Consider the following 56,911-nt stretch of genomic DNA (forward strand, 5'->3'; position numbering starts at 1 on the left):
CCGGCGTCGAGGCCGTCGACCTCCGCCTTGAGTGCCTCGTACTCCTCCTGGGCGGTGACGGCACGTTCCTGCGCCTCGTCACGGGCGGCGGCCAGGCGCTCGATCTCGGCCTGGGCGGAGGCGGCGCGGGAGCGGGCCGCGTTGACCTGGCCGCTGAGCCGGGCCAGGCCCTCGCGCCGGTCGGCGATGGCACGGGCGGCGTCCTTCAGGCGCCGTTCCTCCTGGGCCAGTTCGCGCTCCAGCTCGGCGCGGTGGGCGACCGTGTCCTCCAGGGCGCGTTCGGCGGCTTCCAGGGCCGCCTCCAGCTCGGCCTCCTGTTCCCGGACGCGGGCGGCCTCGCGCTCCAGGTCCTCGGGATCACGGCCGCGCCGCTCCTCGGGGGGCGCGGAGGTGGCGCTCTTCACCCGGGCGTCGGCCAGCGAGATCGTGCCGCGCACCCGCTCGGCGAGCTGGGAGAGCTCGTACCAGGTCTGCTGGGCCCGCTGCAGGCGCGGCGTGAGCTGCCGCACCTCGTCCTCCAGGAGGGCCTCGCGCTGGAGCGCCCTGCGCAGTTCCTGCTCGGCGGCCTCCTTGCGCTCCTTCAGCGCGGCCTCGTCGGCGACCTCCGCCTTGAGGGCCTCCCGGAGCCGGACGAGGTCGTCGGCCAGCAGGCGCAGACGGGCGTCCCGCAGGTCGGCCTGGATGACGGCGGCCCTGCGCGCGACGGCGGCCTGGCGGCCGAGGGGCTTGAGCTGGCGCCGCAGCTCGTCGGTGAGGTCCTGCACGCGCGCGAGGTTGGCCTGCATCGCGTCCAGCTTGCGCAGCGCCTTCTCCTTGCGCTTGCGGTGCTTGAGGACGCCGGCGGCCTCCTCGATGAAGGCACGGCGGCCCATGGGATCGGCGTGCAGCACGGAGTCGAGCTGGCCCTGCCCGACGATGACGTGCATCTCGCGGCCGATGCCGGAGTCGGAGAGGAGCTCCTGGATGTCGAGGAGGCGGCAGGTGTCGCCGTTGATCTGGTACTCGCTGCCGCCGTTGCGGAACATGATCCGCGTGATGGTGACCTCGGCGTACTCGATGGGCAGGGCCCCGTCGGAGTTGTCGATGGTCAGGGACACCTCGGCGCGGCCCAGGGGCGGGCGGCCCGTGGTGCCGGCGAAGATGACGTCCTCCATCTTGCCGCCGCGCAGCGACTTGGCGCCCTGCTCGCCCATGACCCAGCTGAGCGCGTCGACGACGTTGGACTTGCCCGAGCCGTTCGGTCCGACGACGCACGTGATCCCCGGCTCGAACCGGAGCGTGGTGGCCGAGGCGAACGACTTGAACCCGCGGAGGGTCAGGGCCTTGAGGTGCACGCCGCCGGACTCTACCGCCCGGGTTCGTCTCACTCCATGAACCCACGGTTTCGCCGCTGAACGCGCAGGGCACACCAGACGTTAAAGACGGTGAAAGGATGCGCGGGGGAAAGAAAGAAGGGACGCCGAGGGGCGTCCCTTGCACTTCTGACAACTCAGCGGTTGTGACGGGCGGCCCGACCACTGCTGTGCTGTTGTGGAGCGATGCAGTGATCAGGTGAGCGCAGGCTCCGCCTGGTGTGCGTCAACGCTCTCCATGATCCTGTCGTGAGAAGCGGCAGCCGTCAGCGCTTCGTTCTCGGCCTGGATCCGTACGAGCTCGGATTCCAGGTCCTGGACGCGCTGCTGGAGCCGTCGCATCTCGGCGAGGAGTCGAGGGTCGGAGCCGCCGACGTAACCGAGAAGCGCCTTTGCCATGATGGATGGTCCTCCACAATGAGTGACCGACCGATGCGGTGTGGGTCGTGAGGGATTCGCACCCGCCCTGCCTGGCAGGCCTGAAGTTGTACTGCCGTTCAGCCATGCCAAACAGCTAAGGTGCGCGGGGTGCTTTCAGCGTCTCACCAAAAAGTTTGACGGTCAACACGATCACGCCCCGTATTGGCGGGCAACCCGGGCACACACGGCCGGGAACGGCGGTGCGGCGGCTTCTGCGGGGCCCTCGGGGCGTGGCGATCATCCTTGCGTGCGGAGCCTGCCAAGGCAAGCGGTTCTGGCAATCACCAGCAAGTTTCCGTTCGGGACCCCTGCCCTCGCCCTGCCCGTGGGCGGCCTCCGGGGCCGCCGGGCGACCGGGGGTCAGCGGATGGCGAAGCCCTCGTAGCCGCCGCGAGGTGTGTCCCAGATCTCGGTGACGCCGTCCACGCGGCCGGGCGTGTCGTCACTCTGGAGCCACTCCAGCAGACCTTCACAGCCCTCTCGCGCGCCCTCCGCGACCACTTGGACCCGTCCGTCGCCCAAATTGAGAGCAAAACCACTCAGGCCGCCGATCTCCAGGGCCTTGGCCCGCGTGAACCAGCGGAAACCCACACCTTGGACGCGTCCCCGCACCCAGGCGACCAGTCGCACATCCTCGCTCATGACTGCAACCTAACCGCCCCGATCTCCCTCCAGGCACTTCCTCCACTTGCGCCATGCGGTACCGTCCCCCCTCAACGAATCTCATATGAAACTCACACGATCGAGTGAGTTTGGTGTTGATCTCGAGGACGAGTCGACCGCCAGGACGAGGAAGGCCAGGACATGGGACGCCACCGACGCTCCGCCGCCGGCCGCGCCGCCACGGGGATCACGCGGACCGACGGCACCGCGGAGGGCCACGACCCGCTGCACTCCACCGCGGGAGACGCTCCGACGATGGGCATCGCGCCCTACCTGAACCCGGAGGCGTACGCCGAGAGCTACGCGAGGAGCGAGGCCTACCTGTTCGGGGCGGAGGGGTCCGCGGCGGGTGACCGCCACGAGGACACGGCCGTCTTCGCGAGCGACGGGTTCACGCCCGACGGCGGCACCCGCCGCGCCGGCGCGCACCGCCGCCGGAAGAAGGCCGCGCGCCCCATGCGCACGGGACTGCTCGGCGTGTCCGCCGCGGTCGCCCTCGGCACGGTCGCGGTCGCCACGGGCGCGGTGCCCGGCCTCGAGAACTACAAGCTCGGCGGTGACGGCGGCGCCGACAAGGTGCAGGCCGGGAACACGCCGACGAACACCCCGATCGAGCAGGGCGGCACCTCCGGCAGCGCCGACAGCCGGGACGGCGCGGCCACCAGCCGGGGCACCGAGCGCTCGGCCTCCCCGTCGCCGTCCGCGTCGAAGTCCTCCGCCGCGCCGACGAAGACGCCCCAGAAGCCGGACAAGACGCAGGAGAAGACCCCGGAGAAGAAGCAGCCGGCGGCCACCCCCAGCGAGAAGCCGGACAACACGCCGTCCCGCACGGCCACCAAGGCGCCGCGGAAGCCGAGCGCCTCCGCCGCGCTCTCCGGGGAGTCCGCCGCAGCGGCGCAGGTCCTGGCGCTGGTGAACGAGGAGCGGGCCAAGGTGGGCTGCAGCCCGCTCGCCGCGAACAGCGCGCTGGCCGAGCTGGCCCAGAACTACAGCGAGGACATGGCCGCCCGGGGCTTCTTCGACCACACCGACCCGGACGGCCGGACGCCGTGGGACCGGGCCGAGAAGGCCGGAATATCCAACCTCGGCGGCGAGAACATCGCCCGTGGCCAGGCCGACGCCGCGGCCGTGATGGACGCCTGGATGAACAGCCCCGGCCACCGCGCCAACATCCTGAACTGCGACTTCAAGACGCTGGGCGTCGGTGTCGAGTTCGGGTCCGGCGGCCCCTGGTGGACCCAGAACTTCGGTTACTGAGGCCCGGCACGGGGCTCAGGCGGCGGCCAGGCCCCTGAGGAAGACCCTGGCCGTCTCCGTCACGCGGCGGCCCAGCTGCTCGGCCGTGGCGATGTCGGCCTTGTGGACGGCGTCGGGGCCCTCGTCGGCGTTGGTCTGGGCGGCGGCGCCGGTGAAGACGCCGAGGCGGTTCAGGTCGTGCTCGGAGCCGGTGCTGCTGTTCCAGCCCGGGAGCAGGCCGAGGTTGACCCAGTGCATGCCGAGCTGCGCGGCGAGGATCTGGAAGTACTGCAGGGTGTGCAGCTTGTCGCCGCTCTTGGAGGCGGAGTTGGTGAAGCCGGCGGCCAGCTTGTCCTTCCACGCCTGGGTGGCCCAGCGCTTCGAGGTGGCCTCCGCGAAGACGTGGAAGGCACCGGACGCGGTGCCCATGTAGGTCGGCGATCCGAACACGATGGCGTCCGAGCGGTCGAGGATCGCCCACTGCTCCTCGGTGATCTCGTCGACCTTGATCAGGTGCACCTCGGCACCAGCCGCGACGGCACCGGCCCGGACGGCCTCGGCGATGACGGCGGTGTGGCCGTAGCCGGAGTGGTAGGCGAGGGAGACAACAGGGGTGGTCACGTACGTACTCCTGAAATAGGCAGGCCGGAAACAACGACCAAAGGAAAGCACTAACTTTTGGTTAGTGCAACCTGTCGGTTAGCGCTGCGCTGGCGTAGGCTGGGCATATGACCACCACCCAGGAGCGTGCGGAGGGGCTGGACGACCTCCCGTACAACGTGTTCGCCAAGGCCTGTCCCTCGCGCGGCACGCTGGAGCACGTCACGGGCCGCTGGGGCGGACTCACGCTGGGCGCCCTGTACGAGGGCTCGCTGCGCTTCAACGAGCTGCGCCGCCGCGTCGACGGCGTCAGCGAGAAGATGCTCTCCCAGACACTGCACGCACTGGAGCGCGACGGACTGGTGCACCGCGAGGCACAGCCGACCAATCCGCCCCGCGTGGACTACGAACTGACGCCGCTGGGGCGCGGGATCGCCGAGCGGCTGCTGAGCCTCATCCACTTCGTGGAGGGCCGGATGGACGACGTGCTCGCCGCCCGCGAGCGCTACGACGAGACACGCGGCGCCCGCTGACACGTCGGGCAGAAGTAGCTCGACCGGTTCATCCAGGCCCGGCGGCGCATCGGTGTGCCGCAGCGCCGGCAGGGCAGGCCCTCACGGCCGTACGCGTCCAGGGACCGGTCGAAGTAGCCCGACTCGCCGTTGACGTTGACGTAGAGGCTGTCGAAGCTGGTGCCGCCCACGGCGAGGGCCGCGTTCATCACGTCCCGGACATGGCCCAGGAGCATCAGGGTGCGCGGGCGCGTGAAGGTCGCCGTGGGACGCTCGTAGTGGATGCGGGCGCGCCACAGGGCCTCGTCCGCGTAGATGTTGCCGACGCCGCTGATCAGCGACTGGTCCAGCAGCGCCCGCTTGATCGTGGACCGCTTGCGGCGCAGCGCCTGGTGGAAGGCCTCGTCGTCGAAGAGCGGGTCGAGCGGGTCCCGGGCGATGTGCGCGATGACGTCGGGCAGGCCGTCCGGGGTGTTCTCGTGGAGGGACAGTCCGCCGAAGGTGCGCTGGTCGACGAAGCGGAGTTCGGTGCCCAGGGCGTCGGTGAAGCGGACGCGGATGCGCAAGTGCTTCTCGTCCGACGCCGTGTACGGCTGCACCAGCAGCTGGCCGCTCATGCCGAGGTGGGCCAGGATCGACTGGTCCGTGTCCTCCAGGGGCAGCCACAGGTATTTGCCGCGGCGGCTCGGGACGCCGATGCGGTGGCCCTTGAGCCGGTGCGCGAAGTCGTCGGCGCCGGCGAGGTGGCGACGCACCGCGCGCGGATGCAGCACCTCGGCATCGGCGACGGTCCGGTGGGCGACCCACCGCTCCAGACCACGCCGCACGACTTCGACCTCGGGCAACTCGGGCACGACTCTCCTTCTGTTCCGGCCCCTGAACGCTGGGACATGCGTCCGCAGCGTAGCGCGGCCGTACCGTCAGTCCGCCGGGCCGGTCGGCAGTACCCGGCCGTCGGCGGTGAGACCACGGGTCAGCAGGGCCTCGGCCTCGGCCGCTCGGCCCTGGGCCCGGAGCACCTCGACGAGGTCCCGTACGGCGTGGTGATCACCCTGGTCGATGAGCGCGCGCAGTTCCTCGGTCCGGCCGAGTTTCTTGAGCAGGTCGCGCCGCTGGTAGGGCGGCGAGTCCCCGCCGGGTCCGGTGATGAGGGCCACCGCCCGGTCGGTGTCGCCGAGCGCCACGAGGGCGTTCACGAGTGCGCTCGTGGTGTCGAACATGCCGGCGGTACGGCCTCCGAGGGCGTGCAGCCGGACGGCTTCGTCGAGATCGCCTTCCTCGATGGCCAGTCTGGTCAGCTCGCCCACCGCGTAGATGTCACCGGATGCCGCGCGCGCCCGCAGGTCCGCCACGCGGCCTGTCACACGCAGCAGTTCGGCCAGGTCCCCGCCCAGGTAGGAACCCTCGTCGGCGTGCGAGGTGAGCACCTCCACCGCCTGCTCGGTCTCGCCTCGGTCCCGCAGGAGCCGAGCCGCCTCCTGCGCCGCATCAGCGTGTCCTTCCGCCGCCCGCTCCAGCAGGGTGTCGATGTCGCCGATCTTCGCAAGCAGATGGGCCAGCATGAAGTCGACTTCGCCGTTGCCCTGGTCCACGAAGTCCCAGAGCATCTCGATGCCCTCGTCCGTCCGGCCCTTCTCGTGGAGGAGGTCGGCGAGACAGCAGGCCGCGTCGAAGTACCCCTCCTCCGTCAGTTCGTACAGCCGCTCGAGATTGCCCTCCTCCTTGTGCAGCTCGGCGAGGAACAGGAGGGCGTCGGGGTGCTCCCGTTCGTGGAGCATCTCCAAGATGGAGATGGCCTGTTCGTTCTCGTCCTCGTCGTGGAACAGCTGTGCCAGTCGGTACCAGGACCACAGGTCGTCCGGGTCGAGACCGTCGAGCAGCAGTGAGATCGCCAGCTGAGGATCCCCGTACTCGATGAGATGGCCGATCGCGTACTCATTGCCGGCTTCCGCCAAGTCGAGCAGTTCCTCGAAGTCCCAGCCCGCCAGAATCGTCCGGTACAGAGCGGCGTCCGGGGCACTGGACGCCGTCAGCCGGTCGGCCATCTCCTGGGCACCGGCCGCATCCCCCGACCCGCGGTAAAGCTCACCGAGCTCGCGCATGGCGGACGCGGAGCCTGCCTCGACCGCCTTGCGCAGCAAGGGAACGGCGGCAGCGAGGCGTTGCCGGGCAGCGGCGGCCGCTCCGGTCCTCACGACATCCGCGCGGTCGGTGAGGTGCTCGGCACACGCCCGCCAGAAGCTCTCCGGCGGCGGTACGGCACGTTGGGCCCGGCCGGTGTGGTGCAGCACGTAGTCGGCCACCCGGTAGCCGTCGGGGCGTCCCATCATGGGGCCGTGGCTGACGGGGACGAGAGCCGAGGTGGCGCCGAGCAGCGGTCCGGTCGCGTAGCCGAGCGCCTCCTCGAACCAGCCGTCCGGGGCGCCGGCCCGTTGGGCGGGGGTGCAGTAGCCCGGCGCGGCGGATCGCAGCAGAGCCTCGGGGACGGGTGACTGGACCCCCATCAAGGTCGCGTCCACGGCCGCGGTCATCAGGGCACGGGCATAGGGGTCGGCGTTCTCCCACCGATGGACGAGTTGCGGAGCCCCGGCGATGACCTGGGTCAGCCCGAAGTCCTGTGACTCCAGAGCCACGCGCAGCCGGCCGTCCGACTCGGCGAGAGCGACCGCGCGTCCCCGCTCGGCGGGGCTCAGGACTGCGCTGACGTGCACGGTCTCCGCGAGCTTGAGCAGTTCGCGCTCGGCACGGTTGCGATCGTCGTCCGTCGCGGAGGAGGGCGTCGCGGTCCAGGCGTCGTAGTAGTGCGGCCAGAGCGTGCCCACGAGCACCACGGGCTCCGGTCGGGCCAGCAGGGCGCGGACGGTCGCCGCCGTCAGTTGGTGCCGGCCGGACACGTGGTGCTGAAGTTCATCGAGCCAGATCACCAGCGGGCCGGTCAGCTGATCCATGACGGGGCCGATCACGCCGGCATCGGCGGGATGCAGCAGCCACCAGTCGGGCAGCAGGGCGCGGATCGCCTCGTGGAGCGACCGGGTCTTGCCGACCGACGAGCCACCCACCAGGAGAACGAATCCGCCGTCCCGTGCGGCCGCTCCAACCATCGGGCGCACTCCGTCGCCGTCCCGAGTGTCCAGGTCACGGGGCACGTAGGCGGGCAGGGCCGTGGGCTCGGCGCCCGTGACCCGGATAGGGCGGTGGACGCCGAGCCTGATCGGGTCGGCATCCCTGACGCGGACACACACCAGGGCCGAGGGTGTGGTCGGGGCGGGGCCGGTCTGCTCCTGCGCGGGCACGCGGACGGGCGCCTCCGGGCCGGTGATCAGGGTGACGCCACCGGGGACATCTCCGAACTGGATCAGGTCCCGGCCGACGACCGAGTGCTCCACCCGGCTCCGCTCGCCTTCCGCCGCCATCCGGTCTCCCAGGTCAGCCGCGGGCGGGGCGGCCGAGGTGGACGTCTCCGCCGACCGAGCCGATCTGGATGCTGTCCCCGCCGATCACACTGCCGGTGACGACCTGGGAGCCGTCGCCGGTGCGTAGGGGGGCAGGGGATCGGCCCAGCAGCGCCCGTACGTCGGCCGCCAGCTCCTCGTCGGCCAGGAGCGCCTTGCGGATGGCCTTGCGCAGCGCGGCGGTGGTGTCCGGGTCGTCCGGTTCCTCCACCACGTCGGCGAGGGCTTCGGGCAGTTCCTCACCGTCCGCACGGCTACCGAAGATCCGCTGCGCCAGCCGCCGGCCCAAGGCGACCGTCGCGCTCGCTGCCTCGTCCTGCGTACGCACCAGTACGGCGACGCCGTAGGCGCCCGCGGCCGCGGTGACGTAAGGGGTGATCTCCCCGACCACCTGTAAGACGTCCCCCGACACCCTTGTCCCCCCTCGGACCGGTGAATAGGCCGAACGCCCGCCCCGGCCGGGGCGGGCGTTCGGGTGCGCTCTGCGGCCGCCGCCCGGAGGCGGCGGCTGGTCAGCCGTCGACGGTGCCGTCGACGGCCGTGTGGGCGGCCTGCGCCGCCGCCGTCTGCGTCGCCTCGGCGGCCTTCGCCGCCTTGGCGCGCTCGTCCGCCGCGGCCCGGATGGACCGCCAGGCGGACTCGGCGGCCTGCTGCTCCGCCTCCTTCTTGCTGCGGCCGGTGCCGGTGCCGTACGAGACGCCTCCGACGCGGGCGGCAGCAGTGAAGGTCTTCTCGTGGTCGGGGCCGGTCTCCGTGACCAGGTACTCGGGGACACCGAGCCCCTCGGTCGCGGTGAGCTCCTGGAGACTGGTCTTCCAGTCCAGGCCGGCTCCGAGGTTCGAGGACTTCTCGATCAGGGGGTCGAACAGGCGGTGCACCAGCTCCGCCGCCGAGTCCAGGCCCTGGTCGAGGTAGACCGCGCCGATCACCGCTTCCAGGGTGTCGGCGAGGATGGACGCCTTGTCCCGCCCGCCCGTGCCCTCTTCACCGCGGCCGAGCCGGATGAAGGAGCCCAGGTCGAGCCCGCGGCCCACCTCGGCGAGCGCACGCGAGTTCACCACCGCGGCCCGCAGCTTGGCCAGCTGGCCTTCTGGCAGGTCGGGGTGGGTGCGGTACAGCGTGTCCGTGACCACGAGGCCGAGGACGGAGTCCCCGAGGAACTCCAGGCGCTCGTTGGTCGGCAGACCGCCGTTCTCGTATGCGTACGACCGGTGGGTCAGCGCGCGCACCAGAAGGGCGGACTCGACCTTGTAGCCGAGCCGCCCTTCCAGAAGCGTGTGGGACGAGGCCTGGTTGTCCGCCGGAGCACTCCCGCTGACGCGGGAAGACTTGTTCTTAGGCGTGGACACAGTGCCTCTCACCAGCCGCTCAGACCTCGAGGACCTGGCGCTTGTTGTAGGTGCCGCACGACGGGCACGCGATGTGCTGCAGCTTGGGCTCGTGGCAGCGCTCGCACGCAACCAGGGTGGGGACCGCAGCCTTCCACTGCGACCGGCGGTGGCGCGTGTTGCTGCGCGACATCTTCCGCTTCGGAACAGCCACGGCTACTTCTCCTGCTTCTCGTCGACGCCCGCTTCGGCGCCGCTCATCTCGTCCTTCTCGCCGTCCGACATGGTGTCGGCGAGTCCCTGCAAAGCCGCCCAACGGATGTCGACGGCGTCATGGTGGTGGTCCGGGTCGTCCGCCAGCCGTGCGCCGCACTCGGCACACAGACCAGGGCAGTCTTCCTGGCACACCGGCTGCATCGGCAGTGCGAGCACCACCGCATCACGCAGCACGGGCTCGAGGTCGAACAGGCCGTCCTCGAGGAAGAGCCTGTCCTCGTCTTCCTCGGCGTCGTCGCCCGGTTCCGCGATCACACGGCCCCGGTCGTCGGCGTCAGGGTACGAGAACATCTCCTGGAAGTCCGCTTCGAGCTCCAGCTCCAGCGGCTCCAGACACCTTACGCACTCCCCCTCGGCCGCGGCACGGGCGGTGCCTGTGACGAGCACCCCTTCCATGACCGACTCCAGGCGGAGTTCGAGCTCCACCGGGGCGCCTTCCGGCACTCCGATGACCCCCTTGATACCGAAGTCCTTGGGAGCGTCGACCGTGCGGGTCAGGCGCTGCAGCGCACCGGGCCGCCGGCCCAGCTCGTGTGTGTCGAACACGAGGGGGTTGCGGTGGTCGAGGCGGGCGTTCAGGGCCATTCCTGCTTTCGATCTGCTGAGCTCGGGGGGTCGCCGCCCTTCGGTGTTCCGGGCAGCGGTGATCGCGGACGTACGCGCGACCGAAGAGCCAGGATACTGGACCTTTCGCCGTCGGCCCAATCCGGTGCTCAGCCCTGGCCGCGGCCCTGCTCGTAGGCCCGCAACTGCTCGGCGCTGATCATGCTGGTGTCGAAGAGGCTGGTCTCGTCGAGGGCATAGCCCTGGTGCGTCTGGTGTCCCTGTTGCGCCTGCGCCTGCTGGGCCTGTTGCTGGACCTGGTTCGGGTCGTACGCGGCCTGCTGGGTGTCGTAGCCCTGGTAGGCGTAGGGATCGGCCTGCTGGTAGCCGTACGGGTCCTGCTGGGCGGCGTAGGCCGGCTGCTGGTAGCCGGCGTAGGGGTCGGGCTGCTGCTGGTAGCCGTAGGCCGGCTGCGGCTGTCCGTAGTCCTGCTGCTGGGCGGGCTGCCCGGCCGGGGGCTTCTCCTCCGCGAGGGCGGCCAGGCCGGCGAGGTAGTCGGCGTCGCTGGAGTGCTGGACGGTGCTGGTGTCGTCGGCGAGGGCGCCGAGGTCGTCGGTGGCGATCCGGCCGTGCAGCTTCTGCCGGCCGCGGCCGACGGCCTCCAGGGTCTTGGCGAGGACCGCCTCGAACGCGCCGAGCTTGGCGTCGACGTACTCGTCGGCGGTACGGCGCTGGGTCTCCGGGTCGTGGCTGCGCTCGGGGGCGTCCTCGTCCTCGTAGCCCTGCTCGTCGGTGCCGGGGCCGGTGCCGAGGAGCTTCTCGCGGCCGCGGCCGACGGAGCCGAGGGTCTTGGTGAGGACGACCTCGAAGTTGGCGAGCTTGGAGTCGACGTAGTCGTCGGCCTCGGCGCGGATCTCCTCGGCCTCCTGGCGGGCCTCGGCGAGGATCCGGTCGGCCTCGGCCTGGGAGCGGCGGGCGACCTCGGTGTCGGAGATCAGCGAGCCGCGCTCGGCGTGCGCGCCCTCGATGATCCGCTGGGCCTCCTGGCGGGCCTGCTCGACCATCTGCTCCCGGCCGCCGATCAGCTCCTGGGCCTGGGCGAGGGAGTCGGGCAGCGCCGCGCGGACCTCTTCCAGCAGGGAGAGCAGTTCGGCGCGGTTGACCACGCACGAGGCCGACATGGGCATGGACCGGGCGCCGGAGACCGCGGCGACGATCTCGTCGAGCTTCTTCTGCACGTCCACCGTGTGCTCGCCACTCTCTACAGATGCGTTGGAGACGGACGGGACGACTGTACGGCCACGGGGTCACCGGGGGACACCGGGTGACGGCTTGTCAGGCTCCCGGGGGGCGCCCGGGGCGCGTTCAGTCCTTGCGCAGGCGCTCGGTGAGGACCTGGAGGACCTCGGCGGGCACCAGGTGGGAGACGTCGCCGCCCCAGGTCGCGACCTCCTTGACCAGGGAGGACGACAGGAAGCTGTAGGTGGGGTTGGTGGGGATGAAGAGGGTTTCGACACCGGAGAGGCCGTTGTTCATCTGGGCCATCTGCAGCTCGTAGTCGAAGTCGCTGACCGCGCGCAGGCCCTTCACGATGGCGGGGATGTCGCGCTGCTTGCAGAAGTCGACGAGCAGGCCGTGGAAGGCCTCCACGCGGACGTTGCCGTACTCGGCGGTGACCCGGCGGATCAGGTCGATCCGCTCGTCGATCTCGAACAGGCCCTTCTTCGACTGGTTGATCATCACCGCGACGTAGACCTCGTCGTACAGCCTGGAGGCGCGGGAGATGATGTCGAGATGTCCGTTGGTGATCGGGTCGAACGACCCGGGACAGACGGCGCGGCGCACTTGTGATCCCTCGCTCTCCGGTCCGGTCATCGTGCGTCTTCGCACGTAGAGGCGGCGCGACCGTACCAAAACGTTCCCTCGCCGTAGCGACGGGCCCGGAGGGGTTCGAAACCCTCGGGCCATCGGAATTCGCCGCCTCTGGTGCTGCGCTCCACGGTGACGAGGGCTTCTTCGGCGAGCCAGCGTTCCGAGCGGAGTGTGAGCAGGATCTCGCGAAGATCGTCGTCCGTGACGGCGTACGGGGGGTCGAGGAAGACGAGGTCGTACGGGGCGTCGGGGGGTGTGGTGCGGATGATCTGTTCCGCTTTGCCCGCTCTGACCTCGGCGCCGGGGAGGCCGAGGTTCTTGACGTTCTCGCGGACGACGCGGGCGGCTCTGGCGTCGGCCTCGACCAGGAGCGTGTGGCCCGCGCCTCGGGACAGGGCCTCCAGGCCGACGGCTCCTGATCCCGCGTAGAGGTCGAGGACGCGTTCGCCGTCCAAGGGGCCGCCGAGGAGGGATTGCCAGGTGGAGAACAGGCCCTCGCGGGCACGGTCCGAGGTGGGGCGGGTTCCTGTGCCTGGCGGGACGGCCAGGCGGCGTCCGCCGGCTGTGCCGGCGATCACGCGGGTCATCTTCGGTCCTTGGTCGTGGGCGGCTTTCCGTATCAGTGTGGCTGGTCGCGCAGTTCCCCGCGCCCCTAAAGGAGGGTCAGTCACCTTCACCCCTTTTCCAGGTACTGCTCCCTCTCCTCGTCCAGCAAGGCGTCCAGAGCCGTCCGGAGTGCGGGAAGGTGGGTCAGCTCCGGGTCGGCGGTCACCACTGCCGTCGCCTCCTGTCTGGCCTCCGCGATGATCTCCTCGTCCTCGATGACGGCGAGGACCTTCAGGGAGGTCCGGGCTCCGGACTGCGCCTGGCCCAGGACGTCGCCCTCGCGGCGTTGTTCCAGGTCGATGCGGGAGAGCTCGAAGCCGTCGAGGGTGGAGGCCACGGCGTTCAGGCGCTGGCGGGCCGCGCTCGCCTCGGGCATCTCGGTGACCAGGAGGCACAGGCCGGGCGCCGAGCCCCGTCCGACGCGGCCGCGCAGCTGGTGGAGCTGGGAGACGCCGAAGCGGTCGGCGTCCATGATCACCATGGCGGTGGCGTTCGGGACGTTGACGCCGACCTCGATGACCGTCGTGGCGACCAGGACGTCGGTCTCGCCGGCGGCGAAGCGGCGCATGACCGCGTCCTTGTCGTCCGGGTGCATCCTGCCGTGCAGGACCTCGACCCGCAGGCCCTGCAGCGGGCCCTTGGCCAGGTGTTCGGCCACGTCGAGGACGGCGAGGGGCGGGCGCTTCTCGGCGGCGTCCTCCAGGGACTCCTGGGGCTTCTTCCGGCCGGTCTTCTTCGGGTCGTCCTCCTCGTCGCCGATGCGGGGGCAGACGACGTACGCCTGGTGGCCGTTCTCCACCTCCTCGCGGACCCGTTCCCACGCGCGGGCCAGGAAGTGGGGCTTGTCGGCGGCCGGGACCACATGGCTGGCGATCGGCGAGCGGCCGGCCGGGAGCTGGTCGAGGACGGAGGTCTCCAGGTCGCCGAAGACCGTCATCGCGACCGTGCGCGGAATGGGCGTGGCCGTCATGACCAGCAGGTGCGGGGGCTGTTTTCCCTTGCCGCGCAGGGCGTCGCGCTGCTCGACGCCGAAGCGGTGCTGTTCGTCGACGACGACCAGGCCGAGGTCGTGGAACTGCACCTTGTCCTCGATCAGCGCGTGCGTGCCGATGACGATGCCGGCCTCGCCGGTGGTGAGGTCGAGCAGGGCCTGGCGGCGGGCGGCCGTGCCCATGGAGCCGGTGAGCAGCACCACCTTGGTGGCCTGCTCGGCCCCGCCCAGCATGCCGCCCTCGGCCAGCTCGCCCATCATCTCGACGATGGACCGGTGGTGCTGCTGGGCGAGCACTTCGGTGGGGGCGAGCATGGCGGCCTGCCCGCCGGCGTCGACCACGGCGAGCATGGCGCGCAGGGCGACCATGGTCTTCCCGGAACCCACCTCCCCCTGGAGCAGCCGGTGCATCGGGTGTTCCGTCGCCAGGTCGGCGAAGATCTCGCGGGAGACCCGCTGCTGGCCCTCGGTGAGGGTGAACGGGAGGCGGGCGTCGAAGGCCGTGAGGAGGCCGTCCGGGGACGGCTCGCGGGCGACCGCCGGGAGTTGGGCGTCCGCGTGACGGCGGCGGGCGAGGGCGACCTGGAGGACGAAGGCCTCGTCCCACTTGAGGCGGGAGCGGGCGTCCTCGATGTCGGCCTTGGTGTGCGGGCGGTGGATCTTGAGGAGGGCTTCGGGGAGCGGGACCAGGCCGCGGCCCTCGCGCAGGCCGTCCGGGAGCGGGTCGACGGCCTCCTGTGCCGTGGGCAGGACCGTCTGGATCGCCTTGCCGATCTTCCAGGACTCCAGCTTGGCGGTGGCGGGGTAGATCGGGATCAGGGCGCCCGCCCAGGTCTCCACGGACTCCTCCGGGTCGCCGCGCAGCAACTCGTAGGCAGGATGGGCGAGTTGGAGGCGGCGGTTGAAGACGGAGACCTTGCCCGCGAACATCGCGCGGGTGCCCGGCAGGAGTTCTTTGTGGGGCTTGTGGACGCCTGCGCCGAAGAAGACGAGTTGGAGCCGGCCGCTGCCGTCCGTGATCGTGACCTCCAGGCGCTGGCCCTTGCCGCGCGGGGCCTTGGCGGAGGCGAAGGTGTGCAGGCGGGCGTCGGCGACCTGCGCGACCACCGTGACGTGCTCGTCCATGGGGAGGTCGGCGAGCTGGGTGAGCTGGCCGCGCTCCTCGTATCTGCGGGGGTAGTGGTGGAGCAGATCGCCGACGGTGAGCAGGCCGAGGTGCTCGGCCATCACCTTCGCGGTGGCGGGGCCGAGCACCGACTTCAGCGGTTGTCGCAGGGGTTCTTCCAGTGCGGGCACGAGATCCATTGCACACCACGCCACTGACAATGGCGCCCAGGCCGCGGCGGAGGCCGCCGTATACGTCCCGGAAATCCCTGGTCAGGCGGCCGGTTCGGGCCTTAGGATGACGCGCCCCCGGCCTTTTACGCGGTCACCGCCTCACCGGGACCGCCCGACCCCGCGCCGTCGCGAGTCCCCCACCGGCGCCGTGATGATGGACTCCCAGACCTCACAGGCATCCCAGGCACCCCGTTCTCCTCGATCACCTCATACGTTCCAGGTCGACCTGCGTGGTCTGGTGGACCTGCTCTCCCACCACCTCTACTCCAGTCCCAAGGTGTACCTGCGCGAGCTGCTGCAGAACGCCGTGGACGCCATCACGGCCAGACGCGCGGAGGAGCCCGGCGCCCCGGCCCGGGTGCGGCTGTACGCGGAGGGCGGGGCCCTGCGGGTCGAGGACACCGGCGTGGGGCTCACCGAGGCGGACGTGCACAGCCTGCTGGCCACCATCGGGCGCAGTTCCAAGCGCGCCGAGGGCCTCCAGGAGGCCAGGGCCGACTTCCTCGGGCAGTTCGGCATCGGCCTGCTGGCCTGTTTCGTCGTCGCCGAGCGCATCCGGGTCGTCAGCCGCAGCGCCCGTACGCCCGGGGCGCCGCCCGTGGAGTGGACGGCGTCCGACGACGGTTCGTACACCGTGCGGACCCTGCCGGACGCCGAGCGTCCCGAACCGGGCACCACCGTGCACCTGGTGGCCCGGGCCGGGGCCGCGGAGTGGCTCGCGCCCGAGCGGGTCGAGGCGCTGGCCCGGGACTTCGGGTCGCTGCTGCCGTACGACGTCCGGGTGGGCGACGAGGCGGTGACCGACCTGCCCGCGCCCTGGGACCGGCCGTATCCGGGCCCGGCGGCCCGCCGCGTCGCCCTCGCCCGGCACTGCCACGACCTGTTCGGCTTCACGCCGCTGGACACGATCGACCTGTCCGTGCCGCTGGCGGGCGTGCGCGGGATCGCGTACGTGCTGCCGTCGGCGGTCAGCCCGGCCCGGCGCGCCGGTCACCGCGTGCACCTGAAGGGCATGCTGCTGACCGAGCGGGCCGAACAGCTGCTGCCCGACTGGGCGTTCTTCGTGCGCTGCGTGCTCGACACGGACAGCCTGCGGCCCACGGCGTCGCGGGAGGCGCTGTACGAGGACGAGACGCTGGCCGCCGTGCGGGAGGCGCTGGGCGAAAGGATCCGCGCCTGGCTGACGGGGCTCGCGGCGGGCGATCCGGAACGGCTGGCCGCGTTCCTGTCGGTGCACCACCTGGGCGTGAAGTCGCTGGCCCGGCACGACCGGGAGATGCTGCGCACGATGCTGCCGTGGCTGCCCTTCGAGACGACCGACGGGCGGCTGTCCCTGGAGGAGTTCGCGCAGCGGCACCCTGTCGTGCACTTCACGCGGACCGTCGAGGAGTACCGGCAGGTCGCGCCGATCGCGTCCGCGCAGGGCATCGGCGTGATCAACGGCGGTTACACGTACGACAGCGAGCTGGTGGAGGCGCTGCCGTCGGTGCGGCCGGGAACGGTGGTCGCCGAGCTGGACGCCGACACGGTGACCGCTCACCTGGACGCGGTCGACCCGGCCGAGGAACTGGCCCTGTCCGGCTTCCTGGCGGCCGCGCGGGCCCGGCTCGACCCGCTGGGCTGTGACGTGGTGCTGCGGGCCTTCCACCCGCTGTCCGTGCCCGCGCTGCACCTCGACGACCGGGAGGCCCGGCACGAACAGGCCCGGGCGGACGCCGAGGCGCGGGCCGACGACCTGTGGGCGGGCATCCTCGGCTCCCTGCGCGGCAGCGCCCCCCGCGCGCGGCTGGTGCTCAACCACCTCAACCCGCTGGTGCGGCGGATCGGCGCGCTGCCCGACCCGGAGCTGATCGGCACGGCGACGGAGTCGCTGTACGGGCAGGCGCTGCTGATGGCGCAGCGGCCTCTCCGGCCCGCCGACTCGGCGCTGCTCAACCGGGCGTTCATCGGCCTGCTGGAGTGGGCCACGCACAGCGAGGACGGTCGTGCATGAGCGGGATCACGGACTTCGACGCCCTGCGCCGGGCGATGGCGGAGAACGCCGAGCAGCCGGAGGGGCCGGCCCGCAACGCGCGGGCGGAGGAGCTGCTGACGGCGGCCGAGAAGCTGGATGTCCCGCTCGCCGTGATCGAGGCGCTCGGGCACCAGCTGAAGGTCTACAACTACAGCTCCGAGAAGGGGAAGATGTTCGTCCCCTTCGCGCGTCTGCTGCGCATGTGGGACGAACGGCCCGAGGACTTCGACGCGTACGAGACCCACTCGCTGCACTGGGTCTTCAAGTGGGTGTCGTCCGGCATGCTCGACCAGCCGCACATCCCGCTCGCCTCGATCGAGAAGTGGCTCGGCGAGATGGAGCACCGCTACCGGCTCGCCGGGCACTCCGAGCGGGCCGTGCGCAGCGCCGAGCACAGTGTGGCCGCGCATGTCGGGGACGTGGCGCGGGCCGAGCGGGCGTACGCCGCGTGGCTGGCGGCCGACCGGGACGCCATGGCCGACTGCCATGCCTGCGAGCTGCACGGGCAGGGCTGGTGGCAGGCGGAGCTGGGCCGGGACGCGGAGGCGCTCGAGCTGTGGCGGCCGGTGCTGGACGGCGAGTACACCTGCGCCCACGAGCCGCACACGGCCCTGGCGTCCTCCCTGGTGCCGCTGCTGCGGCTGGGCCGGGCGGACGAGGCCCGGGCCAACCACCTGCGGGGCTTCCGGCTCGTACGGGCCATGGAGAGCATGCGCGGCGCGTACGCGGAGCACGTGGAGTTCTGCGCGCTGACCGGCAACGAGGCGCGGGGGCTGGAGCTGCTCGCCGAGCGGCCGGCGTACTTCACGGACGACGGGCATCCGCAGAGCAGGCTGGAGTTCATGAGCGTGGCGGCCCTGCTCATGGACCGCCTGACCGCACTCGGTCTGGGCGACCGGCAGGTGCCCGGTCCGGCCGGCCGGGAGTGGACCGCCCGCGAACTGGCCGCACACGCGCGTGCGCAGGCCCTGGAACTGGCGGCGCGCTTCGACGAGCGCAACGGCACGATGTACGTCACCGAGCGGGCACGCGCGCGCATGGCGCGGAAGCCGCTGGAGGAGCGGCTGCCGCTGGGGGTGCGCTCGGTGCGGCCCGTCCCGCCGCCCGCTCCCCCGGTGCTCGCGGCCCCCGCCGCCGGCCGGCCGGATCTGCCCGCGCTGCTGGCCGAGGCGCGGCGGCTGTCGGACACCTTGCGGCCGGGCGCCGTGGAGGCCTGGGCTGCGGTCGCCGCCGCCGCGGAGGGCGTCGAGCTGAACCCGCGCGACCGGGCCGAGATGGCCGACCACGAGGCGATGGCCCTCGGCCCGGAGGGGGTCGCGCTCTTCGAGCGGGCCGCCGGGCTCTACGCGGAGGCGGGCGACCCGGGCGAGGCCCTGGCGGCACGCGCGCGTGGGGCGTACGTACGCGCGCTGGCCGGTGACGTGGCCGAGGCGGTCGCGGCCGTGGCCGTCCCGTACGAGGAGGTCCTCGCGCTGTACGCGGCCGGCGGCACGGGGCTGCGGCAGACGGCGTCGGTCCTGATGGGACGGGCCCGGACCCTGATGCGCCGGGCGCACGAGGAGCCCGGTACGGACGCGGGGCGCGCCGCGGCCGAAGCCGCCGTCCGTGAGGTGCTGGCGCTCGTCGACGGGCGGACCGGGGAGGACGTACGGCTGGCCGCGCGGGCCGCCGAGGCCCGGGCGATGCTCGGCGAGCTGGCGGGGCTGGCCGGGGACGTGAGGTCGGCGGCGGAGCTGTTCGCGCGGGGCGCGGCGGAGTTCGTCGCGGCGGGGCTGCCCTGGTTCGCGGTGGAGTACGAGGCCCGGCTGGCCTCGCTGGCCCACCACCTCGGTGACATGGCCGAGGCGGAACGGGCGCTGCGGGCGGCCCTGGAGCACGGCGGCGCCCAGCTGGAGGCGCCCGGGCGGGCCCAGCTGCACCTGCAGCTCGCGGAGCTGGTCGGCGGCCGGGGCGATGCCGTGGAGGCCGCCGGACACGCCCTGGAGGCCGCGCACTGGGCCGACGAGGCGGGTGAGAGCGCGACGCTGGGCGCCTGGGCCCGGCAGCAGCTCGGCGGGTTCCTGCTGCGGCAGGGGCGGTGGGCCGAGGCCGCGGAGGTGCTGGAGTCGGCCCTGCCCGATCTGACCGCCGAGACGCACGGCGACGGGGCGGTGGTGCAGACGCAGTGGTGGCTCGGCGACTGCCTGAGCGAACTCGGCGAGCACCGGGCCGCCGCCGAACGGCGCCTGCAGGCGGCCGAGATCGCCCGGCACTGGCCCGAGCAGCACGACCACGCGACCCTTGCCCACCTGGCCGGGGAGTCCCTCGGGGAGGCCGGGCTGGCCGCCGAGGCGGACCGGGCCTACGCCCGCGCGGGCGCCCTGTGGCGCGAGCTCGGCAACGTCCCTGGGCTGGTCCGCTCGCTGCGCGCCCGCGCCTGGCTCGCGCTGGACGGGCGGGACGGGCCGGAGGACGCACGCGGCCTGATGACGGAGGCGGTCCGGGCCTGCGAGGCGGCGCTGGACACGACGGCCGACGAGGAGTCCCGGCAGCAGCTCGTGGCCGAACTGGGCCATACGCACCGGCAGTTCGGCGACGTGCTGGTCCGTTCCGTCGCCGAGGACGCCGAGGACGCCTCGGTCCGGGCCGTGTTCGAGGAGGCGCTGGCCCAAGTGCTGCTGTCGGCCGGGGTGTTCGCCTCCCTCGGGGCGGGCGCGCTGCACAGCCGCACCGGCTCCGAGCTCGCCGCGGGCCGGCTGGAGGCCGACCTGGGCCGGACCGCCGACGCGGCGGCACGCGCGCGTGCGGTGCTGGCGGTGTACGAAGGGTACGAGGGGTACGACGACGAGGAGACCGGGGACAGCGAGGGGGCCCTGGCCCGGCGGGCGGAGGCCGAGCAACTGCTCCGGCTCCTGACGGGCTCCTGACAGATCGCGCTCCTGACAGACCGGTCCGGCTCCGGACGGCCCCGGACGCAGGGCTACTCCACGCCGATGAGCAGCAGGGAGCCCTGCCGTCCGCCCCGGTACACGACGGTGTCGACGGCGAGGTACCCCTCGCGGACCCGGCCCTCCAGGTGCTCGGCGATGGTCTCGGGGGCCTCGTCACCGAGGACCAGGGTGACCATCTCCCCCCCGGCCGCGAGCATGCGGTCCAGGACGGTCTCGGCCGTGGCCGCGACGTCCGAGCCGATCACGGCCACGTCGCCGTCGATCAGGCCGAGGACGTCCCCGGCCTGGCAGATGCCGGCCATCGTCCAGGACTGGCGTTCGGCGACGGTGACCTCGGCGTAGCGGGTGGCGCCGGCGGCCGAGGTCATCGACACGACGTCCTCGTCGAAGCGGCGCTCCGGCTCGTGCACGGCCAGTGCCGCGATGCCCTGGACCGCCGAGCGGGTCGGGATGAGGGCGACGCGGACCCCCTCGGTGCGGACCTGCTCGGCCGCCGCCGCGGCGGTGTGGCGCAGGTCGGCGTCGTTGGGCAGCAGGACGACCTCGCGCGCGTGGGCCCGCCGTACGGCCTGCACGAGCTCCCCGCTCGCGGGCGGCTCCCCGGGGCGCGCGAGCACGGTGGTGGCACCGGCCTCGGAGTACAGCCCGGCCAGCCCCTCGCCGGGCACGACCGCCACGACGGCCCGCTGGGCGCGCTCCCGGGGCGGCCGCTCGGCGCCGGTGGTGTGCACGTCGCCCGCGCCGAAGTGCGTGATGCGGATCCGGTACGGCCGCCCGGCCTCGATGCCGGCCTCCACGGCGGCGCCCGCGTCGTCGACATGCACGTGGACGTTCCACAGCCCGTCGCCGCCGACCACGACGAGCGAGTCCCCGAGGGCGTCGAGCCGCTCCCGCAACCGCGTCACGGCGGCGTCCCCGGCCTCCAGGAGGTAGATCACCTCGAAGGCGGGCCCGTCCCGGCCGGGCGCGTCCTGGCCGAGCGCGTCCTGGCCGGGCACGGCGACGCCGTCGGCGCCTTCGCCGGGGTCGGCACAGGCCGGGAGGGGGTCGGCGAGGGACTCCACGCGCGCGTGCGGCGCGCCGGCCGTGACGCCCCGCGCCCCGGACGCCCCGGACGCCCCGGGACCGGCCAAACCGGAACCGACCAGGCCCGGGTCGGCCGGGCTGGGATCGACCAGGCCCGGCCCGGCCGGGCCGGGAACCGCGCCGGACCGCGCCGCCACCGAGTCCTCGGCCCCCGACGCGGGCAAAACACCCGCCGACAGCGCTCCGGCCGAACCGTCGGACGCCGCCCCGGGCACCACGCGCGCGTGCGCCCCCACCGGCTCCCCGGCCCCCGGCCCGGCCCCCCGGGCCTCCGGCACCCGCCCGGCACCCGTCACCGGCCCGCGCGGCCTCTCCCCCGTGAACGTCTCCACCAGCGCCCCGAGCACGGCCACCAGCCCCCGTCCGCCGGCGTCGACCACCCCTGCGCGCTCCAGCACGGGCAACTGGTCCGGGGTCGCGGCGAGGGCCTCGCGCGCTCCCTCGTAGGCGGCCCGTGCGACCCTCCCGCAGTCGCCCCCGCCCCCGTCACCGTCACCGTCGGCGGCGTCGGCGGCGTCGGCCGCGGCCGAGGCGACCGTGAGGACCGTGCCCTCCACGGGATGGGCCACGGCCTGGCGGGCGGAGTCGGCCGCGTGCCGCAGGGCGAGCCGCAGGCCCCGGCCGTCCGCGTGCGCGCTCGTGTCGTCCGCCAGCACCTGGGCCATGCCGCGCAGCAGCTGGGCGAGGATCGTCCCGGAGTTCCCGCGGGCACCGATCAGCGCCCCGTGCGCCATGGCCCGCACCGCGTCGGAGAGCGTCGGCCGGTCCTCCGTCCCGGAGCCCGCCGCGTGCCCCACGAACACCGCCTCGACGGCCGCGACCGCCGACTCCACGGTCAGGTACAGGTTCGTGCCGGTGTCCCCGTCCGCCACGGGATAGACGTTGATCGCGTCGATCTCCTCGCGCGCCCGCCCCAGCGTCTCGAGCGCGAGGCCGCACCAGGTGCGCACCGCGAGAGCATCGAAGAATGTCTGCGGCACCTGCGCCACTGCGCCTCCCTGAGCTGCTGGACGTGGCAGGCAGCGTAGACCCCGGGACGGTGTCCGCCGGAAGAGGGCCGGGGCGAGGCCCTGAGCTGCCATGGTAGTTTCGCTCTACGGGTGCAGCCGTTGTATGCTGCTCCGGTTGCCCGATCCTGATCGGGCCTTCCCCCTGGCAGCGCCACTCAGATCTCGACCGGCTCCTGGAGCCACAAGATCTCGATCCCGGCATGCCGGGATTAACCGTAAGTGCATCTGAAGTCTTTGGAGTGACCCGTGGCTGCCAACTGCGACGTCTGCGGCAAGGGGCCGGGCTTCGGCAACAACATCTCGCACTCGCACCGCCGTACGTCCCGTCGCTGGAACCCGAACATCCAGCGTGTGCGTACCGTGGTGGGCGGGACGCCGAAGCGCGTGAACGCTTGCACCTCGTGCATCAAGGCCGGCAAGGTCTCGCGCTGACGCTCAGCTAGCGCGCGGCCACTGCTGGTTCGCTTGCAGAGCCGGTCCACCTCTGGTGGACCGGCTCTTTGCCGCGCCCGGAGCGGAGCGGCTACGCGTCGCAGCAGTACCTGGGGCGCCCACGCGTCGCGGGCGCGCTCGGATCGGCTACGCCTCGCGCCGGAACCCCCAGCCGTGGTCCACCGGACCGATGCCCCCGCCGAGCGCGAAACCGGCCGCCACCGCCCCGGTGACGTACTCCTTGGCCGCCGCCACCGCCTCCGGCACGGAGTCGCCCTTGGCGAGCTGCGAGGCGATCGCGGAGGCGAGCGTGCAGCCGGTGCCGTGGGTGTGGCGGTTGTCATGCCTCGGCGCCCGGAGCCAGTGCTCCTCGGAACCGTCCGTGAGCAGGTCCACGGCGTCCCCGGAGAGGTGGCCGCCCTTGATCAGCGCCCAGCGCGGCCCGTACGCCAGCACCGCCGCCGCGGCCCGCCGCATCTCCCCCTCCGACTCCACGCGCACGCCCGTCAGCTGGGCCACCTCGTCGAGGTTGGGGGTGGCGACCGTAGCCGCCGGCAGCAGCTTCGTACGGACGGAGTCCAGCGCGGAGGCGGCCAGCAGGGAGTCGCCGTGCTTGGAGACCCCGACCGGGTCGACGACCGCCGGGGCATCCGTCCCCGCGATCAATTCGGCGACCGCCTCGACGAGTTCGGCCGAGGCGAGCATGCCGGTCTTGACCGCCTGGACGCCGATGTCGTCGACGACACTGCGGTACTGGGCGCGCACGGCCTCCACCGGCAGCTCCCAAGCTCCCTGCACGCCCATGGAGTTCTGCGCTGTCACCGCCGTGACGACGCTCATGCCGTGCACGCCGAGCGCGAGCATCGTCTTCAGGTCGGCCTGGATGCCCGCGCCCCCGCCCGAGTCGGAGCCCGCCACCGTCAGGACGTTGGGGATCACGAGTCCGTCTCCCCGAAGTGGTCCCAGCCGCCCTTGCTGGTCCACGGCGCCCCGTCGACCGTCACCTGGGGCAGCGCCGAGGGGTTGAGGACCTCGCCGATGACCTTCCAGCGGGCGGGCAGCTTCACGTCCGGCGGGAAGGTCGCCACGATCGCGTGGTCCTCTCCCCCGGTCAGCACCCACTGCATCGGGTCGACGCCGACGGCCTGCCCGATGTCGTTCATCTGGGAGGGGATGTCGATCGCCTGGGAGCGGATGTCGATGCGCACCTTGCTGGCCTCGGCGATGTGCCCCAGGTCGGCGATCAGCCCGTCGCTCACGTCGCACATCGCGGTCGCCCCGAGCCCGGCGGCGGCCGGCCCCGCGTGGTACGGCGGCTCGGGCCGCCGGTGGGCCTCCACGAAGGCCCGCGGCGAGCGGAACCCCCGGGACAGCACCGCGAAGCCGGCCGCCGACCAGCCCAGCCAGCCCGTCACCGCGACGAGGTCGCCGGGCTGCGCGCCCGCCCGCGTCACGGGCTCCTGGTTGCGCAGATCACCGAGCGCGGTGATCGACACCATGATCGAGTCGCCGCGTACGACGTCCCCGCCGACCACGGCGGCGCCCGCCACCTGGCACTCGTCGCGCAGGCCGTCCATCAGCTCGCTCGGCCACGTCACCGGCAGCTCGGCCGGGACGACCAGGCCGAGCAGCAGCGCGGTCGGCACGGCGCCCATGGCGGCGATGTCGGCGAGGTTCTGCGCGGCCGCCTTGCGGCCCACGTCGTAGGCCGTCGACCAGTCGCGGCGGAAGTGCCGGCCCTCCACCAGGATGTCCGTACTGGCCACGACCCTGCGGTCGGGCGCGGCCACCACGGCGGCGTCGTCGCCGGGGCCGACCCGGACCGCCGGGGTGGTGGTCAGACGGGAGGTGAGCTCCCTGATGAGCCCGAACTCACCGAGCTCACCAACAGTGCCCTTCATTGCCCTTTCTCCCCTTCTGTCCCTGTCCGTGCCCGGTCGCGAGGCATCTCGGTCCTCGCTACGGTCGAAGTGACCGTCACGTTCTGCCGGACCCGTGCCCCGGCGCGCAAGACCCGGTGCCCGCAGGTCTCCCCGCGGCGAGCGGCGACGCGATACCGTGGCGTTCCTTTTCCCCACATGATCCTCGTGGCCGCCCTGGAGGTTCCGTGGTACAGGCGTACATCCTGATCCAGACGGAGGTCGGCAAGGCGTCGACCGTCGCCGAGACGATCAGCAAGATCCCTGGAGTCATCCAGGCCGAGGACGTGACAGGACCCTACGACGTGATCGTGCGGGCCCAGGCGGACACCGTCGACGATCTCGGCCGCATGGTGGTCGCCAAGGTCCAGCAGGTGGACGGCATCACCCGCACCCTGACCTGCCCGGTCGTGCATCTGTAGCCCCCGTCTACCCTGAGCCGGTGAACTCTTTCCGTCACCGGCACCGCTCTGTCTGCCGCGTTGTCCTCCGCCTGCCCGCTCTCGCGCTGTTGATCACTGCCGCGGGCTGCTCCTCAGCAGACGACAGCGCGTCGGCGGCGGTTCCCGATCCGGACGCGAAGGCCACGGAACTGTGCCGGAACCTGAACAAGGTACTGCCCGCGAAGGTGGACGGTGAGCGTCGCCAGGATCCCGAGCCCGCGTCGGCGCTGACGGCGGGCTGGGGCAGCCCGGCGATCATACTTCGCTGCGGTGTGCCGCAGCCGCCGAAGATGGTCGATCCGAAGGTGGCTCAGGGCCGGGACGCGGACGCGGTCGCCGGGGGCGTGAACGGGGTCGACTGGCTGATGGAGAAGCAGGGCGACGAGGGATACCGGTTCACGACCGCCAACCGGGAGACGTACGTCGAGGTCCGGGTGCCGGAGGGCGTGGACAGCTCGGGCGTGCTGATCGATCTGGCCGCCGCCGTGAAAAAGGCGATCCCCGAGGGGATCGCCTCCTGAGTCCTGCCGGTCGCTCTCGGAAGTCCTGCCGGTCGTTCCCGAAAGTCCTGCCGGTCGCTCCCGAAACCGGTTCAGCGCAGGCCCGTCGACCGGCGCAGGGCCGCCTGCACCAGGCGGTCGATCAGCTCCGGGTAGCTCACCCCGCTCGCCTGCCACATCTGCGGGTACATCGAGATGGGCGTGAAGCCGGGCATCGTGTTGATCTCGTTGATCACGAACTCGCCGTCCTCGGTGAGGAAGAAGTCCGCGCGGACCAGACCCTCGCAGGACGCCGCCTCGAAGGCGTCGACCGCCAGGCGCTGCACCTCGGCCGTCTCCTCGGGCGTGAGGGGCGCGGGCACGATCCCCGGCGTCGAGTCGATGTACTTGGCCTCGAAGTCGTAGTACGCGTGCGCGTCGGGCGAGGGGATCTCCGCCGGTACGGAGGCCCGGGGGCCGTCCTCGAACTCCAGGACGCCGCACTCGATCTCGCGGCCGCGCAGGGCCGCCTCGACGAGGATCTTGGGGTCGTGCCGCTGGGCCTCGGCGATCGCCTCGTCCAGGCCGGAGAGGTCGTCGACCTTGGTGATGCCGATCGACGAACCCGCGCGCGAGGGCTTCACGAACAGCGGCCAGCCGTACTCGCCGGCGAAGTCGACGATCTTCTTGCGGGCGGCGGCCTCGTCACGCTCCCACTCGCGCGGCCGGATCACCACGTACGGGCCCACCGAGAGCCCGAAGGAGGTGAAGACCCGCTTCATGTACTCCTTGTCCTGGCCGACGGCCGAGGCGAGCACGCCCGAACCCACGTACGGGACGCCGGAGAGCTCCAGGAGGCCTTGGAGGGTGCCGTCCTCGCCGTACGGGCCGTGCAGCACCGGGAAGACCACGTCGACCTCGCCGAGCGCCTTGGGGACCGACCCGGGCTCGCTGTAGACGACTTCGCGGTTGGCCGGGTCGACCGGGAGGATCACCCCGCCCTCGGCGGACTCGGCGAGGGCGTCGACGCTCGGCGGGCGCCGGTCGACGATCGCCATCCGCTCCGGTTCGTCCGCCGTGAGCGCCCAACGGCCGTCCTGGGTGATGCCGATCGGGAGGACGTCGTACTTCGTCCGGTCGATGGCCTTGAGGACGGCGCCGGCGGTGACCACGGAGATCCCGTGTTCGGAGCTGCGCCCGCCGAACACGACGGCCACACGCGGCTTGCGAGGCGGCTGCTCGGGGCTCTGGGGGAGGTTCTCGGTGCTCATATCGGCTTGAGAGTACCCGTTGGTAGGGCCCCAAGACAGCGCCCGCCGCCTCGCGTCGCTCAGCGTCGTTCGGGCTTCGCGCTGCGCGACATCAGCTCCTTGAGAGCCACCACCGGAGGCTTGCCCTCGTGCACGATGCCGACGACCGTCTCCGTGATCGGCATGTCGACGCCGTGCCTGCGGGCCAGATCCAGCACCGACTCGCAGGACTTGACGCCCTCGGCGGTCTGCTTGGTGACCGCGATGGTCTCCTGGAGCGTCATGCCCTTGCCGAGGTTGGTGCCGAAGGTGTGGTTGCGCGACAGCGGCGAGGAGCAGGTGGCCACCAGGTCGCCCAGGCCCGCCAGTCCGGAGAAGGTCAGCGGGTCGGCGCCGAGGGCCATGCCGAGCCGGGTGGTCTCGGCGAGGCCGCGGGTGATGAGCGAGCCCTTGGCGTTGTCGCCGAGGCCCATGCCGTCCGCGATGCCGACGGCGAGGCCGATGACGTTCTTCACGGCTCCGCCCAGTTCGCAACCCACCACGTCCGTATTGGTGTACGGGCGGAAGTACGGCGTGTGGCAGGCGGCCTGGAGCCGCTGGGCGACGGCCTCGTCGGTGCAGGCGACGACGGCCGCGGCCGGCATCCGCGCGGCGATCTCCCGGGCCAGGTTGGGCCCGGTGACGACGGCGATCCGGTCCGGGCCGACCTTGGCGACGTCGTCGATGACCTCGCTCATCCGCATCGCGGAGCCCAGTTCGACGCCCTTCATCAGCGACACGAGGACCGTGTTCGGGGCGAGCAGCGGGCTCCACTCGGCGAGGTTGCCGCGCAGGGTCTGCGAGGGGACGGACAGGACCGTGAAGTCGGCGTCCGCCGCGGCTTCGGCGGGGTCCGTGGTGGCCCGCACGTTCTCCGGCAGCTCGACGCCCGGGAAGTAGTCGGGATTGGTCCGCGTGGAGTTGATGGCCTCCACGAGCTCCGGTCGGCGCCCCCACAGGGTGACCTCGCACCCCGCGTCGGCGAGCACCATGCCGAAGGCCGTGCCCCACGAACCGGCGCTCAGGACCGCCGCCTTGACCGGTGTGCTCACTTGCCCAGCCCCTCTTCCTGCACGGTCTGCCCGGACTTCTGGTGCGTCTGCGTCTGCGCCTGGGTGCGGCGCCGCTGCTCGATCCGCTCCCGGCGCGGGTCGTAGGGCGTCTCGGGCGCCTTCTCGCCGCGGATCTCCTCCAGCTGGGCGGTGATGGCGGCCATGATGACCTCCGTGGCCTCCTTCAGCAGGTCGGCGGTCATCTCCCGGTCGTAGAACCGCGTGAGGTCCACCGGCGGTCCGGCGAGCACACGGTGCGTCTTGCGCGGCAGCAGATGCGGCTTCTTCGCGTACGGCGGCAGCAGCTCGTTGCAGCCCCACTGGGCCACGGGGATCACCGGGCACTTGGTCTGCAGGGCGACCCGGGCCGCCCCGGTCTTGCCCGTCATGGGCCAGCCGTCCGGGTCGCGGGTGAGGGTGCCCTCGGGATAGAAGGCGACGCATTCCCCGCGGTCGACGGCGTCGATCGCGGCCCGGAAGGCGCTGAGCGCGTCCGTGCTCTCGCGGTAGACGGGGATCTGCCCGGTACCCCGCATGGCGGCCCCGACGAATCCCTTCTTGAAAAGCCCGCTCTTCGCGAGGAATCGCGGGACCCGCCCGGTGTTGTACTGAAAGTGCGCGTAAGCGAAGGGATCGATGTGCGAATTGTGGTTCACCGCGGTGATAAATCCACCCTCGGCCGGAATGTGCTCCATTCCGCGCCAGTCCCGCCTGAGCAGAACCACCAGCGGTGGTTTGCAGATCACCGCGGCGAAGCGGTACCAGAAGCCGATTCTGCGGCGGGGCACGCGGACACCTTCCTCTAGGGCCTGAAGCGGGGGCCACCGGGGGGCCGCACAAGTGTCGCCCCAGGCCGCCGGTCTGTCGAGAACACCGTACGCCCCGACACGCCGGCCGCCCGATGCCCCGGGTGACAATGGCCGCGACAAGAGGAGGACGGAACACCCGTGCAGTGGACCCTGGTCGTACCCCTGAAGCCCCTGGCCCAGGCCAAGAGCAGGCTCGCGGACACCGCGGACGACGGGCTGCGGCCGGACCTGGCGCTGGCCTTCGCCCAGGACACGGTGGCGGCCGCGCTGGCCTGCCCGGCGGTGCGGGATGTGGCAGTCGTCACGAACGACGCCCGGGCGGGCCGTGAGCTGGCCGCTCTGGGCGCGGCGATCATCCCCGACGAGCCGGGCAGCGGCCTCAACGCCGCCCTCGCACACGGGACGGGGGCCGTACGGTCCGCGCGCCGGGGAAGTCCGGTGGCCGCGCTGAACGCCGACCTTCCGGCACTGCGCCCGCGGGAATTGTCCCGGGTACTCGATTCCGCCGCCGAATTCCCGCGCGCTTTTCTCCCGGACGCGGCCGGGATCGGCACGACCCTGCTGTCGGCCGCCCCCGGCCTGGAATTGCGTCCGGCCTTCGGCACCGATTCCCGGGCCCGGCACCGCACGTCCGGCGCGGTGGAACTGTCCCTCGCCGCCGTGGACTCCGTACGCCAGGACGTGGACACCGGCGACGACCTGCGCAGCGCGCTTGCCCTGGGGGTCGGCCCTCATACGGCCGCGGCCGCCGCGCGGTTGCTGATACCCGGGCAGTAGGCTGCGGCCATGCAGGCGACCGCGTACACGTACGACCCCGAGAGCCGCAGCGGGCAGGTGCTCCTGGACGACGGCACCCCGGTGCCCTTCGACGCCGCGGCGTTCGACGCGGGGGGCCTGAGACTGCTGCGCCCCGGGCAGCGGGTCCGTATCGAGGTGGAGGGCCCGAAGGAGAGCCTCCGCATCACTCTCGTGACACTCCAGACCCTCTGACCACTCCCTGAACACACCGCGGGCCGGACTCCGTGCGGAGTCCGGCCCGGCGCGTGAATACCCCGGCGCCCCTACTTCTTGCGGGCGGTGGTCTTCTTGGCGGTGGTCTTGCGCGCCGTCGACTTCTTGGCGGGGGCCTTCTTGGCCGTCGCCTTCTTCGCCGGGGCCTTCTTGGCGGTGGTCTTCTTCGCGGCGGTGGTCTTGGACGTCGCCGTGGTCTTCTTGGCGGGCGCCTTCTTGGCCGTCGTCTTCTTCGCGGCCGCCGTCTTGGTGGTGGCCTTCTTCGCCGTGGTCTTCTTGGCGGTGGTCTTCTTCGCGGCGGCCGTCTTCGTGGTCGCCTTCTTCGCGGCGGCCTTCTTGACCGTCGCGCCGGCACCGCCGGTCAGGCTGCCCTTGGGCGCCTTCTTGACGGACACCTCACCACCACGCGGGAGCTTCTTCGAGCCGCTGACCAGGTCCTTGAAGCCCTGGCCCGCGCGGAAGCGCGGAACGGAGGTCTTCTTGACCCGAACCCGCTCGCCCGTCTGGGGGTTACGGGCGTAGCGGGCCGGACGGTCGACCTTCTCGAAGGAACCGAAGCCGGTGACGGAGACCCTCTCACCTGCGACGACCGCGCGGACGATGGCGTCCAGGACATGGTCGACAGCGTCGGCGGCCTGCTGGCGGCCGCCCATCTTGTCGGCAATCGCTTCTACGAGCTGCGCCTTGTTCACGTCTTCCCCTTCGGAGACATCGCCAGAACGAAAGTGTTCAAGCTTTTTCGCACGTTAGGCAGATATATACCGCAAATCAAACACGAAACGGGCTTATCACCCTTGTGCCGCAACGAACTCGGCGGTGCCTTCGGGTTCAGCGTTCCTCGTCGGGGAGACGTCCCTCGTCGAGGTCCGCGGTGAACCGCTCCAGCCGCCTTGCCGCGTCGGCGAGATCGTGCTTGGCCGCGGCCGTAATGACCAGCAGCTTCCGGGTCAGCGCCATCCGTACGCCCTCCGGGACTTGCAGTGCGCGCACCCTTGCGTGCGCTTCCTTGAGTTGGCCCGCGACTGCCGCATAGAGCTCGAGTTGGCCGTCGTGTTCCATGCACAGATTGTGCCATCTGGGGCGAGTTGTCGCCTGCGCAGGGGACAACTGCCGCCTCAAACGGCCTTCCCGGCACGCACGGAAGTCACGGCTGTACCACTCGCGTACCCCGACAACCACCGGCATAACGTGGGAAGTTGACAGCCCTGGTCCGGGCGTGCAGGGCCGTTCGGGTGCAGACACGGCTGTACCCCCGATCGGGCTGATCGGGGGTACAGAGGGGGTCTTGCGGTGGCCGAAAGTCGCCTTGCTCAGGGGCGGCGGTTCGTGCTCCGGATCAGACCGGGAGGGTCCGCGGCTTGAACGACGGGCGCTTCGCCTCGTACGCGGCGATGTCCGCCTCGTTCTGCAGGGTGATCGAGATGTCGTCGAGGCCGTTCAGCAGCCGCCAGCGGGAGTTCTCGTCCAGCTCGAAGGAGGCGGTGATGCCCTCGGCACGCACCTCACGGCTCTCCAGGTCGACGGTGATCTCGGCCTGCGGGTCCTTCTCCGTGAGCTCCCACAGCGCGTCCACGATCTTCTGCTCCAGAACCACCGTGAGCAGGCCGTTCTTGAGCGAGTTGCCGCGGAAGATGTCGGCGAAGCGGGAGGAGATCACGGCCTTGAAGCCGTAGTTCTGCAGCGCCCAGACGGCGTGCTCACGCGAGGAGCCGGTGCCGAAGTCGGGGCCGGCGACCAGGACGGTCGCGCCCTGCCGCTCGGGCTGGTTGAGGACGAACGTCTCGTCCTTGCGCCAGGCCTCGAACAGCCCGTCCTCGAACCCGTCGCGCGTGACCTTCTTGAGCCAGTGGGCGGGGATGATCTGGTCGGTGTCGACGTTGCTGCGGCGCAGCGGGACGCCCCGGCCGGTGTGGGTGGTGAATGCTTCCATGACTGATCAGACTCCAGCGGGCGTACGGACGTCGGCGTCGGCCAGGTCGGCCGGGGAGGCCAGGTGGCCCAGGACGGCGGTGGACGCCGCGACCTGCGGCGACACCAGGTGCGTACGGCCGCCCTTGCCCTGCCGGCCCTCGAAGTTGCGGTTGGAGGTGGACGCGGAGCGCTCACCCGGGGCCAGCTGGTCCGGGTTCATGCCCAGGCACATCGAGCAGCCCGCGTGCCGCCATTCGGCGCCGGCCTCCTTGAAGACGACGTCCAGGCCCTCGGAGACGGCCTGCAGACCGACCCGCGCGGAGCCCGGGACGACCAGCATCCGTACCCCGTCGGCGACTTTGCGGCCCTTGAGCAGCTCGGCCGCGGCGCGCAGGTCCTCGATGCGGCCGTTGGTGCAGGAGCCTACGAAGACGGTGTCCACCTTGATGGAGCGCAGCGGCTGTCCGGCCTCCAACCCCATGTACTCCAGGGCCTTTTCGGCGGCGTAGCGCTCCGATGCGTCTTCGTACGAAGCAGGATCGGGGACGGACGCCGAAAGCGGTGCGCCCTGCCCCGGGTTGGTGCCCCAGGTGACGAACGGCGACAGTTCGGCGGCGTCGATGACGACCTCGGCGTCGAACTCGGCGTCCTCGTCCGTGCGCAGCGTCTTCCAGTACGCGACGGCGGCGTCCCAGTCCTCGCCCTCGGGGGCGTGCGGGCGGCCCTTGAGGTAGGCGAAGGTGGTCTCGTCGGGGGCGATCATGCCCGCGCGGGCACCGGCCTCGATCGACATGTTGCAGATGGTCATCCGGGCCTCCATCGAGAGCTTCTCGATGGCCTCGCCGCGGTACTCCAGGACGTAGCCCTGGCCGCCGCCCGTGCCGATCTTCGCGATGATCGCGAGGATCAGGTCCTTGGCGGTGACGCCCTCGGGCAGCTCGCCGTTGACCGTGATCGCCATGGTCTTCGGGCGGGACATGGGCAGCGTCTGGGTGGCCAGCACGTGCTCCACCTGGGAGGTGCCGATACCGAACGCCAGCGCGCCGAAGGCGCCGTGCGTGGAGGTGTGCGAGTCACCGCAGACGACGGTGGTGCCCGGCTGCGTCAGGCCCAGCTGCGGGCCGACGACGTGCACGACGCCCTGCTCGACGTCGCCCAGCGGGTGCAGGCGCACCCCGAACTCGGCGGCGTTCTTGCGCAGGGTCTCCAGCTGGACCCGGGAGACGGGGTCGGCGATGGGCTTGTCGATGTCGAGGGTGGGGGTGTTGTGGTCCTCGGTGGCGATGGTGAGGTCGAGGCGCCGCACCTTGCGCCCGCTCTTGCGGAGGCCGTCGAAGGCCTGCGGGCTGGTCACCTCGTGCAGCAGGTGCAGATCGATGAAGAGAAGGTCGGGCTCGCCCTCGGCGCGCCGGACGACATGGTCGTCCCAGACTTTCTCCGCGAGTGTCCTACCCATCGCTGTTCCCTCCGGCCGACGGCGATCGCCGACCCAACTAGAGATCTTGAGGAGGCGGGCCCGCGCCCCTGGTTCCGGGCAACCGCCGCCAGGCCCGTACGTCACGGGCCGTTGTGACTTCGTGTCTTCCAGGGTGGCGGGTTCCACGGAAATTTGAACTTGCGTTTCACAGAGTGAGACGCGAGTATCGTTTCATGGACAACAGTAGCGGCGTCGGCGTTCTGGACAAGGCGGCCCTCGTCCTGAGCGCTCTAGAGTCCGGTCCGGCCACCCTCGCGGGGTTGGTCGGTGCCACCGGACTGGCACGACCCACGGCCCACCGCCTGGCCGTGGCCCTGGAACACCACCGCATGGTGGCGCGCGACATGCAGGGCCGTTTCATTCTCGGCCCGCGTCTGGCCGAGCTGGCCGCGGCCGCGGGTGAGGACCGTCTCCTCGCCACGGCGGGCCCGGTGCTCACGCATCTCCGTGACGTCACGGGCGAGAGCGCGCAGCTCTACCGCCGCCAGGGCGACATGCGCATCTGCGTCGCCGCGGCGGAGCGCCTGTCCGGTCTGCGGGACACGGTCCCGGTCGGCTCGACGCTGACGATGAAGGCCGGCTCCTCGGCGCAGATCCTGCTGGCCTGGGAGGAGCCGGAGCGGCTGCACCGCGGCCTGCAGGGGGCGCGCTTCACGGCGACGGCCCTGTCGGGCGTACGGCGCCGGGGCTGGGCGCAGTCGATCGGTGAGCGGGAGCCGGGGGTCGCGTCCGTCTCCGCGCCGGTGCGAGGCCCTTCCAACCGTGTCGTGGCGGCCGTGTCGGTGTCCGGCCCGATCGAGCGTCTGACCCGTCACCCGGGCCGGATGCACGCGCAGGCTGTGATCGATGCGGCGGGGCGCCTGTCCGAGGCGCTGCGGCGCACCGGCTGAACGTTCCGGGGAAGGTCGGCCTCAACGCCGCGGCAGGCTTTCCCCCGACTCAGCGCCGTGACAGGGACTGTTTCGTCGTCGAGTGCGGACCGGCAGTGGCTGGTCGCGCAGTTCCCCGCGCCCCTAAACGCTTCGAGGCCCTCCACCGAAGTGGAGGGCCTCTTGTATGCGTACCCCCGACCGGATTCGAACCGGCGCTACCGCCTTGAGAGGGCGGCGTGCTAGGCCGCTACACAACGGGGGCGTGGACACTGCGTTTCCGCAGGTCCGAGCTGGTCTACCTGGACTCGAACCAAGACTAACTGAACCAGAATCAGTCGTGCTGCCAATTACACCATAGACCAATGTGGTTTAGACCAGTCAGTACCCCCGACCGGATTCGAACCGGCGCTACCGCCTTGAGAGGGCGGCGTGCTAGGCCGCTACACAACGGGGGCCCTAGCGATCCCGACAAGATCGGAATCAGTACCCCCGACCGGATTCGAACCGGCGCTACTGCCTTGAGAGGGCAGCGTGCTAGGCCGCTACACAACGGGGGCTTTGCAGATGAGCTCTGCGAGCTGGCCTACCTGGACTCGAACCAAGACTAACTGAACCAGAATCAGTCGTGCTGCCAATTACACCATAGGCCACTGGAACGCAAGCCCCCGAGGGGGTTCTTGTTCTAGTTCGCTCCCCCGGGCTCCGGCCTTTCGGCCCGCTCCCCGGCGGCGCAGGAAGAACATTACCCGAAGGTGGACGGGGCTCCAAAACGAGTATCCGCGCCGAGGAGCGAGGGCAGTTCGGCGAGGGACGCGATGCGGTGCGGACCGACGGGCGGCTCGATCGTGGCGTACAGGCCGCCGCGGTCGATCCACACCGACAGCAGCCCGGCCTCGGCCGCGCCCCGCCCGTCGATCTCCGGGTGGTCGCCGACGTACGCGACCTGCCGCGGAGCGAGGGCGAGGGCCTCGCAGACCGCGTGGAAGGCGCCGGCCTCGGGTTTGGAGACGCCGAGTTCCGCCGCGCACAGGATGGTCTCGAAGCGGTCGTGGACGCCGAGGGCGCGCAGCTTGCGGTCCTGGACGTGGAGGCTGGAGTTGGAGAGCACCGCGTGCCGGTGGCTGGAGGCGAGGGCGTCGAGGACGGGCAGGACGTCCGGGAACAGGGCCCAGACCGCCTCGTAGTGGGCGATGTACCGCTGGAACCAGGCGTCGGCCTCGGCGTCGGTCAGCTCCTGCCCGAGGAACACCCGTACGCGGTCGCGCCGCTGGTCCTCGAAGGTGGCCTCGCCCGCGGCGAAGCGCGCCCACTGCAGCTCGGTGATCTCCCGCCAGCGGGTGATGGCCTGCTCGACGGTGCCGTAGTCGTCGAGCAGGCCCTCGGCCGTCAGGTGGGCGCGCATGCCGAGGCGGTCGGCGGTGGTGTAGTCGAACAAGGTGTCGTCGACGTCCCAGACCACGGCTTCGATGCTCATGGTCCGACCGTACCCACCGCGACCGGTTCTCAGCCCAGCGTCATGGTGCCGGAGAGCGTGAGGTCAGGGCCCTGGTCGTCGCGGGGCCGGGCGGTGAGCCTCCAGGTGTAGGTGCCGCCCGTGACGCCGGCGCCGCTGTCGGTCGTGCCGTCCCAGGCGGGGCGCACGGCGGCTCCGGTGGAGGCGCCGGTCAGGGTGCGCAGGACCGTGCCGGAGGCGGTGGCGAGGGTCAGGGTCCAGGTGGAGGGCTTGTTCAGCTGCCAGACCGGCGACCAGGGGAACGCCTTGCCGATCACGGACGGTGAATGGGCCTGGGCCTCCATCTGCGCGAGGGGGGAGGCGGGGACGCCGCTGGGGACGATCGACACCTCGCCGTACGTGCCGTTGAGGTAGGCGATGTGGCCGCCGAAGCGGTCGACGGCCCAGCGGCCGTTGCTGCCGCCGGTGTTCTGGTCCGTGGCCGGCAGCTTCACCAGGGTGCGGGTGGTGGCGGTGCCGGTGTGGAAGTCGGTGATCAGCAGTTCGTGGGTGGCGCGGTTCTCGCGGAGCAGGAAGCCGTCGGCGAGGCGGGCCGGGCCGTGGTCGGCCGGGACCGTGATCTTGCGGCTCGTGGCCCGGTCGTAGACGCCCGCGGTGCTGCCGCAGGACCAGTACAGCCAGGTGTTGACGGCCTGGATGTCGGTGGGGGTGCAGGGGGCGCCGGTGGCGATGGTGGTGGTCGTGCCGGTCTTGAGGTTGCGGCCGGTGACCGCGCCCTGGGTGCTGCCCGGGGCCCACAGGGTCTGGCCCCAGACGGCGGCGGCGGTGCGGTCGCGGCTGAGGGTGGTCGTGCCGCTCGTCGCGGCGCGCGGGAGATCCATGATCCGCTGGGTGCCGGAGCCGCCGTTGTAGAGGACGTAGCGGCCGGTGCTGCCGCCGATGCGGCCGCCGGAGTCGCCGTCCGTGGGGGCGCTGACGACGGTGGTGGTGTCGAGGCCGACGCCGAGGACGGATTCCTGGCCCGCGGAGTCGGTCCACAGGTGGGCGACCCGGCCGTCGCCCAGGGCCTCCAGCTGCGGGCAGGCGGCGTCACCCGGGAGGCAGGTGGCCGGGTTCTGCGCGGGGCTGCGGCGCGTCTGGGGCCCGGCGGGCCGGCCGGTGGCGTCCAGCTGGAAGCTGTTGTAGCGGAACGAGGCGCCCGGCGTCGTGCCGTAGAGGAACAACTCGCCGCCGGCGACGGCCAGTCCCTGTACGCCGGTCGCCGCGGCGGGGACCCGGGCCACCTTCTCGGTGGCGAGGCCGCCGCCGTCGGCGGGGGTGATCCGGTGGACGTTCCAGTCGAGGCTGGAGGGGCCGGCCGTGGCCAGGGCACCGCCGTCCAGGGTGGGGCCGATCCCGCCGAAGGAGGAGGGGAGCACGGTGCCGACGGCGCCGGTGACGAGGGAGCGGGCGGTCAGTGCGGCTTCGGTGCCGACCTGGACGAAACCCGGATTGCCGATCAGGAGTTGATCACCGACGACCGCTTCCAGCCGGGCGTCGTGCCTGCTGAGCGCGGTGGGCTCGGTGCCGGGCTCGGCGTCCACCCGGATCGCCTTCCAGTCGGCGACGAGCCAGCGGTCGTTGTAGGCGACCTGCGGGGCCGCGGTGTCCCCGGTGACGTAGGTGCGGAAGGTGCCGTCCGCGAGGTCGATCAGGCCGACGGACGTCTTGCCGTCCAGGGCGTGGACGACCGCGAGGCGGCGGACCGAGCCGCCGGTGAGGTAGGCGGTGGGGCGGGCGCCGGACGGCAGGCCGGTGACGGGGATGTCGGTGACGAGGCCGTCGGCGGCGGAGCGCAGGACGTGCAGGCCGCCGGTGCCGTCCATGGTCAGCACGCTCCAGCCCACGGCGGCCCGGAAGGTCTGGCCGGTGGGGATCGGCACGGTGGCGGTCGCGCCCGTGGCGCGGTGCTTCTGGGTGACCGTCTGGCCGTCGCGGGTGTTCACGACGTCGGTGCCGGTGGCCAGGTCGTCGGGGCCGGCGTGCGCGGGCGGGACGGCGTCCGGGTAGTCGACCGCGGTGACGGTTCCGCCGGTCGCCGGGCGCCACTGGAAGCCGGACGCGCCGGCCCACGGGTAGTCGACCGTCACGCGCTGTTCCGTGACCAGCCGCACCGTGCTCACCGGCTCGTCGGCCTCGGGGGCCGCCTGCGCGGGTGCGGTCAGCACGGTGCAGGACAGCGCCACCACCCCGCCGACGGCCGCGTGGACGAGTCTTCGTGAACGGCTCATGTTCCTCTCCCCCTGTACCAGGGCGCACACGCGCACCGTGCGCACAAGGGGCATCCAACGTCCCCGTCGGGGACGGGAGTTGGCCGGAACGGTGAACTCCGGGTGACGGCTGGGCGGACACGGCGAGGGCGGCGCCCGAACCGGACGCCGCCCTCGTGACAACCGTGTCGTTACGCGGCCAGCTTCGCCAGCGCCGCGTCGATCCGGGCCAGGGTCTTCTCCTTGCCCAGGACCTCCAGGGACTCGAACAGCGGCAGGCCGACCGTACGGCCGGTGACGGCGACGCGGACCGGGGCCTGGGCCTTGCCGAGCTTGAGGCCGTGGGCCTCACCGGCGGCCAGGACGGCCTCCTTGAGCGACTCGGCGGAGGTCCAGTCGGCCGCGTCCAGCTTCTCGCGGGCCGTGCGCAGCAGGGCGTCCGAGCCCTCCTTCATCGCCTTGTTCCAGGACGCCTCGTCCTCGGCCGGCTCCGGCAGGAACAGGAAGTCGACGTTGTCGGTGATCTCGGAGAGGACCTTGAGGCGGGTCTGCGCGTGCGGGGCGATGGCCTGCCACTTCGCCTCGTCGAAGGCCTCCGGGGCCCAGGGGGCGAACGGCGCCTGGAGCCACGGGCGGCAGCGCTCCGTGAAGTCCTTCACGTCCAGCAGGCGGATGTGGTCGCCGTTGATGGCCTCGCACTTCTTGAGGTCGAAGCGGGCCGGGTTCGGGTTGACGTCGGAGATGTCGAACGCGGCGATCATCTCGTCGATGCCGAAGACGTCCTGGTCGGCCGAGAGGGACCAGCCGAGCAGGGAGAGGTAGTTGAGCAGGCCCTCGGGGAGGAAGCCGCGCTCCCGGTAGAGGTTCAGGCTGGACTGCGGGTCGCGCTTGGAGAGCTTCTTGTTGCCTTCGCCCATCACGTACGGCAGGTGGCCGAAGGAAGGGATCTCCTTGGCGATGCCCAGCTCGATCAGCGCCTTGTACAGGGCGATCTGGCGGGGGGTGGAGGAGAGCAGGTCCTCGCCGCGCAGGACGTGGGTGATCTCCATCAGGGCGTCGTCGACCGGGTTGACCAGCGTGTACAGCGGGGCGCCGTTGGCGCGGACGATGCCGTAGTCCGGGACGTTCTCGGGGGTGAAGGTCAGCTCGCCGCGGACCAGGTCGGTGAAGGTGATCGTCTCGTCGGGCATCCGGAAGCGGACGATCGGCTCGCGGCCCTGGGCCTGGTACTCCTCGACCTGGGCGTCGGTGAGCTCGCGGCAGTGGCCGTCGTAGCCGGAGGGCTTGCCGGCGGCGCGGGCGGCCTCGCGGCGGGTGTCCAGCTCGTCCTGGGAGCAGTAGCAGCGGTAGGCGTACCCGCCGTCGAGCAGCTTCTGCGCGACCTCCTTGTAGAGGTCCATGCGCTGCGACTGGCGGTACGGCGCGTGCGGGCCGCCGACCTCGGGGCCCTCGTCCCAGTCGAAGCCCAGCCAGCGCATCGAGTCGAGCAGCTGGGTGTACGACTCCTCGGAGTCGCGCGCCGCGTCGGTGTCCTCGATGCGGAAGACCAGGGTGCCCTGGTGGTGCTTGGCGAACGCCCAGTTGAACAGGGCGGTGCGCACCAGGCCCACGTGGGGGTTACCGGTGGGCGACGGGCAGAAACGGACGCGTACGGGGGAGCCGGGTGCGCTAGCCACGCTTGACAACCTTGTTGGTGAGAGTGCCGATGCCTTCGATGGTGACGGCGACCTCGTCGCCGACGTTCAGGGGGCCGACCCCAGCCGGGGTGCCGGTGAGGATGACGTCGCCGGGGAGCAGCGTCATGGCCTCGGAGATGTTGACGATCAGGTCCTCGATGGAGTGGATCATCTCGCTGGTGCGGCCGAGCTGGCGCTGCTGGCCGTTGACCGTGAGCTGGATGGTCAGGTCGCTCGCGTCCAGGTCCGTCTCCACCCAGGGGCCGAGCGGGCAGGAGCTGTCGAAGCCCTTGGCCCGGGCCCACTGCTTCTCGCGCTTCTGGACGTCGCGGGCGGTGATGTCGTTGGCGCAGGTGTAGCCGAAGATCACGTCCTTGACGCGCTCGCGCGGGACCTCGCGGCACATCCGGCCGATGACCACGGCCAGCTCGGCCTCGTGGTGCACCTCGGAGGAGAAGGAGGGGTACTGGATCTCGTCGCCGGGGCCGATCACCGAGGTGGAGGGCTTGAAGAAGGCGAAGGGGGCCTCGGGGACCTCGTTGCCCAGCTCCCGGGCGTGGTCGGCGTAGTTGCGGCCGAAGGCCACGACCTTGTTGGGGAGCACCGGCGGCAGCAGCCTGACCTTGGCGACCGGCACCTTGGTGCCGGAGAGCTCGAAGTCCGCGAACGGGATGCCCTTGATGATGTCCAGGACGAGTTCGTCCTGCTTCTCGCCCTCGATGGCGCCGAAGGCGACGTTCCCGTCGATGGAGAATCTGGCGATGCGCACGGGATGCTTGGCCCCTTGACTGAAGCGGCTGGAGTCTGACGCTCCAGGCTAACGCGGGGAGGTGTCCGCGCCGCGCGCATTGCCGAGGGGCGCCCCCGTCGCCGGGGGCGCCCCTCGAAGTTCGTATCCTGCCGCCGTGAGCATCCGGCGGCCGGCACGCGTACTACCTGGTGTCACTCCGCGGCCGCGGCGGCCGCGACGGGGATCTCCATGAGGACGGTGCGCTTGGGGTTGGCGGTCTGGGCCGGGAGTTCGACGGGGTGCTCCGGCTGTTCCGGCGTCTGCAGTTCGTCGGCGCCGTCGAGGTGCGCCAGCGTCGTGCGTCGCGGGTTGGCGATCTTGTGGAACATCGTCGTCGTCTTCACTGTTTACTTGACCCTGTCCTGTGACGGGCGCCTTGGGGGTGCGGGACCCCCGCGGGGGCGCGGGTTGTCGGTTTTGCCATCTCTGTAAAGCGTCAGGCTAAACACGGGATTCCCGGCACAGCCGCCGGGGGTCCATGATCAGCATGTGAGTTTTCTCACGAATCAGGGGTCGAATCGGTCAATCCGGACTCGCGAGTAGCCCCAACGAAACGGACATTGACCCACTGAAGCCCGCATTCCGCTCCTGATCATGGCGACTGGGACACCCTCCGCGACCCGACGACTCGCGGGCATACGTCCGAAATGGACGAACTCACTTTCTACGTCCGGTGATCCGGCCCTCACGTGGTGTCACCTATGTCACGGCCTGGCCTACGAGCCTTGTTGGAGATCCTGTGCTGTGCTGGAATGCCACGGACCGCCGCGGGATCGAGCCGGCGCACAGGGGGCGCACAGACGCGCCGAGTGGCGGCGAGAAGGGGGAGCCAGCGCCGGTCACTCAAGACCACCACGGGGGCGTACTCAGGGCGTCCCCAGAACGCCGACACCGTGCTCCGCCGTTCCGACGACGGGGTGCCTGGTCCAGAGGTTGCGACGCTAGTGCAGGGACGTTTCAAGAGGGATGGCAACGCTTCGGCGGAGCCGGAGCCGCACGGCGGGACTGGCCCCATGAATGGCGGCCCCTCGCCCCAGCACGCCCAGAACCCGGGCCCGGCCGGCGACGGCGGTGAGCGCTCCGGGCGCGCCGGTGCGTCGGCCCCCTCGGGGTCCGCGAGCCCGGCTCCGCCCCTGAAGCCGCCGGCGGGTCCGACCGGCCCCGGACCGCGAATAGCCCTGCGCAACTGGCGCATCTCCACCCGACTGGTGTCGCTGCTCGCGCTCCCGGTGGTCGCGGCCACCTCGCTGGGCGCGCTGCGTATCAACCAGTCCATGGACGACATCCAGCAGCTCGACAACATGAAGCTGCTGACGGACATGACCAAGCAGGCCACCGAGCTGTCCGCCGCCCTCCAGGAGGAGCGCGACCAGTCGGCGGGCCCGCTCGCGCACGGCGGCAAGGCCACCGACTTCACCGTCAAGGGTCTGCGCGAGAAGACCGACCGGGCGATGAAGAACTTCCTCGACAGCTCCGAGGAGATCGACAGCGCCAGCAAGGACGGCAACCTCAAGGGCGTCCGCGAGTACCTCATCCAGATCGCCGGCGAGCTCGGCGACCTGGCGCAGATCCGCAAGAGCGCCTACGCCTCCGAGGGCAACTCCACGCAGACGATCGAGGCGTACCACCGTCTGATCGAGAACCTGATCGACCTCTCCCAGGACATGGCCGAGGCGACCAGCAACCCGGACATGATCCAGCGCACGCGTGCGCTGGCCGCGTTCTCCTCCGCCAAGGAGTACTCCTCGATCCAGCGCGCGGCCCTCGCCGCGGCGCTGCCCGCCAGCAACACCACGACCGGCAAGCTCTCCCCGAACGACCGGCTCTACGCCCAGTCGGCCCTGGAGAGCCAGAGGTCCGAGATCCGCAGCTTCAAGAGCATCTACGGCGAGGACGCCGCCGCCGAGCTGCTCAGGCCGATCGAGGACGGCGGCAACTCCACGATCAAGGCCACCGACACCTACGCGGGCCGCGCCCTGATCTCCGCGAGCGGTCTCGCCCAGCAGGACAAGCGGTCCTACCGCGACTGGCTGGACGACAGCTCCACCAAGATCCAGCAGATGAAGAACATCGAGCACACCCTGCTCGAGGAGATGGAACAGAAGGCCCGCGAGCTGCGCAGCGCCACCGAGCGCGACGCGATCATCTCCGGTGCGCTGATCCTCATCGTGCTCGGTGTGTCGCTGGTCGGCGCCTTCGTCGTGGCCCGCTCCATGATCCGCTCGCTGCGCCGGCTGGAGGAGACCGCGACGAAGGTCGCCTCCGACCGTCTGCCCGAGCTGGTCAAGCAGCTGTCCGAGTCCGACCCGCAGGACGTCGACACGTCCGTGGAGTCGGTCGGTGTGCACTCCCGGGACGAGATCGGCCGAGTGGCCGCGGCCTTCGACGACGTGCACCGCGAGGCGGTCCGGCTCGCCGCCGAGCAGGCCCTGCTGCGGGGCAACGTCAACGCGATGTTCACCAACCTCTCGCGCCGCTCCCAGGGCCTCATCCAGCGTCAGCTCTCGCTCATCTCCGAACTGGAGTCCCGCGAGGCCGACCCGGACCAGCTGTCCTCGCTGTTCAAGCTCGACCACCTCGCCACGCGCATGCGCCGTAACGGTGAGAACCTCCTCGTCCTCGCCGGTGAGGAGCCCGGCCGCCGCTGGACCCGCCCGGTCCCGCTGGTCGACGTGCTCCGCGCCGCCGCGTCCGAGGTGGAGCAGTACGAGCGCATCGAGCTGGCCGCCGTGCCGACGACCGAGGTCGCGGGCCGCGTGGTCAACGACCTCGTGCACCTGCTCGCCGAGCTGCTGGAGAACGCGACCTCGTTCTCCTCGCCGCAGACCAAGGTCAAGGTCACCGGTCACGCCCTGCCCGACGGCCGGGTGCTGATCGAGATCCACGACACCGGTATCGGCCTCTCCCCCGAGGACCTCGCGGCGATCAACGAGCGGCTCGCCTCTCCCCCGACGGTGGACGTCTCCGTCTCCCGCCGCATGGGTCTGTTCGTGGTCGGCCGGCTCTCCCAGCGGCACGGCATCCGCATCCAGCTCCGCCCGTCCGACTCCGGTGGCACGACCGCGCTGGTCATGCTGCCCGTCGACGTCGCCCAGGGCGGCAAGAAGCCCCAGCCCAAGCAGGGCGGTCAGCCGCCGGTCGGCGGTGGCGGTCCGGCCGCCGCGCAGGCCGCGGCCGGTGCTGCGGCGGCCCGGCGGGCCGCCGGTGCCGGCCAGGGCGGCGGCGCCCTCGGTGGCGGTGCCTTCGGCGGTGGCGCGTCCGGCGGTGGCCGGCTCGCTCCGGGCCAGGGCCCGCGGGCCGCGCTGCCCGGCCGGGACGGGGACGGCGGCCGTCCGGGAGCCCCGGGCGGAGCGCGCGGACCGCAGGGCCCGGGCACCTCGTCGTTCGATCAGGGCGGTCCCGCGCAGGGCCGGCCCGCTCCGGCGGGCGCCGGGTTCGGGCAGGCGCCGGGTGCCCCGCAGGGCCTCCAGGCCGCGGGCACCAACGGGCCGCAGGGCCAGGACGCCTTCGGCGGTGGCCGGGGCCGGCAGCAGGGCGGCAACGCCGAGCAGGGCCAGGGCCGTCGGCCGCAGCTGCCGCCGCGCGGTGGCCCGCGGGCCGAGCTGCCCGGCGGCGACCCGCAGCCGCGCGTGCCGAGCTGGAGCGACGAGAACGCCCAGCCGCCGGTGCCGCGTGCCTCGCTGGACGCCCCGCGCGGGCATGAGGAGCCGGACGTCTCCCGTACGTCCGCCATGCCGCGGATCGACGACCGCCAGGGCCCCGGCTCCACGGCGGAGATCCCGGCCGTGCCGGGCGACGACTTCGGCCCCCAGCAGTCGGACCCGTTCGCCGGTTCCGGCGCGGGCGGCCAGCAGGGCTCCTTCGTCCGCCCGGACGTCTTCGGCGCCCCGAACGGCCGCCGCGACACCTCGTCCGCGACCGGCCAGTACCCGGCACCGCAGAGCCCGCAGTCCTACGACAACGGCTCCACCGGCCAGTACCCGGCACCCCGCCAGGACAACGGCTCGACCGGCCAGTACCCGGCGCCCCGCCAGGACGGCAACTCCACCGGGCAGTACCCCGCGCCGGGCCGGGACAACGGCTCCGGCCGGCCCACCCTCCCGGGTCCGGCCACGCCGGCCGACCCCGCGGGCACGGGCCGGTTCGAGCGGCCGCAGGTCAACGGCGCCCGCGGCGGATCGGACTTCGGCGCCCCGCGCCCGCCCGCCCCGCAGGCCCGGCCCGCCCGGCAGGAGCCCGAGGCCCTGCCGCCGGCGTCCGGCCCGGGCGACGGTCGTACGCCGCTGTACGACACGCTGGAGACCAACTGGTTCCACGGCCAGCAGGAGCAGCAGCAGCCGCAGAACAACGGCTCGGCTCCGGCCGCCCCGCAGCAGCCGCAGGGACCCACCGGTCCCCAGCGGTCCGCCCCCGCAGGCTGGCGTACCTCGCCGAACGACGACCTCGTCCGCCAGGCCGAGCGCGTCCGCCAGCCCGCAGCGGGCGGTGTCACCACCTCCGGCCTGCCTCGCCGGGTGCCCCGGGCGAACCTCGTTCCGGGCACGGCTCAGCAGCAATCGCACCAGAGCGGTCCTCAGGTCTCGCGCGCCCCCGATGACGTGCGCGGCCGGCTGACCAATCTCCGTCGGGGTATCGCACAGGGTCGTCAGGCCGGCTCCACCCAGACCGGCAGCCACCCACGACCCACTCACCAGCAGGAGCGTTAGTTGAGTCCGATGAGCCAGGCGGCACAGAACCTCAACTGGTTGATCACCAACTTCGTGGACAACACCCCCGGGGTGTCCCACACCGTCGTCGTGTCCGCCGACGGTCTCCTCCTGGCGCTGTCGGAGGGCTTCCCGCGTGACCGCGCGGACCAGCTCGCGGCCGTCGCCTCGGGCCTGACGTCCCTGACGGCGGGCGCCTCCCGGATCTTCGAGGGCGGTGAGGTGGCGCAGACGGTCGTGGAGATGGAGCGGGGATTCCTCTTCCTGATGTCCATCTCGGACGGCTCTTCGCTGGCGGTCCTCGCCCATCCGGAGTGCGACATCGGCCTCGTCGGCTACGAGATGGCGCTCCTGGTCGACCGCGCGGGCGCGGTCCTGACCCCCGACCTGCGAGCCGAGCTCCAAGGCAGTCTGCTCCATTGATCGGCCCCGGTACCACCCGTCTCACCGCATCACCGTCCGGCCGCCACACACCCCACACAGGCCTCGTCAGACGGCTCGACTGACCGACTTGCTGTCCCGCCCGGAGGACTCATGACCCCGCCCACCGCCTCTCATGATCCGTACGCGGAGCCGTACGAGGACGAGGGCGACCAGCCGCTGGTACGGCCGTATGCCATGACCGGCGGCCGGACCCGGCCGCGCTACCAGCTGGCCATCGAGGCACTGATCAGTACGACCGCCGACCCGGCGGCGCTCATGGGACTGCTCCCTGAGCACCAGCGCATCTGCCACCTGTGCCGCGAGGTGAAGTCGGTGGCCGAGGTCTCGGCGCTGCTCAACATGCCGCTCGGTGTGGCCCGGATCCTGGTCGCGGACCTCGCCGAGGCCGGTCTCGTCGCGATCCACCAGCCGGGCGGCGACGAGGCCACCGGTGCGCCGGACGTGACACTGCTCGAAAGGGTGCTCAGTGGACTTCGCAAGCTCTGACGCGGGTCGTTCCACCACCTCCGCGAAGATCGTGGTGGCGGGCGGCTTCGGCGTGGGCAAGACCACGTTCGTCGGCGCCGTCTCGGAGATCAACCCGCTGCGGACCGAGGCCGTGATGACCTCGGCGAGCGCGGGCATCGACGACCTGACGCACACCGGGGACAAGACCACCACCACGGTGGCCATGGACTTCGGCCGTATCACCCTGGACCAGGACCTGATCCTGTACCTCTTCGGTACACCGGGTCAGGACCGGTTCTGGTTCATGTGGGACGACCTGGTGCGCGGCGCCATCGGCGCCGTGGTCCTGGTGGACACCCGCCGCCTGGCCGACTGCTTCCCGGCGGTGGACTACTTCGAGAACAGCGGCCTGCCGTTCGTCATCGCCCTCAACGGCTTCGACGGGCAGCAGCCGTACACGCCGGACGAGGTGCGCGAGGCGCTCCAGATCGGCCCGGACACCCCGATCATCACGACGGACGCCCGGCATCGGGCCGACGCGAAGAGTGCCCTGATCACGCTGGTCGAGCACGCTCTGATGGCTCGGCTGAGGTAGCACCCAATTCAGAAGCGCCATACGGCAGTTGTCGTAGATACTCCGGAGCCGGCTGTGTCCTTTGACACGGTCGGCCAAGGTGTTCATAACGTTTCGGCAGAGGAATCAGGTGGTACGGCCACGCGTCGCGCACAACCGGTCTCGCTGCGCGCACAATCGCCCCGCCTTTTGGCGGGGCTCGCTCTTTATGACCGTTTTATCTGGGGCTTACACCGCTCGGAATCCCCGCCCCGGACTGTTTGGAAGAGCGCAGGTCGTCGTGCTGGAATGCCTGAACTGCCCAATAGTCAATGACGTACTCGTCCGTCGATGGCGTCGTTGGGCTCTGAGACACTGCGGCACAACGTTGGTGCCGACCGCCGAGAGGTTGTTGGTCGAGTGAGGCGAAGCAAGAACAGTCCCGAGCCGTCGGCCCGGGGCAACTTCACCCCGCCGCCGCGCACAGCGGCGCCCGCCCCCGTGCCCGGTTCGGAGCCGACGGCCGCGCCCGCCCAGAGCGGCGGCCGTCTCTCCCCGCGCAACTGGCGCGTGGCGACCAGGCTCAACGCGATCCTGCTCATACCCGTGCTGGTCGGCCTCGTCATGGGCGGCTTCCAGGTCAAGAGCTCGATCGACACCTGGCAGGAGGCCGAGGACGCGGAGAACACCGCGCGTCTGGTGCGGGCCTCCCTCCTCTACGCCAACGCCCTCTACAACGAGCGTGACGCCTCGGCGGCGCCTCTGCTGAAGGGCAGCGCGCAGACCGCCCAGGACAAGGCGACCGTCACCCAGGTCCGCAAGGCCACCGACGAGGCCGCCGACGCCTTCGACACCGCCGCCCAGAGCATGCCGGCCAAGCCGGGCCTGGAGCGCCGGCTGAAGCTGTTCCGCGAGGCGGAGCCGAAGCTGGCGACCCTGCGCCAGGTCGCGTACACCTCCAAGCTCAAGGGTGTGCAGACCGAAGAGGGCTACGTCGAGATCGCGCACCCGCTGACGGAGTTCGCCAACGAGCTGGGTCTCGGCACCGGCAACATCACCAGCTACGGCCGGACCGTGTACGCCATCGAGCTCACCAAGGCGGCCTTGTCGCTGCAGCGCTCCATCGGCATGCACATCCTGATCAAGCCGGGCCCGGACGACGGCAACCTGGCCAGCCAGCGCATCGCCCTGTCCTCGTACGCCTACCTCGAGCGCATCGCCGTCGAGGAGTACATCGGCGGTGGTACCGAGGAGGACGCGGCCAAGCTCAAGGCCGCCGAGGCGAAGCTGAAGACCGACGGCGCCGCGATGGCCCGGGAGGCCAAGGCCAAGAACCCGGACTACGTGGCCCCGCCCTCCAAGCCGGAGACGATGGTCGCGGCTCTCGCGACGCTGCAGAGCACGGACCCGAGCGCCCGCGCCGCCCTCGCCGAGCGGGGCATCACCGCCGAGAACTGGTGGGCGGTCAACACCCTCAAGTTCAACGCCTACGAGAAGATCGAGGCGGACATGGCGGACAAGGCGGTGAGCGAGGCCTCGGACATCGCCGACACCGCCCAGCGCGACGCCTACATCACCGGTGCCGCCGTCGTGGTCGCCCTGCTCCTCGCCTTCATCCTGGCCGGTGCGGTCGCCCGTCAGATGAGCCGCTCGATGCGCCAGCTGCGCAACGCCGCCTTCGGCATCGCCGAGCAGCGCCTGCCGATGCTGGTCGACCAGCTCTCCCGCACCGACCCGGGCCGCGTCGACACCCGCGTCCAGGCCATCCCGATCACCACCACGGACGAGATCGGCGAAGTCGCCCGCGCCTTCGACCAGGTCCACCGCGAGGCCGTCCGGCTCGCCGCCGAGCAGGCCCTGCTGCGGGGCAACATCAACGCGATCTTCACCAACCTGTCGCGCCGCAACCAGTCGCTGATCGAGGGCCAGCTGACCCTCATCACCGACCTGGAGAACAACGAGGCCGACCCGGACCAGCTGGAGAACCTCTTCAAGCTGGACCACCTCGCCACCCGTATGCGCCGCAACGGCGAGAACCTCCTCGTCCTCGCCGGCGAGGAGCCCGGCCGCCGCTGGGACCAGCCGGTGCCGCTGGTCGACGTGCTGCGCGCCGCCTCCTCCGAGGTGGAGCAGTACGAGCGCATCGAGCTGTCGGGCGTGCCGGAGGCCGAGATCCACGGCCGGGCCGTGACCGACCTCGTGCACCTGCTGGCCGAGCTGCTGGAGAACGCGACGACGTTCTCCTCCCCGCAGACCAAGGTCCGCGTCACCGCGACCCGTCTGCCCGACGGCCGCGTGATGATCGAGATCCACGACAAGGGCATCGGCCTGACCGCCGAGGACTTCGCGGACATCAACCACAAGCTGGCCAACCCGCCCACCGTGGACGCCGCGATCTCGCAGCGCATGGGCCTGTTCGTGGTCGGCCGGCTGTCCGACCGGCACGGCATCCGCGTCCAGCTGCGCCCCTCGGGCGAGCAGGCCGGCACCACCTCGCTGGTCATGCTGCCCGACGCGATCACCCACGGCGGTGGCGGCGAGCAGCACGTGGACCGCGACGAGTTCACCGTCTCGCAGATCATCCCGGAGCAGAACTTCGGCGGCGAGAACTTCAACCAGCAGCCGATGCGCACGGCGGCCGAGCTCGGCTTCGACGACAGCCGCTACTCGGACGTCCCGGACGACATACGCGAGCTGGACCCCGTCGGCCGCTCCCTGATGCGCGAGGAGCGCCGGGCGGCCCTGGAGGCCCAGGCGCACCAGCCGCCCGCCCTGCCCGGACAGAACGCCCAGGAGCAGGCCGAGGCGCCCGCGTACCAGGACGAGTACACCGCGCAGCACGGCAACGGGCAGCACGGCAACGGGCAGCACGGCTACGACGCCGGCCAGGCCTACGACACCGGCCAGACCGGCTACCCCGAGCAGCAGCCCGCCGCGTACGACCGTCAGGCGCCGTACGAGGAGCAGCAGCAGACGGCGTACGAGGAGCCGCAGCGGCAGTCGTACGAGGAGCAGTACTACGCGCCGAACGGCGGCCTGCCGCAGAACGACACCTTCTCGCCGAACGGCGGCTACCCGGAGCCCTCCTATGCGGAGCCGGCCCAGGAGGAGCCCGCGGCGCCGGGTGCGGGCGTGCCCGGCAGCTTCCCCGCCTTCGAGCAGCGGCGCTACCAGGATGACTGGCCGCAGCAGGACGGTTACCAGAATGGCTACCCGAACCAGTACCCTTCTCAGGCCCCGGAAACGGAATCTGCGCAGGCCGCTGACGCGGGTGAGCAGGACCGCGTAGGCTTCGACCGTCCGGGACCGGCCCACTCCGCCGCACCCTCGCTGACCGACGCCGGGCTTCCCCGCCGCGGGTCCGCCGCGAGCGGTGCGAACGGCGCGGGCGGCGCCCGGCACGCGAGCCAGGAGCCTCCGGCCTCCACCCCGGAGAGCAACGGCGACAGCGACTGGCGCTCGGCGAACGACGAGCGGTGGCAGCAGGCCTCGCAGCTCCGGAAGCCGAAGGCGGGCGGGGTCACCTCCTCCGGCCTGCCGAGGCGGGTACCCAAGGCCAACCTGATCGAGGGTTCCGCCGAGAGCACTCCCCAGGGGGGCCCACAGGTCTCCCGTGCCCCGGAGGACGTCCGGGGCAGGCTGAGCAACCTGCGCCGGGGCGTCCAACGCGGACGCAGCGCAGGCAGTGAAACGAACGGCCAGGGCTTCGGTCCTGACAGCACCTACAACCAGGAGCGTTAGTGTGAGCCCGATGAGCCAGGCGGCACAGAACCTGAACTGGTTGATCACCAACTTCGTGGACAACACCCCGGGGGTGTCCCACACGGTGGTGGTCTCCGCCGACGGACTCCTTCTGGCGATGTCCGAAGGCTTTCCCCGCGACCGCGCCGACCAGCTCGCGGCCGTCGCCTCCGGTCTGACGTCTCTGACGGCAGGCGCCTCCCGGATCTTCGAGGGTGGCAGCGTGAACCAGACGGTTGTGGAGATGGAGCGGGGATTCCTCTTCATCATGTCCATCTCCGACGGCTCGTCGCTCGCGGTTCTCGCACATCCGGAGGCGGACATCGGCCTCATCGGGTACGAGATGGCGCTGCTGGTGGACCGAGCCGGTACGGTCCTGACGCCGGACCTTCGTGCGGAGCTCCAGGGGAGCCTGCTCAACTAATCGACGGACGGTGCGTTTTGGCGTCCTGTGGCCGTAAGGTTTCGGGACGCGGCTCCACAGCGATGGGTGCCAGGCACAGTCGGAGGAGGAGAAAGTGGCAACACCCCCAGGCGGTTCGTCTTCGGGCAACTGGTCGTACGGCCCTGCCCAGGGTCAGGGCGACGGTGGTCAGAACCCGAACCGTTACAACTTCCCCTCCGCACCGAGCCACCGGCAGCCGTACGCGCCACAGGGCCCCGGCCCGTCGCCGTACGACCAGCCGCCGGCGCCGCGCATCCAGCCCGTGCAGCCGCAGCGCCGCACCCCCGAGCCGGCGCCCGCCGGGGCGTCGAACAATCCGTTGGTGCGTCCGTACGCCATGACCGGCGGCCGGACCCGCCCGCGCTACCAGCTCGCCATCGAGGCGCTGGTGCACACCACTGCGCAGCCGCACCAGATGCAGGGCCAGCTGCCCGAGCATCAGCGGATCTGCAACCTCTGCCGGGAAATCAAGTCGGTCGCCGAGATCTCGGCGCTCCTCACGATCCCTCTCGGCGTGGCCAGGATCCTCGTCGCCGACTTGGCGGAGGCGGGACTGGTCGCCATCCATCAGCCCGGCGGCGACGAGAACGCCGGCGGCCAGCCAGACGTGACACTGCTCGAAAGGGTGCTCAGTGGACTTCGCAAGCTCTAGCGGAGGGCCTTCCCGCTCCACCACGTCCGCGAAGATCGTGGTGGCTGGCGGCTTCGGCGTGGGCAAGACCACGTTCGTCGGCGCCGTCTCGGAGATCAATCCGCTGCGCACAGAGGCCGTCATGACGTCCGCTTCGGCGGGCATCGACGACCTCACCCACACCGGGGACAAGACCACCACCACGGTGGCCATGGACTTCGGCCGTATCACCCTGGACCAGGACCTGATCCTGTACCTCTTCGGTACGCCCGGTCAGGACCGGTTCTGGTTCATGTGGGACGACCTGGTGCGCGGCGCCATCGGCGCGATCGTGCTGGTCGACACGAGGCGGCTCGCCGACTGCTTCCCCGCCGTCGACTACTTCGAGAACTCGGGCCTGCCGTTCGTCATCGCCCTCAACGGCTTCGACGGGCAGCAGCCGTACACGCCGGACGAGGTCCGGGAAGCCCTCCAGATCGGCCCCGACACCCCCATCATCACGACCGACGCCCGCCACCGGGCGGACGCGAAGTCGGCGCTGATCACGCTGGTCGAGCACGCGCTGATGGCACGCCTGCGGTAATCGGCACGTTCGCCTTGCGGCCTCCGTTCCTCCTGTGGGAGGAGTGGGGGCCGCAGGTGTTTTCCGGAAGGGGGGCGCGATGAGCGCGGAGGCGGCGGCGTTACGGCTGGGCACGACCGTGGCGAAGACGGCGGCGGACATCTGGCTGGGCGGCAGGCGGCGGCAGCAGGAGCGGCATCTGCCGCTGGCGGAGCTGGTGCGGGTACGGGTGCCCGGGCTGCGGCTGCAGCGGAGTGTGGAGCGGCAGTTCGGGCAGATCACCGATGCCGTCTTCGACCGGCTGGAGCCGTATCTGGAGCACGAGTTCCGGGGGCTGGACGAGTCCGGCAGGCAGGCCGTGATCGACGCGGTGTGCGACACGTTCGCGCGGGCGGACCTCTCCGACGCGGCGGTGCTCGCGGCGGATGCCAACGCCGCCGAGCTGATCCGCCGTATCACCGGGTCGGTGCCGGCGCCGGTGGGCCTGAACGAGGCGGAGTCCCGGCTGTACGAGGTGCTCTTCGCCGAGTGCGTCGAGTACTACGTGCGGATCGTGCGGAGCCTGCCGGTCTTCGAGGAGCGGGCGGCGGCCGAGCTGCTGGCCCGGACGTCCACGCTCGGCGCGGAGGTGGCCCGGCTCCTGGAGCGGCTGCCGGACCGCTCCCTGCTCGCGCCGGACGGCACGGACCAGGACACGGCGTTCCGGCGCCGGTACCTGGAGTTGGTCAGCCGGGACCTGGACGAGGTGGAGCTGTTCCGGCGCACGTCGGACCGGGCGGCGGGGCCCCGGGTGCGGCTGTCGGCGGCATACGTGAGTCTGCGGGCCACCGGTGACGACGGGACCCGGCGTCGCACCGCCCGTCCCTTCTCCCGGCTGCGGCCCGACATGAGCGACTGGGAGGAGGCCGGGAGCGAAGGCTCCGGGATGCGGGTGGAGGCCGGGCTCAGCGGGGCCTCACGGGTGCTGCTGCGCGGCGAGGCGGGCTCCGGCAAGACGACCCTGCTGCGGTGGCTGGCGGTGACGGCGGCGCGCGGTGCCTTCTCCGGGGAGCTGGCCGACTGGAACGGCCTCACGCCTGTCTTCGTCAAGCTGCGGGAGTACAGCGGCCGTACGCCGCCGAATCCGGACGCGATGCTCGACGGCATCGCCGGGCCCATCACCGGCATCATGCCCAAGGGCTGGGTGGAGCGGCAGCTCGACTCGGGCCGGGCCCTGCTGCTGATCGACGGCGTGGACGAACTGCTCGACCGGGAGCGCCGGGCGGTCCGGGACTGGCTGCGCAAACTGCTGGTGGCCTACGACGGGGTGCGTGTGGTCGTCACGTCCCGCCCTGCCGCCGCCGGCGCGGACTGGCTGCGCGGGGAGCACTTCACGGCGATGCACCTGGACCGTATGAGCCCGCCGGACCTGGCGGCCTTCGTACGGCAGTGGCACCAGGCGGTACGCGAACTGGGCGAGGACCTGCCCTGTCCCGTGGACGACCTTCCGCTGTACGAACAGTCCCTGCTGACCAGCCTGAAGGACCGTCCCCACCTCCAGTCGCTGGCGGGCACTCCCCTGCTGGCCGCGATGCTGTGCGCCATGCACCTCAACCGGGGCCGGCAACTGCCCCGCGACCGCATGGAGTTGTACCGGAACGCGCTGCACACCCTGGTCCATGACCGCGACGCCGACCGGAACGTGCCGAGCGCGGTGGACAGCAAGCTGAGCCTCAGCGACAAGCTCGTCCTCCTGCGGGACCTGGCCTGGCGGCTGTCGGACAACAACCGCAGTGAGATCTCCGTGGAGCAGGCCGCCGTGCACGTCGGCCGGAAGCTGCTGGCGATGAGACACCTGGACGGCCTGGAGGGCGGGCAGGTGCTGGACCAGTTGCGGCACCGCTCCGGCATCCTCCGCTCCCCCGCCGAGGCCCGTCTGGACTTCGTGCACCGGACCTTCCAGGAGTACCTCGCCGCGGAGGAGGCGGCCGAGGAGGACCGGATGGGCAGCCTGGTCGGACGGGCGCATCTGGATCTGTGGCGGGAGACGGTCATCATGGCGGCGGGCCATGCCAACGCCCGCCAGCGGGAGGAACTGCTGGGCGGCATCCTCGACCGGGCCTCGCACGAGCCCCGGCATGCGCGGACCCTGCGGCTGCTGGCGGCGTCCTGCCAGGAGACGCTGCCGGAGGTCTCCGACGGGTTGGCCGGGCGGTTGGAGGAGGCGGTGTCGTCTCTGCTGCCCGCGCGGCGGCCGACGGATCCGCCCGCGCTGGCGGCGGTGGGGTCGAGTCTGCTGCGGAGGCTGCCGCGGTCTTTGGGGGAGCTGACGGAGAAGGCCGCGGCGCAGACGGTGCGGACGGTGGCGTTGATCGGTGGGGCGGAGGCGCTGGGGCTGCTGACGCGGTACGCGGAGGACAGGCGGGATGCGGTGGTCGAGGCGCTCGTCGAGGCCTGGGGGTATTTCGACGCCGATGCCTATGCCGACGAGGTTCTGGCGGGGGTGCCGCTGGCCGGCCGACAGGTCAAGGTCACGCACTCCGGCCAGTTGCGGGCAGTTGGCCGCTTGCCTGCCGTTGATGACCTGTGGGTCAGCCACCCCGTCACGGATCTCTCGTTCCTCACCGAACTGCATCCGCTGACGCAACTCACCTTTGCCGACCTTCGAGGTGAAGTCGACCTGTCGAGGCTCGAGGCACAGACTTCGCTGACGCGCCTGGGGCTGCTCGGCGTTGCTTCGCCGAAGAACCTCGATGCCCTGGGCGCACTCCCGGCGCTGGACACCCTCTACCTCAGTTGCTACGGCCTCAACGACCTCCGCGATGTGTGCCTGCCTACGGCACTGAACTACTTGGGCTTGCTGAGTATCGATGCCTCGCTCGACCTCGCGTGCCTCAGGCATGACCAGATCATCTGGCTGGGACTGATGATGAAAGGCGTCCGCCTTCCCCGTGGCGTTGAAGCTCTGACCGGCCTGCCTCAGCTGCAGTATCTCTACCTTGCGCGCGTCGATGTGGCCGCCTGGCTGGAAACCGCACCCTTCCCTCCTCCCACGGTGACGGCCGTGAACCTGGCGGAGTGCGTCTTGCCCGACGATCCGGCCGCGCTCGGCATCCCCGGCGTGAGCGTCACCTTCTCCTGACCCACACACCACGGCCCCGCCCTCCCAAAGGAGGACGGGGCCGTAAGCAAGTGGGAGAGCTCAGCGCCAGCTGTGCGGGGCGCGGAAGCCCGGCTCGCGTTCCAGACGGCGCCAGCCGGCCTTCACGCGGCCGCGGTGGGACGGGGTCGGGTCCGTGGGGCGGGCGGCGGCGCGGGCCAGGAGGATCGCCGTGATGGCGGCGACTTCCTCGGGCTCGGCGTGGCCCTTCTCGACGCGGATATCAGGGATGTCCATGGGTGTCAGTCTCCGTGGCTGAGATGTCCGCAGGGTTACTGCGGCGGGTTGCCGTGCTTGCGGGACGGCAGGTCCGCGTGCTTGGTCTGGAGCATGGCGAGGGACTTGACGAGGACCTCGCGGGTCTCGGCGGGGTCGATGACGTCGTCGACCAGGCCGCGCTCCGCCGCGTAGTACGGGTGCATCAGCTCGGACTTGTACTCCTTGACCATCTTCTGCCGCATCGCCTCGGGGTCCTCGGCCTCGGCGATCTGGCGGCGGAAGATGACGTTGGCCGCGCCCTCCGCACCCATGACGGCGATCTCGTTCGTCGGCCAGGCGTAGGTGAGGTCCGCACCGATGGACTGGCTGTCCATGACGATGTACGCACCTCCGTAGGCCTTCCGCAGGATCAGCGAGATCCTCGGCACGGTCGCGTTGCAGTAGGCGTACAGCAGCTTCGCGCCGTGGCGGATGATGCCACCGTGCTCCTGGTCGACGCCCGGGAGGAAGCCGGGGACGTCCAGAAGGGTGATGATCGGGATGTTGAAGGCGTCGCACATCTGGACGAAGCGGGCCGCCTTCTCGGAGGCCTCGATGTCCAGGACTCCCGCGAGCACCTGGGGCTGGTTGGCGACGATGCCGACGACCTGGCCGTCCATCCGGCCCAGCGCGCAGATGATGTTGCGCGCCCAGCGCTCGTGGACCTCGAGGTAGTCGCCGTCGTCGACGAGCTCCTCGATGACCTTGGTCATGTCGTAGGGCCGGTTGCCGTCCGCCGGGACCAGGTCCAGCAGGACGTCCGAGCGGCGGTCGACCGGGTCGGAGGCCTCCGCGCGGGGCGGGTTCTCGCGGTTGTTCTGCGGGAGGAGCGACAGGAGGTAGCGGACCTCCGCGATGCAGGTCTCCTCGTCGTCGTAGGCGAAGTGGCAGACGCCGCTCGTCTCGGCGTGGACGTCCGCGCCGCCGAGGCCGTTCTGCGTGATCTCCTCGCCGGTGACCGCCTTGACGACGTCCGGGCCGGTGATGAACATCTGCGAGGTCTCGCGGACCATGAACACGAAGTCCGTCAGGGCCGGGCTGTAGGCCGCGCCGCCCGCGCACGGGCCGAGCATCACCGAGATCTGCGGGATGACGCCGGAGGCCTTGGTGTTGCGCTGGAAGATGCCGCCGTAGCCCGCGAGGGCGGAGACGCCCTCCTGGATGCGGGCGCCCGCGCCGTCGTTCAGGGACACCAGGGGGGCACCGGCCGCGATGGCCATGTCCATGATCTTGTGGATCTTCGTGGCGTGGGCCTCGCCCAGCGCGCCGCCGAAGATGCGGAAGTCATGGGCGTAGACGAAGACCGTCCGGCCCTCCACCGTGCCCCAGCCGGTGAGCACACCGTCGGTGTACGGCTTCTTGGTCTCCAGGCCGAAGCCCGTGGCCCGGTGCCGGCGCAGCTGCTCGACCTCGCGGAAGGAACCGGGGTCGAGGAGCAGCTCGATGCGCTCCCGCGCGGTCAGCTTGCCCTTGGCGTGCTGCGCCTGGGTCGCCTTCTCGCTCGGGCCGGCCACCGCCTGCGCACGGATCTCGTGCAGTTCGGCCACGCGTCCACGCGCGTCGGTCGGCTCACCCGGCGCCTCATCCAAAACGGTCATGTAGCGACCTTACGAAGCCGACCGCGGATTCCGGGCCGTCGACTCCTCACAGTCTCCGGCGTGTTTTCCTGGTACCCCTGAACAGAACCGTGGCGGGGTTGAGCCTTTTCGACTGCTCAGGGGGCGGTCGGCTTGTAGGGGTCGGACAAGGGCCTCAGCCGAGCGTCACCTCACACCGGTGGGTGGCGCAGGCCTTGTCCGGAGCGACGCGCAGGCGCAGCCGGCGGCCGGTCGCGAGCACCTCGACTGTCTGGTCCGCGCGGACGACCCGGCGGACCGGGCGGTCCCAGGTGATC

51 protein-coding genes and 5 tRNA genes (2 of these 56 only partly in view) are annotated in these 56,911 nt (G+C 71.5%); 19 read left to right on the plus strand and 37 right to left on the minus strand.

Going from position 1 to position 56,911, the window contains the following annotated elements; translation table 11 throughout:
* The 3 genes from smc to ABZ948_RS05440 form a co-directional block, all read right to left on the minus strand.
* Positions 1 to 1,334 carry the 5' portion of a chromosome segregation protein SMC gene (gene smc, locus ABZ948_RS05430; protein WP_359757479.1) on the minus strand. It extends 2,272 nt beyond the left edge of the window, so the window shows 1,334 of its 3,606 coding nt (coding positions 1–1,334); it begins with the start codon at positions 1,332 to 1,334; the stop codon falls past the left edge of the window.
* A 213-nt stretch (positions 1,335 to 1,547) separates the two neighbouring features.
* Positions 1,548 to 1,751: a hypothetical protein gene (locus ABZ948_RS05435; protein ID WP_003993245.1), complete on the minus strand. Its 204-nt coding sequence runs from the start codon at positions 1,749 to 1,751 to the stop codon at positions 1,548 to 1,550.
* Between the two features lie 381 nt (positions 1,752 to 2,132).
* Positions 2,133 to 2,414 carry an acylphosphatase gene (locus tag ABZ948_RS05440; RefSeq protein ID WP_010044525.1) on the minus strand — a complete coding sequence of 94 codons (282 nt, stop codon included), beginning with the start codon at positions 2,412 to 2,414 and terminating at the stop codon, positions 2,133 to 2,135.
* Between the two features lie 162 nt (positions 2,415 to 2,576).
* Here ABZ948_RS05440 and ABZ948_RS05445 point away from each other — a divergent pair, with 162 nt between their 5' ends.
* Positions 2,577 to 3,692 carry a CAP domain-containing protein gene (locus ABZ948_RS05445; RefSeq protein ID WP_359757481.1) on the plus strand — a complete coding sequence of 372 codons (1,116 nt, stop codon included), beginning with the start codon at positions 2,577 to 2,579 and terminating at the stop codon, positions 3,690 to 3,692.
* Positions 3,693 to 3,707: 15 nt separating this feature from the next.
* Here ABZ948_RS05445 and ABZ948_RS05450 read toward each other — a convergent pair whose 3' ends face one another.
* Positions 3,708 to 4,292 (minus strand): flavodoxin family protein, encoded by a 585-nt coding sequence (locus tag ABZ948_RS05450; protein WP_031120944.1) that lies wholly within the window; start codon positions 4,290 to 4,292, stop codon positions 3,708 to 3,710.
* A gap of 107 nt (positions 4,293 to 4,399) precedes the next feature.
* Here ABZ948_RS05450 and ABZ948_RS05455 point away from each other — a divergent pair, with 107 nt between their 5' ends.
* Positions 4,400 to 4,804 carry a winged helix-turn-helix transcriptional regulator gene (locus tag ABZ948_RS05455; protein WP_359757483.1) on the plus strand — a complete coding sequence of 135 codons (405 nt, stop codon included), beginning with the start codon at positions 4,400 to 4,402 and terminating at the stop codon, positions 4,802 to 4,804.
* Here the strand turns inward: ABZ948_RS05455 and mutM are convergent.
* The 10 genes from mutM to recG form a co-directional block, all read right to left on the minus strand.
* Positions 4,777 to 5,637 carry a bifunctional DNA-formamidopyrimidine glycosylase/DNA-(apurinic or apyrimidinic site) lyase gene (mutM, locus tag ABZ948_RS05460; RefSeq protein ID WP_359757484.1) on the minus strand — a complete coding sequence of 287 codons (861 nt, stop codon included), beginning with the start codon at positions 5,635 to 5,637 and terminating at the stop codon, positions 4,777 to 4,779. The genes ABZ948_RS05455 and mutM overlap by 28 nt on opposite strands.
* A 66-nt stretch (positions 5,638 to 5,703) precedes the next feature.
* Entirely contained in the window at positions 5,704 to 8,196 is a 2,493-nt protein-coding gene (locus ABZ948_RS05465) for a tetratricopeptide repeat protein (protein ID WP_359757486.1), read from the minus strand.
* 13 nt (positions 8,197 to 8,209) lie between these two features.
* Positions 8,210 to 8,647 carry a hypothetical protein gene (locus ABZ948_RS05470; protein ID WP_359757488.1) on the minus strand — a complete coding sequence of 146 codons (438 nt, stop codon included), beginning with the start codon at positions 8,645 to 8,647 and terminating at the stop codon, positions 8,210 to 8,212.
* A 100-nt stretch (positions 8,648 to 8,747) separates the two neighbouring features.
* Positions 8,748 to 9,584, minus strand: coding sequence for a ribonuclease III (gene rnc / locus ABZ948_RS05475; protein ID WP_359757489.1), 837 nt, complete (start codon positions 9,582 to 9,584; stop codon positions 8,748 to 8,750).
* Between the two features lie 19 nt (positions 9,585 to 9,603).
* A complete protein-coding gene (gene rpmF / locus ABZ948_RS05480; RefSeq protein WP_007493396.1) occupies positions 9,604 to 9,777 on the minus strand; it encodes a 50S ribosomal protein L32 in 174 nt (57 codons plus the stop codon).
* A gap of 2 nt (positions 9,778 to 9,779) precedes the next feature.
* On the minus strand, positions 9,780 to 10,424 hold the full coding sequence (locus tag ABZ948_RS05485) for a YceD family protein (protein ID WP_359757491.1): 645 nt from the start codon (positions 10,422 to 10,424) through the stop codon (positions 9,780 to 9,782).
* Positions 10,425 to 10,552: 128 nt separating this feature from the next.
* Entirely contained in the window at positions 10,553 to 11,626 is a 1,074-nt protein-coding gene (locus ABZ948_RS05490) for a F0F1 ATP synthase subunit B (RefSeq protein WP_359757493.1), read from the minus strand.
* 121 nt (positions 11,627 to 11,747) lie between these two features.
* The gene (gene coaD / locus ABZ948_RS05495; protein WP_359757562.1) at positions 11,748 to 12,227 is read right to left on the minus strand and encodes a pantetheine-phosphate adenylyltransferase; all 480 of its coding nucleotides are present in this window, start codon (positions 12,225 to 12,227) and stop codon (positions 11,748 to 11,750) included.
* A gap of 26 nt (positions 12,228 to 12,253) precedes the next feature.
* Positions 12,254 to 12,841 carry a 16S rRNA (guanine(966)-N(2))-methyltransferase RsmD gene (rsmD, locus tag ABZ948_RS05500; RefSeq protein WP_359757494.1) on the minus strand — a complete coding sequence of 196 codons (588 nt, stop codon included), beginning with the start codon at positions 12,839 to 12,841 and terminating at the stop codon, positions 12,254 to 12,256.
* Between the two features lie 86 nt (positions 12,842 to 12,927).
* Positions 12,928 to 15,156 carry an ATP-dependent DNA helicase RecG gene (gene recG / locus ABZ948_RS05505; protein WP_359757496.1) on the minus strand — a complete coding sequence of 743 codons (2,229 nt, stop codon included), beginning with the start codon at positions 15,154 to 15,156 and terminating at the stop codon, positions 12,928 to 12,930.
* A gap of 187 nt (positions 15,157 to 15,343) precedes the next feature.
* Here recG and ABZ948_RS05510 point away from each other — a divergent pair, with 187 nt between their 5' ends.
* Both ABZ948_RS05510 and ABZ948_RS05515 read left to right on the plus strand, forming a co-directional pair.
* Positions 15,344 to 17,182 (plus strand): HSP90 family protein, encoded by a 1,839-nt coding sequence (locus tag ABZ948_RS05510; RefSeq protein WP_359757564.1) that lies wholly within the window; start codon positions 15,344 to 15,346, stop codon positions 17,180 to 17,182.
* Entirely contained in the window at positions 17,179 to 20,109 is a 2,931-nt protein-coding gene (locus ABZ948_RS05515) for a tetratricopeptide repeat protein (RefSeq protein WP_359757498.1), read from the plus strand. Before ABZ948_RS05510 ends, ABZ948_RS05515 begins: the two co-directional genes overlap by 4 nt.
* Before the next feature lie 53 nt (positions 20,110 to 20,162).
* On the opposite strand, the gene ABZ948_RS05520 is transcribed toward ABZ948_RS05515, so the two are convergent.
* Positions 20,163 to 22,208: a DAK2 domain-containing protein gene (locus tag ABZ948_RS05520; protein WP_435857459.1), complete on the minus strand. Its 2,046-nt coding sequence runs from the start codon at positions 22,206 to 22,208 to the stop codon at positions 20,163 to 20,165.
* Between the two features lie 267 nt (positions 22,209 to 22,475).
* Here ABZ948_RS05520 and rpmB point away from each other — a divergent pair, with 267 nt between their 5' ends.
* On the plus strand, positions 22,476 to 22,661 hold the full coding sequence (rpmB, locus tag ABZ948_RS05525) for a 50S ribosomal protein L28 (RefSeq protein ID WP_003993230.1): 186 nt from the start codon (positions 22,476 to 22,478) through the stop codon (positions 22,659 to 22,661).
* A 147-nt stretch (positions 22,662 to 22,808) separates the two neighbouring features.
* On the opposite strand, the gene thiD is transcribed toward rpmB, so the two are convergent.
* The gene (gene thiD / locus ABZ948_RS05530; protein ID WP_359757501.1) at positions 22,809 to 23,600 is read right to left on the minus strand and encodes a bifunctional hydroxymethylpyrimidine kinase/phosphomethylpyrimidine kinase; all 792 of its coding nucleotides are present in this window, start codon (positions 23,598 to 23,600) and stop codon (positions 22,809 to 22,811) included.
* Positions 23,597 to 24,562, minus strand: coding sequence for a thiamine-phosphate kinase (locus tag ABZ948_RS05535; protein ID WP_359757503.1), 966 nt, complete (start codon positions 24,560 to 24,562; stop codon positions 23,597 to 23,599). The genes thiD and ABZ948_RS05535 overlap by 4 nt, the downstream gene beginning before the upstream one ends.
* A gap of 206 nt (positions 24,563 to 24,768) precedes the next feature.
* Between ABZ948_RS05535 and ABZ948_RS05540 the strand changes: the two genes are divergently transcribed.
* Complete coding sequence (locus ABZ948_RS05540; RefSeq protein ID WP_003997603.1) at positions 24,769 to 25,002, plus strand: Lrp/AsnC family transcriptional regulator; 234 nt, start codon at positions 24,769 to 24,771, stop codon at positions 25,000 to 25,002.
* A gap of 20 nt (positions 25,003 to 25,022) precedes the next feature.
* Positions 25,023 to 25,544 carry a DUF3515 domain-containing protein gene (locus ABZ948_RS05545; RefSeq protein ID WP_359757504.1) on the plus strand — a complete coding sequence of 174 codons (522 nt, stop codon included), beginning with the start codon at positions 25,023 to 25,025 and terminating at the stop codon, positions 25,542 to 25,544.
* A gap of 71 nt (positions 25,545 to 25,615) precedes the next feature.
* Here the strand turns inward: ABZ948_RS05545 and ABZ948_RS05550 are convergent, their stop codons facing one another.
* The 3 genes from ABZ948_RS05550 to ABZ948_RS05560 are packed head-to-tail and all read right to left on the minus strand — an operon-like array spanning position 25,616 to position 28,631.
* The gene (locus ABZ948_RS05550) at positions 25,616 to 26,773 is read right to left on the minus strand and encodes a D-alanine--D-alanine ligase family protein (protein ID WP_359757506.1); all 1,158 of its coding nucleotides are present in this window, start codon (positions 26,771 to 26,773) and stop codon (positions 25,616 to 25,618) included.
* 59 nt (positions 26,774 to 26,832) lie between these two features.
* Positions 26,833 to 27,843, minus strand: coding sequence for an NAD(P)H-dependent glycerol-3-phosphate dehydrogenase (locus tag ABZ948_RS05555; protein WP_359757507.1), 1,011 nt, complete (start codon positions 27,841 to 27,843; stop codon positions 26,833 to 26,835).
* Positions 27,840 to 28,631, minus strand: coding sequence for a lysophospholipid acyltransferase family protein (locus ABZ948_RS05560; protein WP_359757509.1), 792 nt, complete (start codon positions 28,629 to 28,631; stop codon positions 27,840 to 27,842). Before ABZ948_RS05560 ends, ABZ948_RS05555 begins: the two co-directional genes overlap by 4 nt.
* 159 nt (positions 28,632 to 28,790) lie before the next feature.
* On the opposite strand from ABZ948_RS05560, the gene cofC reads away from it, so the two are divergent.
* Together cofC and ABZ948_RS05570 are read left to right on the plus strand one after the other, a co-directional pair.
* Entirely contained in the window at positions 28,791 to 29,429 is a 639-nt protein-coding gene (cofC, locus tag ABZ948_RS05565; protein ID WP_359757511.1) for a 2-phospho-L-lactate guanylyltransferase, read from the plus strand.
* Between the two features lie 9 nt (positions 29,430 to 29,438).
* Positions 29,439 to 29,642, plus strand: coding sequence for a hypothetical protein (locus ABZ948_RS05570; RefSeq protein ID WP_031120965.1), 204 nt, complete (start codon positions 29,439 to 29,441; stop codon positions 29,640 to 29,642).
* A 71-nt stretch (positions 29,643 to 29,713) separates the two neighbouring features.
* Here ABZ948_RS05570 and ABZ948_RS05575 read toward each other — a convergent pair whose 3' ends face one another.
* From ABZ948_RS05575 to leuC, 4 genes are all read right to left on the minus strand, one after another.
* Positions 29,714 to 30,355: an HU family DNA-binding protein gene (locus tag ABZ948_RS05575; RefSeq protein WP_037763941.1), complete on the minus strand. Its 642-nt coding sequence runs from the start codon at positions 30,353 to 30,355 to the stop codon at positions 29,714 to 29,716.
* Positions 30,356 to 30,491: 136 nt separating this feature from the next.
* The gene (locus tag ABZ948_RS05580; RefSeq protein WP_359757513.1) at positions 30,492 to 30,722 is read right to left on the minus strand and encodes an SCO5555 family protein; all 231 of its coding nucleotides are present in this window, start codon (positions 30,720 to 30,722) and stop codon (positions 30,492 to 30,494) included.
* A gap of 277 nt (positions 30,723 to 30,999) precedes the next feature.
* A complete protein-coding gene (gene leuD / locus ABZ948_RS05585; RefSeq protein WP_359757515.1) occupies positions 31,000 to 31,593 on the minus strand; it encodes a 3-isopropylmalate dehydratase small subunit in 594 nt (197 codons plus the stop codon).
* Between the two features lie 6 nt (positions 31,594 to 31,599).
* A complete protein-coding gene (gene leuC / locus ABZ948_RS05590; RefSeq protein ID WP_359757516.1) occupies positions 31,600 to 33,030 on the minus strand; it encodes a 3-isopropylmalate dehydratase large subunit in 1,431 nt (476 codons plus the stop codon).
* A 194-nt stretch (positions 33,031 to 33,224) separates the two neighbouring features.
* Between leuC and ndgR the strand changes: the two genes are divergently transcribed.
* Positions 33,225 to 33,941: an IclR family transcriptional regulator NdgR gene (gene ndgR / locus ABZ948_RS05595; protein WP_010044585.1), complete on the plus strand. Its 717-nt coding sequence runs from the start codon at positions 33,225 to 33,227 to the stop codon at positions 33,939 to 33,941.
* A 171-nt stretch (positions 33,942 to 34,112) separates the two neighbouring features.
* Here the strand turns inward: ndgR and ABZ948_RS05600 are convergent.
* The 10 genes from ABZ948_RS05600 to ABZ948_RS05645 form a co-directional block, all read right to left on the minus strand.
* A tRNA-Glu gene (locus ABZ948_RS05600) sits at positions 34,113 to 34,185 on the minus strand.
* Between the two features lie 28 nt (positions 34,186 to 34,213).
* Positions 34,214 to 34,285, minus strand: a tRNA-Gln gene (locus tag ABZ948_RS05605).
* A gap of 20 nt (positions 34,286 to 34,305) precedes the next feature.
* A tRNA-Glu gene (locus ABZ948_RS05610) sits at positions 34,306 to 34,378 on the minus strand.
* 29 nt (positions 34,379 to 34,407) lie between these two features.
* Positions 34,408 to 34,480 (minus strand) — tRNA-Glu (locus ABZ948_RS05615).
* Positions 34,481 to 34,501: 21 nt separating this feature from the next.
* Positions 34,502 to 34,573, minus strand: a tRNA-Gln gene (locus ABZ948_RS05620).
* A 92-nt stretch (positions 34,574 to 34,665) separates the two neighbouring features.
* Positions 34,666 to 35,397 carry an HAD family hydrolase gene (locus ABZ948_RS05625; RefSeq protein ID WP_359757518.1) on the minus strand — a complete coding sequence of 244 codons (732 nt, stop codon included), beginning with the start codon at positions 35,395 to 35,397 and terminating at the stop codon, positions 34,666 to 34,668.
* Positions 35,398 to 35,426: 29 nt separating this feature from the next.
* Positions 35,427 to 37,646: a FlgD immunoglobulin-like domain containing protein gene (locus ABZ948_RS05630; protein WP_359757520.1), complete on the minus strand. Its 2,220-nt coding sequence runs from the start codon at positions 37,644 to 37,646 to the stop codon at positions 35,427 to 35,429.
* 170 nt (positions 37,647 to 37,816) lie between these two features.
* On the minus strand, positions 37,817 to 39,301 hold the full coding sequence (gene gltX / locus ABZ948_RS05635) for a glutamate--tRNA ligase (RefSeq protein ID WP_359757521.1): 1,485 nt from the start codon (positions 39,299 to 39,301) through the stop codon (positions 37,817 to 37,819).
* Complete coding sequence (locus tag ABZ948_RS05640; protein ID WP_359757522.1) at positions 39,294 to 40,070, minus strand: fumarylacetoacetate hydrolase family protein; 777 nt, start codon at positions 40,068 to 40,070, stop codon at positions 39,294 to 39,296. Before ABZ948_RS05640 ends, gltX begins: the two co-directional genes overlap by 8 nt.
* 173 nt (positions 40,071 to 40,243) lie before the next feature.
* Positions 40,244 to 40,435: a hypothetical protein gene (locus ABZ948_RS05645; RefSeq protein WP_031121436.1), complete on the minus strand. Its 192-nt coding sequence runs from the start codon at positions 40,433 to 40,435 to the stop codon at positions 40,244 to 40,246.
* 600 nt (positions 40,436 to 41,035) lie between these two features.
* Here ABZ948_RS05645 and ABZ948_RS05650 point away from each other — a divergent pair.
* From ABZ948_RS05650 to ABZ948_RS05690, 9 genes are all read left to right on the plus strand, one after another.
* Positions 41,036 to 44,797, plus strand: a complete 3,762-nt coding sequence (locus ABZ948_RS05650; RefSeq protein ID WP_359757524.1) for a sensor histidine kinase — start codon at positions 41,036 to 41,038, stop codon at positions 44,795 to 44,797.
* Positions 44,798 to 44,806: 9 nt separating this feature from the next.
* Positions 44,807 to 45,220, plus strand: coding sequence for a roadblock/LC7 domain-containing protein (locus ABZ948_RS05655; protein ID WP_359757526.1), 414 nt, complete (start codon positions 44,807 to 44,809; stop codon positions 45,218 to 45,220).
* A gap of 111 nt (positions 45,221 to 45,331) precedes the next feature.
* Positions 45,332 to 45,727: a DUF742 domain-containing protein gene (locus ABZ948_RS05660; protein ID WP_031121441.1), complete on the plus strand. Its 396-nt coding sequence runs from the start codon at positions 45,332 to 45,334 to the stop codon at positions 45,725 to 45,727.
* On the plus strand, positions 45,708 to 46,283 hold the full coding sequence (locus ABZ948_RS05665) for a GTP-binding protein (RefSeq protein ID WP_020271455.1): 576 nt from the start codon (positions 45,708 to 45,710) through the stop codon (positions 46,281 to 46,283). The genes ABZ948_RS05660 and ABZ948_RS05665 overlap by 20 nt, the downstream gene beginning before the upstream one ends.
* 378 nt (positions 46,284 to 46,661) lie before the next feature.
* Positions 46,662 to 49,982: a sensor histidine kinase gene (locus tag ABZ948_RS05670; RefSeq protein ID WP_359757528.1), complete on the plus strand. Its 3,321-nt coding sequence runs from the start codon at positions 46,662 to 46,664 to the stop codon at positions 49,980 to 49,982.
* A 10-nt stretch (positions 49,983 to 49,992) separates the two neighbouring features.
* A complete protein-coding gene (locus ABZ948_RS05675; protein ID WP_004983065.1) occupies positions 49,993 to 50,406 on the plus strand; it encodes a roadblock/LC7 domain-containing protein in 414 nt (137 codons plus the stop codon).
* 94 nt (positions 50,407 to 50,500) lie between these two features.
* Positions 50,501 to 51,079 carry a DUF742 domain-containing protein gene (locus tag ABZ948_RS05680; protein ID WP_029181511.1) on the plus strand — a complete coding sequence of 193 codons (579 nt, stop codon included), beginning with the start codon at positions 50,501 to 50,503 and terminating at the stop codon, positions 51,077 to 51,079.
* Entirely contained in the window at positions 51,060 to 51,641 is a 582-nt protein-coding gene (locus tag ABZ948_RS05685) for a GTP-binding protein (RefSeq protein ID WP_014675207.1), read from the plus strand. The genes ABZ948_RS05680 and ABZ948_RS05685 overlap by 20 nt, the downstream gene beginning before the upstream one ends.
* A gap of 79 nt (positions 51,642 to 51,720) precedes the next feature.
* The gene (locus ABZ948_RS05690) at positions 51,721 to 54,741 is read left to right on the plus strand and encodes an NACHT domain-containing protein (RefSeq protein WP_359757530.1); all 3,021 of its coding nucleotides are present in this window, start codon (positions 51,721 to 51,723) and stop codon (positions 54,739 to 54,741) included.
* Between the two features lie 60 nt (positions 54,742 to 54,801).
* On the opposite strand, the gene ABZ948_RS05695 is transcribed toward ABZ948_RS05690, so the two are convergent.
* The 3 genes from ABZ948_RS05695 to ABZ948_RS05705 all read right to left on the minus strand — a co-directional run.
* Positions 54,802 to 54,996, minus strand: a complete 195-nt coding sequence (locus ABZ948_RS05695) for an acyl-CoA carboxylase subunit epsilon (RefSeq protein ID WP_031111558.1) — start codon at positions 54,994 to 54,996, stop codon at positions 54,802 to 54,804.
* A gap of 35 nt (positions 54,997 to 55,031) precedes the next feature.
* Positions 55,032 to 56,615, minus strand: coding sequence for an acyl-CoA carboxylase subunit beta (locus ABZ948_RS05700; protein WP_359757532.1), 1,584 nt, complete (start codon positions 56,613 to 56,615; stop codon positions 55,032 to 55,034).
* Positions 56,616 to 56,769: 154 nt separating this feature from the next.
* On the minus strand, positions 56,770 to 56,911 hold the 3' portion of the coding sequence (locus ABZ948_RS05705; protein ID WP_435857460.1) for a polysaccharide lyase 8 family protein. The gene runs 2,261 nt beyond the window's last position; the window shows 142 of its 2,403 coding nt (coding positions 2,262–2,403); its start codon lies beyond the right edge, outside the window — the gene reads right to left on this strand; its stop codon occupies positions 56,770 to 56,772.

The sequence above is a fragment of the Streptomyces olindensis genome (assembly GCF_040645895.1).
Lineage (GTDB): Bacteria > Actinomycetota > Actinomycetes > Streptomycetales > Streptomycetaceae > Streptomyces > Streptomyces olindensis.

Coding starts and splice junctions, on each gene's coding strand:
- ABZ948_RS05435 (WP_003993245.1), bottom strand. CDS start 1,751: ATGGCAAAGGCGCTTCTCGGTTACGTCGGCGGCTCCGACCCTCGACTC.
- ABZ948_RS05440 (WP_010044525.1), bottom strand. CDS start 2,414: ATGAGCGAGGATGTGCGACTGGTCGCCTGGGTGCGGGGACGCGTCCAA.
- ABZ948_RS05445 (WP_359757481.1), top strand. CDS start 2,577: ATGGGACGCCACCGACGCTCCGCCGCCGGCCGCGCCGCCACGGGGATC.
- ABZ948_RS05455 (WP_359757483.1), top strand. CDS start 4,400: ATGACCACCACCCAGGAGCGTGCGGAGGGGCTGGACGACCTCCCGTAC.
- ABZ948_RS05465 (WP_359757486.1), bottom strand. CDS start 8,196: ATGGCGGCGGAAGGCGAGCGGAGCCGGGTGGAGCACTCGGTCGTCGGC.
- ABZ948_RS05485 (WP_359757491.1), bottom strand. CDS start 10,424: ATGGCCCTGAACGCCCGCCTCGACCACCGCAACCCCCTCGTGTTCGAC.
- rsmD (WP_359757494.1), bottom strand. CDS start 12,841: ATGACCCGCGTGATCGCCGGCACAGCCGGCGGACGCCGCCTGGCCGTC.
- recG (WP_359757496.1), bottom strand. CDS start 15,156: ATGGATCTCGTGCCCGCACTGGAAGAACCCCTGCGACAACCGCTGAAG.
- ABZ948_RS05510 (WP_359757564.1), top strand. CDS start 15,344: ATGGACTCCCAGACCTCACAGGCATCCCAGGCACCCCGTTCTCCTCGA.
- ABZ948_RS05515 (WP_359757498.1), top strand. CDS start 17,179: ATGAGCGGGATCACGGACTTCGACGCCCTGCGCCGGGCGATGGCGGAG.
- ABZ948_RS05535 (WP_359757503.1), bottom strand. CDS start 24,562: ATGAAGGGCACTGTTGGTGAGCTCGGTGAGTTCGGGCTCATCAGGGAG.
- ABZ948_RS05550 (WP_359757506.1), bottom strand. CDS start 26,773: ATGAGCACCGAGAACCTCCCCCAGAGCCCCGAGCAGCCGCCTCGCAAG.
- ABZ948_RS05570 (WP_031120965.1), top strand. CDS start 29,439: ATGCAGGCGACCGCGTACACGTACGACCCCGAGAGCCGCAGCGGGCAG.
- ABZ948_RS05580 (WP_359757513.1), bottom strand. CDS start 30,722: ATGGAACACGACGGCCAACTCGAGCTCTATGCGGCAGTCGCGGGCCAA.
- leuD (WP_359757515.1), bottom strand. CDS start 31,593: ATGGAAGCATTCACCACCCACACCGGCCGGGGCGTCCCGCTGCGCCGC.
- leuC (WP_359757516.1), bottom strand. CDS start 33,030: ATGGGTAGGACACTCGCGGAGAAAGTCTGGGACGACCATGTCGTCCGG.
- ndgR (WP_010044585.1), top strand. CDS start 33,225: ATGGACAACAGTAGCGGCGTCGGCGTTCTGGACAAGGCGGCCCTCGTC.
- ABZ948_RS05625 (WP_359757518.1), bottom strand. CDS start 35,397: ATGAGCATCGAAGCCGTGGTCTGGGACGTCGACGACACCTTGTTCGAC.
- ABZ948_RS05630 (WP_359757520.1), bottom strand. CDS start 37,646: ATGAGCCGTTCACGAAGACTCGTCCACGCGGCCGTCGGCGGGGTGGTG.
- ABZ948_RS05655 (WP_359757526.1), top strand. CDS start 44,807: ATGAGCCAGGCGGCACAGAACCTCAACTGGTTGATCACCAACTTCGTG.
- ABZ948_RS05660 (WP_031121441.1), top strand. CDS start 45,332: ATGACCCCGCCCACCGCCTCTCATGATCCGTACGCGGAGCCGTACGAG.
- ABZ948_RS05675 (WP_004983065.1), top strand. CDS start 49,993: ATGAGCCAGGCGGCACAGAACCTGAACTGGTTGATCACCAACTTCGTG.
- ABZ948_RS05690 (WP_359757530.1), top strand. CDS start 51,721: ATGAGCGCGGAGGCGGCGGCGTTACGGCTGGGCACGACCGTGGCGAAG.
- ABZ948_RS05695 (WP_031111558.1), bottom strand. CDS start 54,996: ATGGACATCCCTGATATCCGCGTCGAGAAGGGCCACGCCGAGCCCGAG.
- ABZ948_RS05700 (WP_359757532.1), bottom strand. CDS start 56,615: ATGACCGTTTTGGATGAGGCGCCGGGTGAGCCGACCGACGCGCGTGGA.